We start from the raw sequence: 46,854 nt of genomic DNA, 5'->3' as shown, positions 1-46,854 counted from the left end.
GAAGCCGTTGGCGTTCAAATTGCCGTTCAGTTGAATGCTGCTCAGCGACAGCAAGCCCAACGACAATGTCCCGGTGGCCTTGACCGTCACCTGACTGGCGATAGACACCGAATCGAAATTGAACACGGCGATATCGCCGCTGACAACGCCGCTGTACAACACCGAGCCGTCCGGTGCTTTCAGAACCGGTGTGCCGTTGCCGGTATCGAAAAGATAATCGCCAACGGTCTGGGTGAGCGACAAACTGCCCAACGAAGCAAAGTCGTTAGGATTCAACGGCGCGGCGAAACTTGGGGCGCTGCCTAGCGCCCATAGGGCCAGACTGATCTGGGCTGAGTAACGAGCTTGGAACATCGGTTTTCTCCAGGTTGGGGACGGCCTCGTTAACCGGACAAGGCCCTGCCTTGCGGGACTCGAGGACGTTGTGGGTCGGTATCGGAAATTCGTTTGTCCCAGGCCAGAGGACGATGAAGCGGCTGGGCGGATTTCCCGGTCTTGGCTCGTTCCACTCCGAGTGCGGTTAGCGCTTTAGCAGAGGGGCGTTAGGGCCGGTTGGCAGTTTAATCAGCCTGAATACCCGACCGCAATTCCGCCAAATGGGGGGATATTGTCGATCGCTAAAAATTGGCTCAGTATAAAAGCCGTTATTTTCCTTGAAAGGCTACCGATGAAAATTCTGTTACTTGACGACCATGCGTTATTTCGAGCCGGCCTGCGTTTGTTGTTGCAAGCCTTGGACCGTTCGGTAACAGTCTTCGAAGCGGGGACGATCGCCGAGGCCTTGGCCGTCGCTGCCGAGCACGCCGACCTTCGTTTATGTTTGTTGGATTTAAGTTTGCGCGGCGAGGACGGGTTGGCGGCGGTCGCCGACATCAAAGCGGTCGCCTCGGACGTCGCCGTGGTCGTGGTGACCGCCAGCGACGAACCGGCGACGGTCAGGGCGTGTATCAATGCCGGCGCGATGAGTTTTATTCCGAAAAGTTCGGCGCCGGATGTGTTGGCCGAAGCGCTTAAGTACGTGATGGCTGGCGCGGTGTATTTGCCGGCGGCGATGGCGGTGAGCGATGTGGATTGGGCGCCGATTAATTTGTCGCCGCGCCAACGCGATGTTTTGCGAGGTCTGTGCCGTGGTTTGCCGACCAAATCCATCGCTCGCGATCTGGGTCTGTCCGAGCATACCGTCAAGGACTATATCGCCGCATTGTTCAAGGCGCTGGACGTGCATAATCGCACCGAAGCCGTCATCAAGACCGGCCGGCTGCGGTTGCTGCCCAGTGAAAACTGATTGGCGACGCCGGTTCCGGCGCGAGGCCGCGATCGGTTTGGAAGACGCCGACAGCGCGGATTTCGAATGCGAGGTTTTGCGCGAGTTGATAGGCTTGCACGCCAGGATGTTGTTGCGCTTGCCCTGGGTTCAGGCGCTATTGGCTTTAGGGGTGGCGTTGTTGGCGTACCGCTCGACATCGTGGAGCTGGCTGGTGGGCTGGAGTCTGTTGACGGTTGGCGCGGAGTGCGGCCGAGCCCTTTACGCCGTCAGGGTGCTGCGGATGGCGCCGAGCGCCGACCCGGCGACTATCCACCGGGTTTTTATCGGTTTGGCGGCCGGCGTCGGTGCGACGGTGGGCTTGAGCGCGTGGCTGTTCATACCGAATATGCCGTTGCCGGATCGAGCCTTGCTTGTGATCGTGCTGTTTGCGATGCCGGCCGCCGGCGTGTCGGTGGCGGTGTCGTCACCGCGGATTTTGGCCGCGTATTCGCTACTGATCATGGTGCCGACCGCGGTCTGCTGGGCCGTTCAATATCCCGAGCAAAGCCTGGTGGTCGCCGGCTTGACTACGCTGTACTGGTCTTTCATCGTCAGCGTGGCCGGTGACGGCGAACAGTTGTTGCGTCGTTCGGTGGCGATTCGGCGCGAGCGGGATCGCACGTTGGCGGATTTGCAACAACTGAATGCCGAAGTCAGGGCAGCCGTGACGCGGGCCGAGGCATCGTCGCGAGCCAGGGCGCGGGTGCTGGCCGCCGCCAGTCACGACTTGCGTCAGCCTTTGCACGCACTGTCGGTGTATAGCGCGGTCTTGGTGGCCAATCCCGACGCGGAGGCCTTGCCGGAGGTGGCGGGCAATATCGATCGGCTAGTACGCAATTTGGGCGGGTTGCTGCACGGCTTGCTGGATTTGTCGCGCTTGTCGGCGGATCAATACGTGCCGGAACTGCGGCGAATTTCGCTGGATCGATTGGCGGCCGAGGTCTGCTCGGAATTCGACGCCTTGGCCGAAGATAAGTCGTTGCGCTTAGTGCGGTGTCTGGGACAGGTCAGGTTGTTCGACGATCCGGTGGCGATTGCCCGCATCGTCCGCAATTTGCTCGATAACGCCATCAAATACACCGAGCGGGGCGAAGTGGTGGTGTCGACCGCGCGGCGAGACGAGTGGGCGGTGTTGGAGATCGTCGATACCGGACGCGGCATTCCGCCCGGCGAATTGACCCGGGTTTTCGAGGAATTTTACCAATTGGACAATCCCGGCCGCGATCAGCAACACGGTGTCGGCTTGGGTTTGACGATCGTCCAGCGTTTGTGCGAATTGATCGGTGCCGACATTGCCCTGGCTTCCGAGTCGGGTGTCGGCACCCGGGTCACCCTGCGCTTTCGGACCTTGGCGACCGGCAATGAACCAAGGCCGGTCAACGCGGACGCCGATGTATCGGGAGTAAGCGGCAAACGGATTTACGTGGTGGACGACGAGGCGGACATTTTGGAAGCGATGCGCATTTTGCTGCAAGGCTGGGGTTGCCGAGTCGAAACAGCGGCATCGGCGCGTGTGGCCGATGCGTTGTTTTCCGATGTTGGCCGGCCGGATTTATTGATTGTGGATTTACGCTTGGCCGAAGGCGAGCAAGGCTTGGCGCTGGCTCGGCGTTTACGCGGCCGTCACGGCGAGTTTCCGGTTTTGGTGGTGACCGGCGAGACTGGGCTCGAGGCCTTGGCGCCGGTACGTGTTGCGGGATTCCCGCTTTTGCAAAAGCCCATCGTCGCCGACGTATTGTACGACGCGGTCAGCCGAGCCTTGCCGTCGGCGGTGCGGCAACGCGACTAGCGCGCAATCATCGGCTGGCGAGCGGATAGTCGGTGTAACCGCGCCAATCGCCGCCGTAAAAATGCTCGGAATCCGGCGCGTTCAGCGCCAGACCTAGTTGTAGGCGGGTCACCAGATCGGGGTTGGCGATGTAGGCGCGGCCGAAGGCGACCAGATCGGCGCGGCCATCCGCGACCGCGCTGGCCGCTCGGGTGGCGGTGTAGTGGCAAGCGGCAACGTACACGCCGCCAAACAGACGCCTCAGCGCCGAGTAGTCGAAGTTCGACGAGCGATTGAGTCGGTCTTCGCCTTCGACGACATGCAGATAGCCAATTCTGCCGGCCAGCTCGGCGGCAACGGCGTCGAATAAAAATTGCGGATCGCTGTCGCGCATGTCGTTAAAACTGTTTTCCGGGGAAATGCGCACGCCGACTTTGTCTTTACCGACCACGGCGGTTACGGCATCGACGACTTCGTTCAAAAGACGCATCCGATTATCGACGCTGCCGCCATAGCCGTCCTGGCGCTGGTTGCTAGCGTCGCGCAGAAATTGATCGAGTAAATAACCGTTGGCGGCGTGAATTTCAACCCCATCGAAACCGGCCTGCATCGCATTGCGGGTGGCTTGAGCGTAAGCGGCGGCGATAGCGGGCAACTCGCCGATTTCCAGCGCGCGCGGAATAACAAACGGTTGCGGGCCGCTTGGCGTGCCGACCATGCCGGACGGTGCGAGGGCCGACGGCGCGACCGGCAGTTTACCGTCCGGTTGATAACAGGGATGGGAGACCCGGCCGACGTGCCAAAGCTGTAGAAACATCCGGCCGCCGGCGGCGTGGACGCAGGCGGTCACTTGCCGCCAACCTCGAATTTGTTCCGAACTATGAATACCCGGCGTGGCCGGATAACCCTGACCTTCGGGAACGATTTGACTGGCTTCGCTGACGATGAGTCCGGCACTGGCGCGTTGGGCGTAATACAGCGCGTGCAGTTGATGCGGCGCGTTATCCGCGTCGGCCCGGCAGCGCGTCAGCGGCGCCATCACGATACGGTTGGGCAACGCCAACTCGCCCAAGGCCAGCGGCGAAAATAAGGTCTCGGTCATCGTTCAACCTCGAGGTTGTCCTGAAAAAGTCGGTAAGTCTAGCGGAGTTGCCGGCGTTTACCGTCGACCGATTAACGTTTCAGGAGAATCTTCCGTACCCCTGGCTGGGCCGCCGTGGCGAACGCCGCCGGGCCGGCGCTGAGCGGAAAAACGCCGTCTATCAACGTCTCGACGGCGATGTCGCCGGCGCCCAGCCTGTCCAGGGCGGGCTCGAAACGGCCGCATCGCGATCCCAGCAAACCGATTTCCTTGACGACCAGCGGGCTGAGATCGATGGGGTGATCGGCGACGAAGGTGGATTTAAGGACTAAACAGCCTTGCGCGCGCAATAGGCGCAAGGCTGCCGCGAAGCCGCTGGCGGTACCGCTGGCATCGACGACGCAGGAAAAACCGCTCTCTGGAAAATCGGCGGCCAATCCGGCCTGCAAGCCCCAACACCTGGGCAGCGTTAGCGAGGTTTCGCTACGGCCCAGCATCGTGACCCGATGGCCGGCCAGCGCCAATGCCTGGCCGATTAGCAGGCCGAGCCGGCCCGGTCCGAGCACGCCGATCTCGCCGCGCGGCAGGTCTTGCAATTGTTCGACGACCCGCAAGGCCGCGGCCAGCGGCTCGGCGAACACGGCCGCTTCGTCGGCGACATGGTCCGGCAGTCGCAATAAATTCGCGACCGGCAACGTGAAGAAGTCCGCGAAGGCGCCGTCTTTAGCGCGGATGCCCAGTACCCGCCGGGTCGGACAATGCGCCGGTCCGGTCGTCAGACAGGTCGGGCACAGGCGGCAGCCGATGTTGATCGATCCCACCACTCGACTGCCCAGCCAGTGGCGGTCGTTCGCATCGGCGACCTCGACCACTTGTCCGACGAATTCGTGGCCTAGAATGCCGGCAAAACCGGCGTAGCCGTGGGCTAATTCTAGGTCGGTCGCGCAGATGCCGGCCAGACGCATTTCAATCAACGCTTCGCCGGTTTCCGGCTTTGGGATCGGTCGGTCGGTCCGATAACTCAACTGCCGGTCCAGCAGCAAGGCTTGCATGGTCATGGCGGCAAATCGGCGATGCCCTTGGCTCGCAACGCGGCGCGGAGTAGTTGGGCCCGCAACGGCAGGTCTTGTTCGGAGCGTAGGTCGATATTCAATGCAAACAACCAGGTCGCCGCAGCGGTTTCGAGGCTGCCGACATACCAACCGATTTGCGGCTGGCCGCGCGCCGCCCAGCCGGTTTTGGCGCGCAATGCGTAGGTCGGCGTGCGTTCCACCAGCATGATGTTCCGCAAGGTTTCAAAGTGCTCGTCGGCGAACGGTAGTGCGCGGCTTTGCAATTTCTTCAGGAATTCGATTTGTTCCGCCGCGCTGATTTGCAGATCGCCGTTCAACCAGAATTCGGTGGGATTAAAATCCGACGCCAAACGGCCGTAATCGATGTCGTCGAGATAGCTGCGGTAGGCCTGTCCGCCGATCCGGCGCGCTAAAACCTGATAGCACCAGACGCAGGACGTCTTGAACGCGCTGGCCAGGGTGTGGTCGCGGTTCCAGTCCGGCAACGACCGCGCGACGCCGTCCCATTTCAGCACTTCGTTGCTGTCGATGGCTCCTTCTTCCAGGGCGATCAGGGTATTGAGGATCTTGAACGTCGATGCACTTGCGTAGCGTTGGCTGGCGCGGGCGTCGTTGTGGACGTAGCGTTGGCTGCCGTCCGCGGTGGCGATGATCAGGGTGCCGCTTAGCTGGCGTTCCGCGAATAAAGCCGCCAAGCTGGGATCGTTGGCGCGGCTGAGCGACGGCCAAACGGCGAGTAGACAAAGCAGGGCGGTTTTCAACACGATGGACAATTTGGGGAAAAATACCGTTGGCGCCGCCAAGCGCCGTCTTGTCGCCGTCCCTGGCGGAGAAAATGTCTTAGTTTTTCAATTGGGCCGCAACGGCGGCGCGGCGAGTGATTTCCGCCCAGTCGCCGGCATCGACCAGATCGGCCGGCGCCATCCATGAGCCGCCGACGCAGGCGACGTTGCTCAAGGCCAAATATTCCGGAGCGTTTTTCGGATTGACCCCACCGGTTGGGCAGAAGGTTACTTGCGGCAGCGGACCGCCGATCGATTTCAACATCGGAATGCCGCCGGCGGCTTCGGCCGGAAAGAATTTCATCGCGGTAATGCCTCGGTCCAACAAGCGCATCACTTCGCTGGGCGTGATGACGCCGGGCAACAGCGGCACGCTGGTTTCCAACGCGGCGTCCAACAAGGTTTCGGTGACGCCGGGGCTGACGATGAATTCGGCGCCGGCTTCGATCGCGGCATGCAGGGTTTGCACATTGATGATGGTGCCGGCGCCGACGATCGCGCCGGGGACTTCGGCCTTGATGCGGCGAATCGCATCCAGCGCCACCGGGGTGCGCAACGTGATTTCCAGTACTTTCAGTCCGCCGTCGACCAGCGCTTTTGCCAGCGGAACGGCGCTTTCGAGATGGTTGATGACCATGACCGGCATTACCGGCGAGGTGGTCATGACTTCTTGGATGCTTACGGTCATGGTTTTAATCCTGTAGGTTGGTTTGTTGTTATTGTGTTAATCGACGTAAAACAAGTTGGTCGCGCCGGTTTCGGCGGACGAGGCGTGGGCGCGGAAGCCGCCGAACAATTCCCGGCCCATGCCGAAGTGGTGGCCCTTCGCCGAATTGGCGGCGGCGACCCTGGCCTCGAATTCCGCCGGATCGACCTGGACGTTGACTTCGCCGGTCTGCGTGTTCAAAACGATGACGTCGCCGTCGCGGACTTTGGCCAGCGGACCGCCGTCCAGGCATTCCGGGCACATGTGAATCGCCGACGGCACTTTTCCGGAAGCACCGGACATGCGGCCGTCGGTGATCAGGGCCACTTTGAAGCCTTTGTCCTGCAATACGCCCAGCGGCGGCGTCAGTTTGTGCAATTCAGGCATGCCGTTGGCTTTCGGTCCTTGGAAGCGCAACACCACGATGCAGTCTTTCTCCAACTCGCCGCGTTTGAAGGCCGCGACCACGTCATCTTGATCGTCGAAGACCACGGCAGGGGCAGTCACGACTTGATGTTGCTCGGCGACCGCGGAGATCTTCGAGACGCCGCGGCCGAGGTTGCCGTGCATCACGTTCAGGCCGCCGGTCGGTTGGAAGGGCTGGCCGACCGTGGAAATGACCGCATCGTCCTGCGAGCTCGCCGGCCCTGCTTCCCAGCGCAGTCCGGCCTCGGTCAGCTTCGGTTCCCGGCTGTATTGCGCCATGCCGCGTTCGTCGCCTATCGTCAGGATGTCGCCGTGCAGCAGGCCGTTGCGCAGCAGTTCGGCGATCAAAACGCCCATGCCGCCGGCCGCTTGGAAGTGGTTGACGTCGGCCGAGCCGTTGGGATAGATCTTGGCTAGCAGCGGGATGATTTTCGACAGTTTGTCGAAGTCGTCCCAGTTGATAATCACACCGGCGGCGCGGGCGATCGCGATCAAATGTATCGTGTGATTGGTCGATCCGCCGGTGGCCAACAGGCCGATCAGCGCGTTGACGATGGCCTTTTCATCGATTGCGCGGCCTATCGGTCTGAAGTCGTTGCCGGCCGCGGTGAATTTCAAGACTTGCTTGGCGGCGGCCTTGGTCAACTCGTCGCGTAGCGGTGTGTAAGGATTGATGAAGGAGCTGCCGGGCAAGTGCAGGCCCATGATCTCGACCATCATCTGATTGCTGTTGGCAGTGCCATAAAAGGTGCAGGTACCGGGGCTGTGGTAGGACTGCGACTCGGATTCCAGTAGCTCCTTGCGACCGACCTTACCTTCGGCATAGAGTTGGCGAATGCGGACCTTTTCCTTGTTGGGTAGGCCGCTGGGCATTGGGCCGGCCGGTACGAATACCGCCGGCAGATGGCCGAAACTCAGCGCGCCGATCAACAGGCCGGGGACGATCTTGTCGCATACACCGAGATACAGGGCGGCGTCGAACATGTTGTGGCTGAGGCCGATCGCGGTGCTCATTGCAATCACGTCCCGGCTGAACAGCGACAACTCCATGCCGGGTTGGCCTTGGGTCACGCCGTCGCACATGGCCGGCACGCCGCCGGCGAATTGGGCGACGCCGCCGGCATCGCGCACGGCTTGTTTGATCAATGCCGGAAAGTCCTTATAGGGTTCGTGGGCGGACAGCATGTCGTTGTACGCCGAAATGATGCCGACATTGGGTTTTTGCGAACCGGCCAAGTCTTCCTTTTCGCCGTCGGCGCAGGCCGCGAAGCCGTGAGCCAGATTGCCGCAGGCCAGTTTGGCGCGGTGTGGGCCTTGGTCGACGGCGGCTTCCAGACGGGACAAATAGGCGCCGCGGCTGTCGCGACTGCGTTCGATGATGGTTTGCGTGACTTTTTCGAGTGTGGGATGCATCGTGGTGTCCTGGTCGGAAAATAAACGTTTAACGGAATCTAAAAGGTCAGCCGCATATGAGGCCCGACTGCTTTCGCTTTGGAATTGGTACCGAGCGAGCAGCGGAAATGGCTGGGTCTAAACAGAAGTCAGCACGACGGGTGGCCACGGCCTCCGGTTCAAGCGCTGTTGGTCGGTTCTATCCAAAAACGTTGCCAGCCGAGCAAGCTCGGTTCTAAATCGCGAAATTCGGAGGCAAGGTGGGGTCTGATCGCGTTGACCGCTTCCAAATCCAGAGCCTCTACCAGGCGCAGTTTTTTGGTAGCCAAACCGGCGGCTCGCCGACACTTATCCACTCGCCGGCGATACGGCAAGCCTTTACGGGAATACGTCATCCGATACAGCCCAGTCGGCCAACTTAAAAAATCAAACGGCGGATAGCGCTCCAGCCCGTGGCTTTTTAAGTCGACTTTGCGTAGCGAAACCCCGTCGGCGCGTAGTGCTTGCCGAATATCCAGAAGCGTCGCGTCCAGCTGATCGACGTGTTCCAATACCGCGTGCGAAATAATGACATCGTAGCGGGCGGTTTTTCCCGACAATCGGTCGTCGGCGACGCGGGCGAAAAAGTAATCGGCTTGGTCATGACGGCTTTCAAAATCAAAAACGCATCGCTTTTCAGATTTTTACTATACACCGGTCGCCCCTTGGCTGGTTTCTCGGATTGCAGTTTTTCAGGTTACGGCGCCCAGTACAACTCCACTGGCACCTTATCTTGGTGTAACAACGCTCGGATCGGCATGTCTTCGACCGGGCCGTTCTGTTGAGCCTTGCCGAAGATCGCCAATTTGTCCTCGCCGGTAAACAGGATAATGATGCGGTCGGTGTTCAGTAAGGCATTGCGGGTCAGCGTCATGCGTTCGGTGTTGGGACCGGTAATGTCGCTGGCTGTCGCGGTGATCGCCGCCGTCAGTTGGTCGTTATCCTCGCGTAGCGCATCGGCAAGGCCTTCGGCATGGGGAAACAGCGACGCGGTGTGGCCGTCCGCGCCCATGCCGACGATCGCCAGCGTGAACGGATTGGGCAGGCCGCGATAACGGGTTTCGGTTTCGGCTTGGCCGGCGGCGGCGGTCGCGGCCGCGTTTTTCATACCGACGAACTCGACGTTTTTGGCGTTATTGATTAACAGGCTGCGGCGAATCAGCGCTTCATTGCTGGCGGCGTGTTGGTCGTCGACCCAGCGCTCGTCGACGAGGCCGATCCGGATTTTTTTCCAGTTCATGTCGGCTTTGGACAAGGCTTCGTAAAGCGGCGCCGGTGTCGTGCCGCCGGAAACCAACAACGTGGCTAGGCCATGTTTGCTAATACCCTCGGCCAGAACGTCCTGACATTCGGCCGACAGCGCGGTCAGCAGGTGGGTGCGGTTTTCAAAAAAGAATTCTCTAACCATGATCTTAAAACTCTCGATGGGTGCGGTGCGTGTAATTATTCTTCCCAGGCGCGGCCGTCGCGGGCCAGCAGCGCGACCGAAGCGATCGGCCCCCAACTGCCGGCCGGATAGGATTTCGGCGCGCTATGGCTATGGGCCCAGGCGTCCTGGATCGAGTCGACCCAGGTCCAGGCCTGTTCGATTTCCTCGCGGCTTAAAAACAGCGTCGGATTGCCGCGCAGGGCTTCCAGAATCAGCTTTTCGTAACCGCCGAAGATGCTGTTCTTCTTGAAGGTTTCCGAAAAGCTTAAGTCCAGCTTGGTTTGCTGTAATTTGATGTTGCCGTCGATACCGGGCACTTTGTTCAGCATCACCACGTCCACGCCTTCGTTGGGCTGCAAGTGGATGACCAGCTTGTTGGCCGGCAGTTCGCGGAAGCTGTCCTTGAAGATGTTGTGCGGCAACTGCTTGAAATTGACTACGATTTCGGTGCGTTTGTTGGGCATGCGCTTGCCGGTCCGCATGTAAAACGGCACGCCGGCCCAACGCCAGTTATCGATGTCGACCCGAATTGCTACGAAGCTTTCGGTGGTACTTTCCTTGTTGGCGCCTTCTTCTTCGAGATAACCCGGTACCGCCGAGCCTTTGATGAAGCCGGCCGTGTATTGGCCGCGCACGGTTTTTTCCTCGACATTGCGGACCGTGATCGGCCGCAACGATTTCAATACCTTGATCTTTTCCATATGTATGCTTTCCGCCGACAAGTCGGCCGGCGGCTCCATCGCCACGAAGGTCAGGATTTGCAGTAAATGGTTCTGCAGCATGTCGCGGAGCTGACCGGTCTTGTCGAAGTATTCCCAGCGGCCTTCGATACCGATGTCTTCGCCGACCGTGATTTGAATGTGGTCTATCGTGTTGTGATTCCAGTTGGTGGTGAAGATCGAATTGGCGAAACGCAACGCCAGCAGATTGAGCACGGTTTCCTTGCCCAGGTAATGGTCGATGCGATAGACCTGATCCTCGTGGAAGACATCGGCGACGACGTCATTGATTTCCTTGGAAGATTTCAAATCGTGGCCTATCGGTTTTTCCATCACCATCCGGGATTCGGGCGTCAGCACGCCGCTACTATGCAGGCCCTGGCAGATGTTCTTGAACAGAAACGGCGCGACCGCGAAATAATTGACCATCACCCGCTTTTCGGCGTCGACCGCATTGTTCAATTGGCGGTATTGGTCGGGTTGGGTCAGGTCGATTTTCAGATACGACAGGCGTTGTGAAAAACGCTGCCAGATTTCTTCGTTGATCGTGTTATGCAAAAAAGCGACCAGGCTTTTGTGGGCAATTTCGACGAAGCCGGCGCTGGTTTCTTCCAGTCTGTCGACGCCGATGATGCGGGTGTCGGGTTCCAATAGATTGGATTTCTCTAGACGGTATAACGAGATCAGCAATTTGCGTTTCGACAAATCGCCCAGCGCGCCGTAGATCACCAAGTCGCAGGGTTTATAGGAATTGTTTTTCATTGAGGGGTACCGAAAACCAAGAGAATGTGGCCGCCGACCGACCCAGCGTTCGACTCGGCTTGTCGATCTGAATCAGCCGGCCGCGCATCGTGGCGAAAATGCACCCATTATAATGGCTCAGGCCGGCGCCAAACAAGGCTTTCGGCTGGAGGTGCCGATTTCTCTGGGTTTATCGGTGCGTCGGCCGGGGCGTTTCAGCCGAACATTTCGGTGGAATAGCGCTGGATTTTCACCGTGCTCGACCAGTAATCGGCCGGCAGGCCCGCTTTGCGTTTTAGATGGCGCAAAAATTCGGCTGGGTCCGGCAGATCCTCCCAAACCGAGGGCAGAAAAGTACCGCGCTTGCCGCCTTCGCTCAGAATCAGACCGTCGATGCCGGGCCGAAGTTGGCCGAGCAGGTCCGTTTCGGATGCGAAATAGAGCGGTTCGGATGGACTCAATACCGAAATATACAGGCTAAGTCGCGCCGATTCCGCCGCGGTGACCGGTGGAAAACGCGAATCGCGGAAGGCGGCGGCATAGGCGTTCTCGGCGACATCCTCGGCCAACGGCCGCGCGGCTTCCAGCCGGCCAATGCAACCGCGCAGTTGACCGGCCAGTTCCAGTGTCACGAAAGTCGCCGCCGGCCCGGTCAATTTGGCGGGATAATCCGCCAGATTGACCGGCAACGGCCGGCCATGCGCGAGGCCGTGGGCAATGGATGCCCTCGCCAGGGTCAGCAAGCAGCCGCGTTCGACGTCATTCAACGACATAGGCACCGTAACCCACGACTCTGGCTTTGTCGCCGGCGGTATCGCCGGAGTTGCGCAAATCGATGGTCTTGATCGACCGTCCCGTGTCGCGCAGGAGTTTCAGCAAGCCGTTGACGCCGACCCGGCCGCAAGCGGCGTCGCCGACGATTTCCTCGTAGCGTAGCGCTTCGATCAGGCGGCTGGTGTCGCGGTCTAGGCGTTGCGCGGTCGCATAGTCGTGATAATGGCTCAGGTCGGAACTGATCACCAACAAGGTTTCGTCGCCACCCCAGAGTAATTCCAGCAGGCTGGCGACCTGGGCGGGTTCGGCTTCGCCGGCGACGATGGGAACGAGCTTGAAGTCGCGAAATACTTCTTGCAAAAAGGGTAGATGCACTTCTAGGCTGTGTTCGAGGGTATGGGCCTGTTCGACGTACTCCACGAACGGCAATTGCAGTAATTGGGCTATCGCATCGCGATCGACTTCGACATCGCCCAGCGGTGTACTATAGGCGTGAGCGCGACTGACCGCCAAACCGCGAAAAGCGACTTGGTGCGACGGGCCGATCAACACGACCCTGCGGACCCGCTCGGCGGCGGGTGCCAAGCGTGCGTAAGCGGTGGCGGCGACCGGAGCGGAATAGATGTAACCGGCATGAGGGACGATGATGGCCTTGGGTACATTGCCGCTTGGAACGGCCGCGCGCAGATAGTTGTCCACCGCGTCGCGCAATTGTAGGGGATCGGCCGGGTAAAAGCGGCCGGCCACCGCGGGTTTTCTGTTCATGGGCTGATCCTTGTAACTGTTATTGATACGATCAGACGGGGCAAGGCGCCGAAGCGGATTGAGCCGTGTTTCAGGCTTGCGATACTCAGTATAGCCTGCTACCGACAGTGGTTTTCGATTAGGGTTCAAGGAGAACGGCGATGACGACATTCCTCGGCGGCGATACCGTCGCCACCCGCTATTGGCACGCGCTCGACGACGGTCGCGTCCAGTGCGATCTATGCCCGCGTTTTTGCAAATTGCATGAAAGCCAGCGTGGCTTGTGCTTTGTGCGGCAAAATCGGGATAGCCGCATCGTGATGACCAGCTACGGCCGCTCCAGCGGCTTCGCGGTTGATCCCATCGAAAAAAAACCGCTGAATCACTTTTTGCCGGGCTCGCCGGTACTGTCGTTCGGTACCGCCGGTTGCAATCTGGCTTGCAAGTTTTGTCAGAATTGGGACATCAGTAAATCCCGTGAGATGGATACCTTGACGCGCCGCGCCGCGCCGGAGGCTATAGCCAACGCTGCTTTGGCCCATGGCTGCCGGAGCGTGGCTTACACCTATAACGACCCGGTGATTTTCCACGAGTACGCGATCGATACCGCGCAAGCTTGCCGCGACCTCGGTCTGAAATCGGTCGCGGTAACGGCGGGCTATGTATGCCCGGAGCCGCGCGTTGAGTTTTACCGATACATGGATGCCGCTAATGTTGACCTGAAAGCCTTCAGCGAAAGGTTCTACCACAAAGTCACCGGCGGTCATTTGCAAGCAGTCTTGGATACCTTATTGTATTTGCAGCACGAAACCCAGGTTTGGCTGGAATTGACGACCTTGCTGATTCCCGACGAAAACGATAGCGAAGCCGAATTGGAGGCGATGACCCAATGGGTGGTCGAACATTTGGGGCCGGAGGTGCCGATGCATTTCACCGCCTTCCATCCCGATTGGAAAATGACCGACAAGCCGCGTACGCCGTTATCTACCTTGTTACGGGCCAGGCAGATCGCGACCAAAAATGGCGTTCGTTACGCCTATGTCGGCAACGTGCACGATAAGGCCGCCGAAAGCACGTACTGCCACCAGTGCGGCGAAATGCTGATAGGCAGGGACTGGTATGTGTTGTCGGATTGGAATCTGAATGCAGCCGGATGCTGCCGATTCTGCGGCACTGTTTGCGCCGGTTTGTTCGAAGCGGCGCCCGGCGATTGGGGCGCGAAACGGATTGGGGTTAGCATTTGAATCGGCCGGTGATAAGCGCGCCGGCCGATAGCGAGGTTAGCGGTAAACGACGCCGGGCTTGCCGTCGCCGGCGACGATTTCACCGATCGTAAACGTGGTTTCGCCTTGCCGACCGAGAATTTCCAAGGTTGCGGCTTCGTCGGCCGCCGCTACGCAAACGATCATGCCGACGCCGCAGTTGAAGGTGACCAGCATATCGTCTCGCGCCACATTACCCTGTTGTTGTAACCATTGAAAAATCGCCGGGAAATGCCAGCTAGCCAGATCGATTGAGGCATTCAGACCGTTCGGCAAAACTCTAGGCAGGTTTTCGGTAATGCCGCCGCCGGTAATATGCGCCATCGCATGTACAGGGACGGACTTCAGTAATTCGAGCAAGGGTTTGACGTAGATGCGGGTCGGCGTCAGCAGCGTTTCGCCCAGCGGTTTGCCGTTGACGGTGTCGGTCCAGGTCAAGCCGCTACGCGCGACGATTTTGCGGATCAGCGAATAGCCGTTGGAATGTGGGCCGGACGAGGCCAGCGCGATCAATTTGTCGCCGGCTTGGACTTGGCTACCGTCGATGATGCGGGACTTTTCGACGATGCCGACGCAGAAGCCGGCTAAATCGTAATCGCCGTCAGCGTACATGCCGGGCATTTCGGCGGTTTCGCCGCCGACCAGCGCCGCGCCGGCCTGCTCGCAACCCAGGCCTATGCCTTCGATCACGCTGGCGGCGGTATCGACGTCGAGTTTGCCGGTCGCGAAATAATCCAGGAAAAACAGCGGTTCGGCGCCTTGCACGATAATGTCGTTGACGCACATCGCGACCAGATCGATGCCGACCGTGTGGTGAATGCCGGTGTCCAGCGCCAATTTCAATTTGGTGCCGACGCCGTCGGTGCCGGAAACCAGCACCGGCTGTTGATAGCGGTCCAGCGGCAGTTCGAACAGCGAACCGAAGCCGCCCAGTCCCGCCATCACGCCGGCGTTGCGGGTTTTGGCGGCGATGGGTTTGATGCGATCGACCAAGGCGTTTCCGGCTTCGATATCGACGCCGGCGCTTTTGTAATCCAGGCGGTCAGTGGGTTGTTCGCTCAAGGTTGGCCTCTTTAAAGTTAAGATGGAATCGACCGATATTGTACTATATTCGAAATGTGACATTGTCAGGGTGGGCTAGTGAGCGAAGCATTTAAGAAGGCCGGACGGGCCGCGGTGGCCATGGTTTTAACGGGTCTACTGGCTGTGCCGTTTGCCGAAGCGGTCGAGGTTAAGGGCTTGTACGAGATCGAGTTGGTGGCGCGTGGTCAATCCGCCGAGGATAGGACACAGGTGATCAAGCAAGGCTTGTACGCCGTATTGAGCCGCGTGCTGGTGTCCGAAGACATTTCCAAGATTCCGGCGGTGCAACAGGCCCTGACTGGTGCGCAAAACTATGTCAAGCAATTCCAGTTTTCGCTGATTTCGGCGGACGAATCGCCGGATACCGAAGCCCGTTTGGCGCGGATCGAGTTCGATGAGGATCAGGTGATGCAAGTGATGCGCGATAGTCATGTCGGCATCTGGAGCGAGATCCGCCCGGAAACGTTGGTGTGGCTAGTCGTCGATCAGGGCGGCAATCGTCAGTTTTACAACGCGGATACCATGCCGGAGCTGGAGAGTGCGCTGGCGTTCGCGGCGAAGGTCAAAGGCATTCCGATGATTTTTCCGATGCTGGACCTGGAGGAACAACAAAGAATCACGGTCAGTCAAGTGTTGAGCGCCGACTCGCGCGGTTTGTTGGCGGTTTCGGCTCGTTATGAAGTGACATCGGTCATGGCGGGGCGCATCGTCGAAAAAGGCGAATGCTGGCAGGGCGAGTGGGCGTTTTATTTCGATGGCAAGATCAAACAGTGGAACAGTCCTTGTCAGCCGTTGAAAGCGACGGCGGTAGCCGCCGCCCAGGGGGCTTACGACGTGCTTTCCAATTATTACGGCGTGAAGCCTTGAGTCAGCCGGCTATAAGACTGTAAATCCCGTAAGCGCCGCCGTAACTGGACAGAAAATAGAACAGCGACATCACCAGCGACGCCGGCCGGTTGATCAGCAACACGTCCTTAAAGATTTGGGCGATCATCAGCATATCCCAGAGGAAAAATACCGCCAACGCCGAATAGCTCAGCGCGTCCTCGGCGACGGTGACCCAAAATACGATGGGTACCAGAAAAATGCCTACCAGGTTTTCGCAGAACAAGATGGCGCTGGCTACCTGAACGTAAGTGCGAAAAGTACCGTTCAAACCCAGGACTAACGCGATAAATCCCAAGGTCAGCCCGGTTTCGATCAGGACTTCGAAGACAGTTTCCAAGTCGTCCGACATGTTGAATTTGATGAAAAACACCATGCCGAAATAGAAATAAATGTTGTACTTGAAAAAGCGTGTCGAACTGGGCAGTTCCAGCGCGGAAACATTGAGCCAGCACAGCGGGAGATAGTATCTGATCAGTTCCATGGCGGCGGGACCGTGGCGGGTTTAGCGTTCCTCGAAGGCGTAGGCGTCCAAGTCGTGCCGATACTCCTGCTGGGTATGGCTAAATTGGTCGTTCAGCGCCTGTACCAGATCCTTGCTTTGCTCGATCAAACCGGCCAGCTTCTTGCGGTTTTTTTTGTTTTTGCCGACCGGATCGGTGATCGGTAACAGCATGCGCCAGAAGCTTTGGCTCTTTTCGAATAGTGCCGCCAGATCTTCGGTCAGATTCAATTGTTTTTGGCGTTTGTGCAATTGTTTAACGATGAACTTGGCGTGTACTCGGCTGACGATCAGATGCATCGGAGTCAGCAGCGCGATCAGCGCGACGGCGATAGCCGGGCCGATAATGGGGTCGAAGATCAGTTCCAGAATGCCGACGGCGATTTCGGCGAACAGCGCCAGCATGATGATGAAGCCGAGCACGATCAGCGTCGTCGCGTTGCAGCGTTCTTTCCAAGTGGTCAGCGAGGCTTCGACTTCCGGCAGAATCACATCGTCGATGGCTCGGATGCTATCCTGCAGGGTGGCCAATACCCGGTAGGAACGGTCGCTTGCCAAGTTGGCGATACGCTGGTCGAGCGCGGCGCCGTCGCTGTTTTGGCTCAACACCACGAACTGGCCGGTGTGTATGCCCAGTTCGGCCAAGCGGCGTTGCCAAGCATTGGCGATATCCTGGCTTTTGGCGGGGTCCAGGCCGATTTCGGAGTGATCGATCACGAATACGAATTTATTGGAATCTTGCTGAGCAACGATTTCGGTCAGAGCGGCCTTGTTCAGCTCGGCATCGGCTTCGAACAAATCGGTGAACACCAGTACCAGATCGGAAATATCCAGTACGTATTTGCGCAGCATCGCGGTGACGGCATTTTCGGTGGTATTGCTCAGCACCGGCGTGTCGATAACCAGCTTGCCTTTCAATTTAGAGCTATTGACCGTCACCAGCTCCAGATGGCCATTGAGTTTGCCGCCCTCGCCGGGCAGGACTTGTTCCATGGCTTGGCCGATTCTGTAAAAGGGCAGGCGGTGATCGGCGTCCAGCGCGGTACCTGGCAGCGTGGCGCCGGCGGCTTGCGGCGTGTATTGCAAGACTGTGAATTTGTGGCGAACGGTGTGCAGCGGCGAGTTGAGGTATCGGGCCAGGAAGTCCGATTTGGCCGGTGAGTAACCGCCCAGCGTACTGATAACCGGCCACCAAGTGGTTTTGCGGGCGGTGCTTTCCTCGGAGTCGATCAGCCCCATGTCGAATTCGATTTGGTCCAATTCCTGGAACAATCTTGCGGTTTTTTGCAGGACCGGGTCGGCTGCCGCGAATTGTTTTTCTAGGTTTATCAGGTATTTACTTGCCGTTTTGTCCGCCATGTGCTGTGAACCTTTTTTATAAGTGGCTAGAGGTTGATCGATCGGGCGGAGTATACACCGACGACATTTAAACGGATAAAAATTCCTGGTAGGGAAGGGTGGGCGACCCTGTAAACGGGGCGCCCGGACGCGGGAAGCGAATTATTCCTTGATGTCCAATTCCTTGATTTTTCGGGTCAGCGTATTGCGGCCGTATCCTAGCAATTGAGCCGCTTCGTGTTTGCGGCCGTGGGTGTGAGTCAGCGCCGATTCGATCAGCAGGGTTTCAACCGAAGGAATGGCTTGCTTGGCGATGTCGACCTTGCCGGCGTTGAGTTGTTGCTTGACCCAGGAACGAAACTGGCTTTCCCAGTCACCTCGCTCGACTTCGCCGGCGGTCTCGGTAGCGGTTTGCGTCAGTTCTGGCGGCAAATCTTCGATATGAATTTCGCGGCCCGATGCCATGACCGTCAACCAGCGGCAGGTGTTTTCCAGTTGACGGACATTGCCGGGCCACTTCAAATTACTCAGGAAGGCCTCTGCCTCGGGTTTCAAGGATTTGACCTCGGTACCCAGCTCCTTGGCGCTTTGGTATAGAAAATGCCGCATCAACAAGCCGATGTCCTGCCGACGTTCACGCAGTGGTGGGATGTGGATGCGGATAACGTTCAGCCGGTGAAATAAATCCTCGCGAAAGCGTCCCTGGGCAACCAATAACTCCAAATTTTGGTGGGTGGCGGCAATGATACGGACATTGACCTTAACCGGCGAATGCGCGCCGACCGGGTAAAATTCGTTGTCCGCCAATACCCGTAGCAAACGGGTTTGCATATCGGCGGGCATGTCGCCGATTTCATCGAGAAACAACGTGCCGTGATTGGCTTGCTCGAAACGGCCGATGCGCCGGGCCTGGGCCCCGGTAAACGCGCCTTTTTCGTGGCCGAACAGCTCCGATTCCATCAGGTCTTTCGGAATCGCCGCCATATTCAGCGCGATGAAAGGCTGCTCGGCGCGTGGACTGTGCCGGTGTAAAGCCCGAGCGACCAGTTCCTTGCCCGTGCCGGATTCGCCGTTGATCAAGACGGTGATGTGCGAGCGCGCGAGTCTGCCTATGGCTCGGAACACTTCCTGCATCGCAGGCGCTTCACCGATGATCTCAGGGGTCTCTTCGTTGACTGGAGGCTCTTGAGCGACGTCGTTTTGCAACTGCTTGCTGTGAATGCAAGCGCGTTGTACTGTCTCGACCACTTCGTTGACATCGAACGGCTTGGGTAAATACTCGAATGCACCGCCGTGAAAGGCCGATACCGCGCTTTCCAAATCCGAATGCGCCGTCATGATGATGACCGGCAGATTAGGATGGTCGTGCTGTACCTTGCGCAACAGTTCGAAGCCGTCCATGCCCGGCATGCGGATATCGGTAATCAAAACATGCGGCAATTCCTTGGATAGCTCTTTCAACAAATCGGCGGCGTTGGCGAAGCAGCGCGTGACGATGCTGGCCTTTTGCAGGGCTTTTTCCAACACCCAACGTATCGATTTGTCGTCATCGACAATCCAGACCTTATCTGGCAGTGGCATGAGATTTCTCCAAAACTCAATATTAAGATGATGGCATCAATTATCGATTCGATGCTTTTTTGCCAAGATTATCGGCTAACGGTAAATAAATAGAGAATACGGTATTGCCCGGCTCGCTTTCGCATTCAATTAAGCCGCTGTGTTGGTTAATCAACGATTGGGCGATGGACAGGCCCAAGCCGGTACCTTCGGCCCGTCCGGTAATCATCGGGTAAAAAATCTGTCCCATTAACTCGGGTTTGATGCCCGGGCCGTTATCAATGACGTCGATCTTCACCGCCAGCCGGTAGCGTTTACGGCCTATCGTCATGTGGCGGCGAATTCGGGTTTTCAATGTGATTCGGCCCGAGGTCTGAATCGCTTGAATGGCGTTACGGACGATGTTCAGCAGGGCCTGGATCAACTGGTTTTTGTCGGCGAACAGTTCGGGAATGCTGGGGTCGTAATCGGTTTCCAGGCTGATGTTATTACCTGCTTCCACGGCGACCAGCTGACGAACACGCTCCAATATTTCGTGGATGTTCAACAAACTTTTATGGGCCGGTTTATTGGGTCCCAGCATCTTGTCCATAAGCTCTTGCAAACGGTCCGATTCGGCAATGATGATCTGGGTATATTCCTTCAGTTCCGGGTCGTGCAATTCCAAATCCAGCAGTTGAGCCGCGCCGCGAAGTCCGCCCAGCGGGTTCTTGATTTCGTGCGCCAGTCCGCGCACCAACATCCGGCTGGTATTTTGCTGCGCCAGCAGTTGCTCCTCTTTGGTAATACGTAAATGCCTGTCGACTTGCTGAAGCTCGATCAGGATTTCGTTCAACTGACCGTCTTCCAGTAACGGCGTGGCGCTAAGATTGACGGTGATGGATTGGCTCATCCGCTCCAGTATCAATTCTCTGTCTACCAACGGTTCGTGCTGATGTAGGCGCTGCATCAAATCGGTAAACAAGCCGTGATGTCCGATTTTAAAAAGCTTCTGGGCCGGATTGCCGAGCAAATGCTTGGCGCTGTCGGCGAACAGCATTTCGCCGGCCGGATTAATGTAGGTCAGCAGTAAATCCCTGTCGAACATCAGGATGGCTTCGTTCAGGTGATCGAGGATTTTTTTGTACACGGTGTTATTGGATTCTCCTGTCGGCTACGTTTATACAGCAATATACGAGCCATATCCGGATCAAGAATGTGAGGGTAATGATCAGGTGAGTGGCCAAGTGGTGCATGGGTTCCAAGTATTGCGTTTGAGGAGTTTATCGGCCCGTTAATGTGGTCGATATTCATTAAATACCGGCGTCGCTTGCGCACCAAATACCAGCGTTTTTTGCTCTCGGGTGTCTGGGATCGAAATCGACTTTGCAACGGATAGGCAAAGACCGCTAAGCTCGAGCAGTTGAGAAGTTCAAGGTCAAATCCCTAAATAACTTGTACCCAACCATTTGTTGCGGTGATTTGCTAACCAAAACTCAGGGACGATATGCAATTTAGCGCTGTTTTTTTGCAAATCGCGGGATCTTCGATGGCTTGAAATCAGGGTGAATCCTTAACAACTGCTGTCTTCGCCGGTCTCTACATTGTTGGTGATTAGGGCCCGCTAAATTCAACGAGTTTCGTCAGTCTTGTCGACATGGTGCTGAAGCTCAAGGGCAATGCTAATGTTGCCGAGTTCGTTGCGGCGAAGCGCGAACGGAAATTCCGAATTAGCCAAAAAGCACAATTTTGGTGCGTTGGTTTGGGTTATAACACTAAATGGCCGCGGTCGACGCGAAAATGCGGTAAGCCACTATCGGTCCGGGTATCTCCCTACTAAAGTTAAACAAACAGTCGTCCCACTAGCTACCTTTAGAGACGAACGCCTGGTATCGGCCGAGCTTGTTTAGTGCGTAATAGGTTGAGCAATGCACCAATGTGGTTCGTTCTGGCGATCGTTTTAATTGTGGGCCGCCCGGTCTAACAAAGCAGGTGTCAGCCGGATGTCCGCGCGGCTTCAAAGCGTGAGTGCGTAATCGACAATCAGGGGTGCGTGATCGCTGAAGCGTTCGAGTTTGTAGACCGAGACCTTACTGGCGGTATTTGCCAGCGTTGGAGTGGCAATCTGGTAATCGATGCGCCAACCTACGTTTTTAGTCCAAGCTTGGCCGCGATTGCTCCACCATGTATAGCAGGACTCGGTAGCGTCGGGTTCCAAGTATCGGTGGACGTCGACCCAACCTTGCTCGCCAAGAACCTTTCCGATCCAGGCCCTTTCTTCGGGAAGGAAGCCGGAGTTCTTTTGATTGCCTCTCCAGTTTTTCAAATCGATGGCCTGATGAGCGATATTCCAGTCGCCACAGACGATAACGTGTCGCCCGCTGGCCCGAAGTTGCGCCAAATGGGGGTATAAGCGGTCCATAACGCTGAATTTGATCGCTTGGCGTTGTTCGCCGCTCGATCCCGAGGGCAAATAGAGTGAAATCACGGACAGGTTTTTGACTCGGATTTCCAGATAACGGCCTTCGCTGTCAATATCGGCGTAGCCAAGGCCGGTGATGATCGTTTCAGCGGGAAGTTTGCTGTAGATGCCAACGCCGCTGTAACCTTTTTTCTCCGCGTAATGAAAATAACCGTGATATCCGGTCGGATTCGCCATGGTTGCTGTTAGGTCGACGGCTTGAGCCTTTAACTCCTGCAAGCATACAAAGTCGGCATTTTGCGCGCATAGCCAATCATAAAAGCCTTTGCGGTCGGCGGAGCGAATGCCGTTAAGGTTGATCGAAATGATCCGCATAAGACGTTCAAATAGTTGAAGGGTCTGTCGAAATAAAAAACCCCGCGAAGCTTTGCAACTTGCGGGGTTCCGGGAAGGTGCGGGACTGTCAGAAACAGTCCTACCTCTTATAAGCTGTAGTACATGTCCAGCTCAACAGGGTGAGTGCTCATGCGCAGACGGGTAACGTCTTGTTTTTTCAGCTCGATGTAGCCGTCGATGACGTCGTCGGTGAAAACGCCGCCCCGGGTCAGGAACTCGCGGTCGGCATCCAGTGCGGCTAATGCTTCGTCCAGAGAGAACGAGACTTGCGGAATGGCTTTTTCCTCTTCCGGCGGCAAGTCGTACAAGTCTTTATCCATCGCTTCACCTGGGTGAATTTTGTTTTGGATACCGTCAAGACCGGCCATCAACATGGCGGAGAATGCCAAGTAAGGGTTAGCGGTTGAGTCCGGGAAACGTACTTCGATACGACGACCTTTAGGGTTGTTAACGTACGGAATACGGATCGAAGCCGAACGGTTGCGAGCGGAATAAGCCAACATAACCGGCGCTTCGAATCCTGGAACCAGACGTTTGTAACTGTTGGTTGAAGCGTTGGTGATCGCGTTCAAGGCTTTAGCGTGTTTGATGATGCCGCCGATATAATACAGCGCGGTTTCGGACAGGCCGCCGTACAGATTGCCGGTGAACAGGTTGACGCCGCCTTTCGCCAGCGATTGGTGAACGTGCATGCCGCTACCGTTGTCCCCGACCAGCGGTTTCGGCATGAAGGTCGCGGTTTTGCCGTAAGCGTGGGCGATATTGGCGACCACGTATTTCAGTTCCAACACTTCGTCGGCTTTTTTAACCAGCGTGTTGAATTTAGCGCCGATTTCGCACTGACCCGCAGTCGCTACTTCGTGGTGGTGGACTTCGACGGTTTGGCCCATTTCTTCCAGAACCAAACACATAGCCGAACGCATGTCTTGGAAAGAGTCGACCGGCGGAACCGGGAAGTAGCCGCCTTTGATACCAGGGCGATGGCCAATGTTGCCGTTTTCGTAGACTTTCGCCGAGTTCCAGCCGGCTTCCTCGGAGTCGATTTGATAAGAGCAGCCGCCCATGCCGGTGCTCCAACGGACGTCGTCGAAAATGAAGAATTCGTTTTCAGGACCAAACAGCGCGGTGTCTGCGATGCCGGTGGACTGCATATAGGCTTCGGCGCGTTTTGCAATCGAGCGCGGATCGCGCGCGTAACCTTGCATGTCCTTAGGTTCGATAATGTCGCAACGCAAGATCAGGGTTTTGTCGTCGAAGAAGGGGTCGATTTTAGCAGTGCTGGCGTCCGGCATCAGAATCATGTCCGATTCGTTGATGTGTTTCCAGCCTGCGATTGACGAACCGTCAAACATATTGCCTTCTTCGAAAGTGTCTTCGTCGATGGTGTGCGCAGGGAAGGTGACGTGCTGCTCTTTTCCGCGAGTGTCGCAAAAACGGAAATCGACGAATTTAACGTCGTTTTCTTGGATTAATTTGAGTACGTGATCTACTGACATCGGCCAAATTCTCCTAGTGGATAGTTATTTTGTTTGGGTTGTAAAAGGCTAGCTACGATAGCATCAAATGGTAACAAGAGCTATAAAAAATCAAAGCTTCCAAGGAGCGCGGCCTTGGAAGCTGTTTTGGTAAGTTATTAATATAAATTAAAAAGTTACCACTACGTCAGCCGTGAAAAGCAGTTGATTGCGGCCCTGGCCGTTGTCGAAGGCTTTAATATCGTCGGTGAAGTCGTAACGGACGTTAGGCTTGAGATTCAGCCATTTGGCTGGTTTATAACTAAGACCGGCGGTCACCGCGTAATAGCTGCTCCCGCCCGCAGCGTAAGTGGGGTTGTTTGGACATGCAAAGTTTGTGGCTCCCAAGTTACCTGATGCCGCGAAGCAACGGCCGGGGCCATTGACACGGAGTCCATTGTGATCGCGGAACCATTCCGCGCGCAGGCCGCCGGATAGTTTGTCATTAATGTCGTAGATCAAATACTGGTTTATACCGTACCACTCACCGGTTACGTTTTGGGCTGGCAGGTTTTCGGTAAAGCCGTGATCATGCTGGATGATGTAATGCAGTTTGTCGGTGAAGTTGTGCTTGCCGACAACACTATACATGGACCAAGCCGAGCTATTGTTTTCAGCTTGATGGCCGGCAGTCGAAGTCACGGCTAGCGAGGTGCCCGCATCGTCGCTGGTCCAGGTTGCGCCGCCCAGCCAAGCCCAGTTGCCGAGTCCTCTATCGAAATTACCGTCCCAGCCACCGGTCTGGCTGCCGGTGACCGCGCCACCGGATACGCTCCAATTACTGTTGATGGCATAGCTAGCCAACACGCCGGTGTGGGTGAACGGTTCGCCATATTGCATCGTGTAAGGCTTGGTGACGAAAAAGTTGTCCGGTGATGTGACCACTTCATAACCGATGATGGTGTAAAAGTGACCGATTTTTACATCAACGCCGTTACCGAATGGCAGGTTCAATTCCGCATAGGCTTGCGGCAGGGCAATGCTATAAAAGCGCTCGCCGCGTTCGGTGAGATACAGGTCCCAATTGCCGCGGTTGTCCGCGGCGGCAGTGCCGTACGCTTGCGTAAAAATGGCATCGGTGCCGTACATGAAGTCCACTCTGCCGCCGATATCGAAGCTGTCGCCGCTTACGGTGACTGCTTTTTGCAGATAAAGATACAGTTGATTCAGTTGAACTTCGCCGGTACGGTCGTTAAACGTGACCGGACCGTTGAAGCCGTCGCTATGGCTGCCGTTCATGTTGGCGCCGACACTGGTCTCCAGCCATCCGCCGATTTTCAGATTGTGATCTTTCATGAATTTAGCTTCATTCGGGTCTATGCCCGCGGCTCCGAGCAGGCCGGAGGCTTCCGTCCAGCTCTCGGCGCCGGCCGAAGCGCTGCATAGCGCCAAAATGCCAGCAACGTAAGTTCGGCGAGATTGGAAGTGGTGTTTCATGATGGTATTCCCCTTTTCTAGTTGGTACTCGAAAGTTTATTAAGCAGTTTTTAGGCCAAGTCTCATGCTTTGGAAATCAAGGAGATAGCGGGCGTTGGCTAGGTATTTTTGAGTGGATTTGGTGCAAAAATCGTTGTTTGCACTGTCGTGGTGCTTGGGTGGTCGCGATAGCGGTCCTGCAAGCTAATGCTTAGTTTAGCGCCACTTAGCGTGTTTGCTTAACATTTTTAGTGAGCATTTGTTTGGAAATGGTGCGCTACATGAACCTTCGCACCATCTGGGTGCGATTCTCTGAGGGATTTTAATGTTTTAAGCAAATTATGCTTAAAAAACATGGATATAAATACTGGCATGTATTCTGCTTTGGCTGAGTTGGGAATTTACTAACTCAAGCAACGAGGTGTTGAACTATGAAACTGATAACAGCGGTTGTAAAACCGTTCAAGCTCGATGACGTGCGGGAAGCGTTATCGGATATCGGCGTTTCCGGTGTGACGGTAACCGAGGTTAAGGGATTCGGCAGGCAAAAAGGCCACACCGAACTGTATCGCGGCGCTGAATACGTCGTGGATTTTCTGCCCAAGGCCAAAATCGAGGTGGCAGTGGCCGACGCGTTGCTGGATCAGGCGGTGGAAGCCATCGTAAAAGTCGCCAATACCGGAAAGATCGGCGACGGCAAGATTTTCGTGACTAATTTGGAGCAGGTCGTCCGGATCAGAACCGGCGAATCCGGCGAAGAAGCACTTTAAACCTAGACCATGGGGACTAAGCAAATGAGATATGTAGCAGGCATGGCGCTGTTGGCGCTGTTGGGCTTCTCGGGGATCGCCGGCGCGGAAGAAGCGGCGGCACCGGCCGTTCAAGCCACCGTGAACAAGGGCGATACTGCCTGGATGATTGTTGCCACGGTATTGGTCGCGTTGATGGTCATTCCCGGTTTGGCATTGTTTTACGGCGGCATGGTGCGAGCCAAAAACATGTTGTCGATTCTGATGCAAGTGTTCGTGATCTTTTCGTTATCGGCCATTTTGTGGGCGGTTTACGGGTATAGCGTGGCGTTTACCGAAGGCAACGCGTTTTTTGGCGGTTTCAGCAAGGCCTTTCTGTCCGGTATCACGCCGGATTCGATGGCGGCGACCTTTAGCAAGGGCGTGTACGTGCCGGAATACATTTATGTCGCTTTTCAGCTGACCTTTTCGGCGATTACTCCGGCGTTGATCATCGGCGCCTTCGCCGAGCGCGTGAAGTTCTCGGCGGTGCTGTTGTTTACGGTAATCTGGTTCAGCATTTGTTATTTACCGATGGCGCACATGGTTTGGTACTGGGCCGGTCCGGACGCATATACAGACGCGACCGCAGCCGAAGCAGCGGGAGCCACGGCCGGTTTCTTGTTCCAAAAAGGCGCGCTGGACTTCGCCGGCGGCACCGTTGTGCATATCAACGCCGGCATGGCCGGTTTGGTCGGCTGTCTGCTGATCGGCAAACGCATTGGCTACGGTAAGGAATTCATCGCGCCGCATAGCGTAACGATGAACATGATCGGCGCTTCCTTGCTGTGGATCGGTTGGTTCGGTTTCAACGCCGGTTCCAACTTGGAAGCCAACGGTCTGGCTGCATTGGTTTTCGTTAACACGCTGTTGGCCGCCGCGGCCGCGACCTTGTCCTGGATGGTCATGGAATGGCTGGTGCGGGGCAAGCCCAGCATGTTGGGTGCGACTTCCGGCGCCGTGGCCGGTCTGGTTGCCATTACCCCGGCTTGCGGTTGGGCGGGGCCGATGGGCTCCATCGCGCTGGGCTTCGTCGTCGGTGCGGTGTGCTTCTGGTCGGTGACTCGCTTGAAACATGCGCTGAACTATGACGACTCGTTGGACGCCTTCGGCGTACACGGTGTTGGCGGCATCGTCGGCGCCTTGGGGACCGGCATTGTCGCCAGCCCGGCACTGGGCGGTACCGGCGTGTGGGATTATGTCGCCAACGCGGTAGCGGAATACGACATGTTGACGCAAGTCACCAGCCAAGCCTGGGGCGTGGGTGTCGCGATTGTCTGGTCCGGCATTGCATCGTTCGTGGCATTCAAAATCGCCGACGTGGCGGTGGGTCTGCGCGTCAACGAAGCGACCGAGCGCGAAGGTTTGGACGTGACCGAGCACGGCGAAACGGCTTATCACATTTAAGCTATCGAGATTGCTGATTAACAAGGAAAAAACGGACCGTCGGTCAGGGCGGTCCGTTTTTGCTATCATTAAAAGCACCTTTCCGGTGCTTGAGCCGGTAAATTGTAGGTTAGCCTGGAATTATTTATGATTGGCGGTAGCCTTCCGACACAGCAAATTATTCATTCGAATTTGGGGATAGCATGAAACTCATTACAGCGATTATCAAACCGTTCAAACTGGACGACGTCAGGGAAGCCTTGTCCGAGATCGGCGTGGCCGGCGTGACCGCCACCGAGGTCAAAGGTTTTGGACGGCAAAAAGGCCACACCGAGCTTTATCGGGGTGCCGAATATGTGGTTGATTTCTTGCCCAAAGTGAAGCTGGAGATAGCCGTGGCCGACAATGTGGTCGACCGGGCCGTCGAGGCGATCGTCAAAGCCGCCAATACCGGGAAAATCGGCGACGGCAAGATCTTCGTCAGCAGTCTCGAACAAATTATCCGAATCAGAACCGGAGAAACCGGGGAAGACGCGATTTAGATTTCCCCAGCGGGTTTTATTGCTGGGCGAACATTTCAATCGCCCTGGTTCGCGAAGACGATTCGCGGGCCAGGGCGATTTTGTCGTTTCTGGTTCTCCAAAAATTGACCTAGCAAAAATTCAACAAAAATGACAATAACAAAAAGAGTCTTCGTACTCACAGCACCGTTGTTCATCTGGCCCGCCGCCGCGTGCGCGGAGGGCATCAATCAAGCCAACACCGCCTGGGTGCTTACATCCACCGCTCTGGTGTTGTTCATGACGATACCCGGCTTGTCGCTGTTTTACGGCGGCTTGGTCCGTAGCAAAAACGTGCTATCGGTTTTGATGCAGTGTTTTGCAATTACTTGTCTGGTGTCGTTGTTATGGTTGGCAGGCGTGTACAGTCTGATATTCGCCGACGGCGGCGCCTGGCAACCCTGGCTGGGTGGCACGAGCAAATTGTTCCTGCCGGACATGGGTATCGCTAATTTGATCGGCGATATTCCGGAAACCGTGTATTTCATGTTTCAAATGACCTTCGCGATTATCACGCCGGCCTTGATCGTCGGCGCGTTCGCCGAACGGATGAAGTTTTCGGCGATGCTCTGGTTCAGCGCTTTATGGCTGATCGTCGTCTATATGCCGATTTGCCATTGGATGTGGGGTAACGGCTGGCTGGCCGCGCTGGGTGCCAAGGACTTCGCCGGCGGGATCGTGATTCACGTCAATGCCGGAGTGGCGTCCCTGGTCTCGGCCTTGGTCATCGGCAACCGGAAAGGTTTTCCGACCGTGGCCATGCCGCCGCATAACATGACCATGGTCGTCACCGGCGCCGGCATGCTGTGGTTCGGCTGGTTCGGCTTCAACGGCGGCAGCGCCCTGAAGGCCGACGGTAGCGCCGGCATGGCGATCGCGGTGACTCACATTGCCGCCGCCGCCGGTTCGCTGACCTGGATGACCATCGAATGGCGCCGCTTCGGCAAACCCAGTGTGTTGGGCATCGTCACCGGCATGGTGGCCGGTTTAGGCACCATTACGCCGGCTTCGGGTTTTGTTGGTCCGATCGGCGGCCTGGTTATTGGCATTGTTGCCGGTATCGTTTGCTTTTATGCGACGCAATACGTGAAGCGCGGCCTGAAAATCGACGATTCGCTGGACGTGTTTCCGGTGCATGGCGTCGGCGGCTGCGTCGGCTCCATTTTGACCGGTGTGTTCGCGGCGGAAAGTTTCGGCGGCTTGGGGCTGAACGGTGTCAGCATCGCCGAACAAGTCGGCGTGCAAGTGCTGGCGGTGTTGGTGACCATCGTTTGGAGCGCCGCGTTCAGCTATCTGGTCTTGAAGCTGCTCGACAAAACCATCGGTTTGCGGGTCAGCGAAGACGAAGAAGTCGAAGGTCTCGACATCGCGCTGCACGAAGAAACCGGTTACCACAATCTATAACTACGCCAGCGTTTGCCGGCTCGAGCGGGCGGAGACCGACTCCGCCCGTTTTCATCAACCTCAGTGGAAATTCATGCCTATCCCACTTTCCGAACTGGAAACCATCGTGCGCGCCGCCGGCGCGATTGCGATGACTTATTTCAACGATCTGGACCAATTGGCCGTCAGCAAAAAAAGCGCACGCGATCTGGTCACCGACGCCGATGTCGCGGTCGAACATTATCTGAAACAGGCCTTGACCGAAAAATGGCCGGAATACGGCTTCTGGGGCGAGGAGAGCGGCCAAACCGCCAACCAAAACCAGCGCTGGATCGTCGATCCGATCGACGGTACCCATTCGTTTTCGAAAGGCCAGTATTTTTGGGGCGTCAGCGTGGCCTTGGAAATTGCCGGCGAATTGGTGGTCGGCGCGGTGTACGGCCCGGCTCTGGACGACTACTACTGCGCGGCTAAAGGCCAAGGTGCCTGGAAAAACGGCAAGCCGATCCGGGTGTCCGACGAGACCAGTCTGGCCGCCAGTATGGTGTCGACCGGCTTCGCCTGTTTGCGCCAGTATTTGCCGGACAACAACCTGCCTCGCTTCTGCCGCATCGCCCAGGCGACCACCGGCCAGCGTCGAATGGGTTCGGCGGCATTGGATTTATGCACGGTGGCCGACGGTCAGGTCGATGCGTTCTGGGAACAGGAATTGAATTTGTACGACGTGGCTGGCGGGGCATTGGTCGTTCTAGAAGCCGGCGGCACGCTGACCGATTTTCAGGGCAATCCCGGCGTGTTTCCCAAGCAGATATTGGCCACGAACGGCAAAATTCTCGATCAGATATTGCCGTTGATGTAATGGCTGACGACACTAACTCCTGTTTTTTGACGGTGCTTGGCGATGACTAAACCGGCGGCGGTGATTTTCGACGGCACGCCGCTGAGTATCGAGGCCGTGATCGGTATCTCGCGCGGCACGGCCGCCGCGGTGTTGAGCGAGGCGGCGGAATTTATCGCCCGCATCGATCGCGGCGCCGGTTTCGTCGATACCTTGCTGGCCGAGGAAGGTTGCGTCTACGGCGTCACCACCGGCTACGGCGATTCGTGTACCGTCGCGGTGCCGGTCGAATTGGTCGGGCAATTGCCGGTGCGTTTGTATCGCTTTCACGGTTGCGGTTTGGGCGAGGACTTCGATCCGGAACAAACCCGCGCCATTTTGGTCGCCCGCCTGACCAGTTTGGCGCGGGGCTACTCCGGCGTTCGCTATCGGTTATTGCAACACCTGACTTTATTGCTGCGCCGCGACATTCTGCCGTTGATCCCGCAAGAAGGTTCGGTCGGCGCCAGCGGCGATCTGACGCCGCTGTCCTATCTGGCCGCCGTGCTGGCCGGCGAGCGCGACGTGCTGTACCAACATCGGCGCCGGCCGGTTGCCGAGGTCTACGCGGAGCTAGGCATTGCACCGCTGACCTTCCAGCCCAAGGAAGCCTTGGCGATCATGAACGGCACGGCGGCGATGACCGGTCTGGCCTGTCTGGCCTTCGGCCGCGCCGAATATCTGTCCCGGCTGGCCGCGCGCATCACCAGCCTGGCGGTCACCGCAATACAAGGCAACGCCTACCATTTCGACGCCAAATTGTTCCAACTCAAGCCGCATCCCGGTCAGGCCAAGGTCGCGGCGCGGATTCGCACCGATTTGCAATGGCATGCCGAAATGCCGCGCAACGACAGCCGCTTGCAGGATCGCTATTCGCTACGCTGTGCGCCGCATGTGATTGGGGTGTTGGAAGACGCCTTGCCTTGGTTGCGGCAAATGATAGAAACCGAGCTGAACAGCGCCAACGATAATCCGCTGATTGATGCCGACGACGAGCACGTGTTGCACGGCGGGCATTTTTACGGCGGCCATATCGCGTTGGCGATGGACACCTTGAAAACCGCCGTCGCCAACATCGCCGATTTGCTGGACAGGCAATTGGCGCAACTGGTCGATCCCAAATTCAATCACGGCCTGCCGGCCAATCTGGCGGGCGAGGCCGGTGAACGGGCGCCGCTCAATCACGGTTTCAAGGCCGTGCAAATCGCCGCCTCGGCCTGGACCGCCGAAGCCTTGAAATTGACGATGCCGGCCAGCGTGTTCTCCAGGTCCACCGAATGCCACAACCAGGACAAGGTCAGCATGGGTACGATTGCCGCGCGCGACTGCTTGCGCATCCTGGAATTGACCGAGCAGGTGGCGGCGGCGGCCTTGCTGGCCAGCGTGCAGGCCGTGGAATTGCGCGGCGGCGCGCTGTTGTCCGAGCCCTTGAGCGACACTTACGCCGATGTGCGTCGCCTGGTCGCGCCGCTGACCGAGGATCGGGCCTTGGACGGCGAATTGCGCGCCTGTCTCGACGCGATACGCAGCCAACGCTGGTCTTTATATGACTAAGTCCGTGCTGGAAGCCGAAGTCGCCATCGAGATCCCGTTTCACGATGTCGACATGATGGCCGTGGCCTGGCACGGCCACTATTGCAAATATTTCGAAGTGGCGCGTTGCGCGCTGTTGGACAAGATAGCCTACAACTATCCGCAAATGCGGGACTCCGGCTTCGCCTGGCCGCTGGTGGATATACGCATCCGCTACGTCAAACCGGCCCGCTTTGGTCAGAGGGGGCTGGTAAAAGCCAGTCTACGCGAATGGGAGTATCGTTTGAAAATCGACTATCTGATCAGCGATCCGATCGAACGGACTCGCTTGACCAAGGGCTATAGCGTTCAGGTTGCCGTCGATTTAAACAGCGGTGAGTTGTGCTGGCAATCGCCGCCGGTGCTGCTCGCCAAATTGGGCTTGGTGTCGCCGTGTTCCGACTGAGCCTGGTAATGCTGATGTTGCTCGTGCCGCCGGCATGGGCCGACGACGTGTTGGACCAAGTCCGAGCGATACTGCAACCCGAGCCGATCGCGGTCGGCCATTTTCGGCAAACCAAGCAACTGGCCTTCCTGCAACAACCTTTGGTGTCGGAAGGCGAATTCGTTTACGCCCAAAGCGGCGGCGTGATCTGGAATACCGTCAGCCCGGTCGCCTCGACGGTATTGATCGGCGGAGACCGGATGATTTCCGAGCAGGGCGAGCAAGCCCTGCCGCCCAGTTTCGGCCAATTGATACCGGCACTGTTGGGCGGCGACTTCGCTCGATTGCGGGCGGACTTCGAGATTCAAGGCAGCGTCCAGGCCCGGAGTTGGCGCTTGCAGTTCCTACCCAAGGACCCGCTGCTCGCCAAGATCGTCGCCGAACTGGTACTGTCCGGCGATAGCGACTTGCGCGGCTTCGATATACTGGAAAGCGGCGGCAACCGCTCCAGTACCGTCTTCGAACACATCAGCCATCCGGCCCAACTGACCCAGGCACAGGCGGCCGAATTTGAACGTTTATCGCCCTAGGCTGTATGCGCTGATTTGGTGTCTGGCGATGAGCGCGCTGGCTTGGCAGGCGGCGCGCGACTGGTCGCGGGATTGGCTGGAAACCGGTTTCATGGCCTTGCTGCCGGTCGCGGAACAACGCCCGGACGTGGCCGAGGCCATTGCCGCGCGGAATCGGCAAATCCAAGGCAAGCTGATTTGGCTGGTCGGCGCGACCAGCGCCGATCAAGCCGTCGCCGCGATCCGGCAAGTCCACGGCGAGCTGACGACCAGCGGCTTATTCGCTAGTCTGCCGTTGGAACGCACGGCGGACGTCGCGGCGCCGGCCTATCGGCGTTGGTTTGACTATCGCTATCAGTTATTGGACGACGCCACCCGGCAAACCCTCAGCCAAGATCCTGCCAAAATCGCCGCCGAAAATCTGTCCTGGCTGTACAGTCCGGTCGGCCAATTGCAGACCGCCGGCTTGGAACGCGATCCCTGGCTACTGTTCAACCGCTATCTGCGAGCCCGGCAGCCGTTGGCGGCCAGCCTGCACCAAGGCGTACCGCTGATCAAGCGCGACGGCCGCTACTGGGCCCTGCTGATGGGCGAATGGCCCGACAGCGACCTGAAACTGGATAAACTGGACACCTTGTTGGCTCTCAACCAGCGTCTGACCGGGCAAGTCGCCGAGCAGGGCGGGGAGTTGCTGGCGACCGGCATGCCGTTGTTTACCGCCCATGGCTCGCATAGCGCTCAGCAGGAGATGTCGCTGATCGGCGGCGGATCGACGTTAGGCTTAGTGATCTTGCTCTGGGCCGCATTCCGCGGACTACGGCCCTTGCTGCTGTCTTGCCTGGCGGTCGCCGCCGGCTTGTTCGCGGCCTGGGTATTGAGCCTGCAACTGTTCGGCAAGCTGCATATTCTGACGCTGGTGTTCGGTTCCAGCCTGGTCGGGGTCGTTGTCGATTATGCGCTGCATTTTTTTTGCGACGGCATGGGCTTGCCGGATTGGACGCCGCGCCAGGGCTTGGCCTATGTGCTGCCCGGCATCGGCTTCGGCCTGTTGACCAGCTTGCTGGGCTACGCCGGTTTGGGCTGGTCGCCGTTTCCGGGCTTGCGAGAAATCGCCGCGTTTTCGGCGATCGGTTTGATCGTGTCGTGGCTGACTGTCGTCGCGGTGTTTCCGTGCTTGCTGGGTGGCTTTCGCATGCCGCATCGGCCGGCCGTGTTACGGTTGACCCGTTATTGGCAGCAAATCTGGCCGGGTTGGCTTAACCGCCATCGAGTCGCGCTGGCGCTAGGCCTGGCGATCTTGCTGGTCGGCGGCTTGTCCCAATTACAGCCCAAGGACGACGTGCGCCTGTTGCAATCGGCTCCGACCAGTTTGCTGGCCGCCGACGCCAAACTCAAGCAAGTGCTGGCGATCGGCCACGACAGTCAGTTTTTTCTGGTCAGTGGCGCCGATCAAACAGAATGGCTCGCCAACGAACGTCGGCTGCTGGCCGGTTTAAACGGCATTCGCGGGCAGGGCGGATTGGCGGGCTACGACGCACTGAGCGCGGCTTGGCCCGATCCGGAGCGGCAGCGCGCCGATTACCGCTTGCTGCAAACCACGCTGTACGACACCGTCAGATTGAAAACCTATATGACGGGCTTGGGCTTCAGCACCCAAGCCGCCGCCGAGGAAGCCCGCCAATTCGTCGCCGCCGAGGCAAGGGTCTTGCCGCTGGCAGATTGGCTGGCCGCCGCCGATCCCGGTCAGCGCGGCCTGTGGCTGGGTTGCGATGTTGGTGCCTGCCGTAGCGTGGTGGCATTGAGCGGCGTTGCCGATCTGGCCGGCCTCGCCGCGCTGCAAAACCTGCCAGGGGTGGCCTGGGTGGATCAGGCCGGGCAAATGTCGGCGCTATTCGCCCGCTACCGCGCGATGGTCACCGGCTTGTTGTTGGGCGTGTGCGGCCTGTTGCTGGCCGCGCTGGTCTTTAAATTGGGCTGGCGCAGCGGTTTGCAGGTCATGGCTGTGCCGGCCGTCGCAATGGCGATGGCCTTGGCGATATTGGGTTGGCGCGGCGAATTGTTTACCTTGTTCAACCTGTTCGCGCTGATGTTGGTGCTGGAAGTCGGCGTCGATTATGCGGTGTTCTTTCATCTGGCCGGCAGCGAACGGCGCGACTCGACCGGACTCGCCGTCACGCTGTCCGCCTTCAGCACCTTGCTGGCCTACGGACTCCTGGCGCTCAGCTCGACCGCCATCGTCCACGCCTTTGGCCTGACCCTGGCGGTCGGCATCACCACCGCATTTTTACTGGCGCCGCTGGTTGGTTTCAGCGCGCGGCCGCGCCGGGCTTAACGGTTTGGGTTCGGCCGATTTTGTCGATGGAATCAGCTGACGAGTCGAAAGAGTGCTGGGACTCCGCGCGACAGTCTTTGACGATCGGTCAAATACGAGCGGGTTTGGCTGCACGCCTAGATTCCGTCGCCCAAGTCGGCGCTTCAATCATGGAATATATCGATAGAGCAACCACGAACGGCCGCATTCCCGACTGAAACTAAAAACTCGGCGTCAGGCATATAACGACGGATTGCCAACTCTAGTTAGCCGTCTGAACCATAACCGGGGTTTCACTTTAAATCGTCGATTTTCTGTTCAAATCAATGGCGTTACTTTTAGCTGCCGGTAAGGGTTACTAAGATGCCCATGCCGAATCGATTTCTCGCGAGCTGCCGCTTCGTTAATCTTATCGAGCGGCGATTCGACTTCGTTTGTTTTAATTGGAAACATATGTTGATACCGGTTGAAAATTGACTATGTAGATCGGTAAATTCCGGCTGAAAATGGGCCACAGGCTATTAGCCTGTCCTGTCCAAACATCAGACAGGTGCTTAGAGGGTGGCAACCATGATCTTTTACGCCAAAATCAGGCGGATGGTTTTCCGCGACCAGTTGTCCATCATTGAGATTGCCAGAGATGCACGAGTCTGTTCCGCAATGCCAAAAAATGCCTGAGAATGGCGAATGGTGCCGAGCTGACTTATTAACGCCGTGCCATGCCGGCACCGAGAAACAGGGCAACGGAGTTCATCGTTGACGGGGTGCCGACCCCTAGACCGGTGTAGCCAACGCAAATTGACAAATACAGTCTGCTATCCAACGGATTTGGCGCTATATCGTGAACGCGGCGCCAAGCTTATTTTCGCGGCGTGCGGGAAAGGTTACGCCGCAATGCCGGCATCGTGGTCGCTGGGGAAGGCGTTTTTAGTCGCTGGAAATTGGATACTAAGGCTATCAATAGGGAAACGTTTCCCCATTCAGGCATAAAAAAACCGGCCGTGAAGCCGGTTTAGTATAGCGCAAGCCATTGAATTATGGCGGAGAGCTAGGGATTCGAACCCCAGGAGGGGTATAAGCCCTCAACGGTTTTCAAGACCGCCGCTTTCGACCGCTCAGCCAGCTCTCCATGAGCCGCGTATTTAACCAGAAGTTTTTTTTGAAATCTAGTATTTTTTGCGGCTTGATGACGATACGGACTCGAATCGCGGTGGCGGAATTTTCTAAGTGTTTGTTGGTGATTGCAAAATCGGCGCGGATGTTGGCGGCTTTGGCGGTCCGTGCCGGCTTCGAGGTGATCGCCGTCGACTGCTTTGCCGATGCCGATACCCGGCAAATCGCAAATCAAACTTATCGGGTGCGTTCGTTGGCCTGGGACGACATCAAGCTCGCGGTAATTAGCGCCCTCGGGCGCTTCCGGATTGCCGACGTCTTGTACGGGAGCGGCTTTGAAACGCATCCGGATAGTTTGATGAAGCTGGCGCGGGATTGGCGATTGCTTGGCAACCAGGCCGATACTTTTTGCCGGTTGCAGGATAAACGGGATTTTTTTGCGTTGCTGACGCGACTGGCGATACCTTATCCTCAGGTTGTTTTCCAGGCGCCGACCGAGGCGGGCGAATGGTTGCGCAAGCCTTGGCGAGGCGAGGGCGGTTTGGGCATCGCCAGATCGATGGAGTTGGAGCGGCGGGATGCGAGCGGCGAGGGGTATTGGCAACGTTACGTCGACGGCATCGCGATGTCGGCGTTGTTCGTCGCCAATGGCGAGTCGGCGCGGGTGGTGGGATGGAATCGGCAATGGCGCGCGAATTTAGGTCCGGACTTCGCGTTTGTGTTTGCCGGTGCCGTCGGCTCGGTACCGATACCGAGTGAGGTGTCGCAAGTCTTGCGAACAGTCGTGATCCAATTAACGGCTGAATACGGTTTGCGCGGCCTGAACAGTCTGGATTTTATGTTGGTACCCGACGGTTTTCGGGTGTTGGAGCTTAATCCCCGCGTGTCGGCTAGCGCTCAGCTTTACGGCGACGATTTGCTGGTATCGCATCTGCGCGGAAGTCTTGGATTGTCGCTGGATAATGTCGCATCGGCACCGGTGTCCAAGGCGGTGCGTACCGTGTTCGCTGATCGGAACCTCCGTGTCGCCGACGATTTTTCTTGGCCGGACTGGGTCGCGGATAGGCCGCCAGGCGGCGCTTTTTTTGGCGCGGGCCAGCCGATATGCAGTATTATTGCGGCCGGTAAAAATTCGGGCCTGGCGATGCTGCAGTTACGCCGCCGGTTACACATTCTCGGAACATTATTGGAAACAGGTCGTTAATCTCATGCAATATCAGGCAAGCGTCAATAAACTTACCCAGCCCTTGGTTCAAACATTGTTGGATAACGCCGACAAGCTGCGCTTGGGTGTCGAGCGCTTGGAAAACGGTTGCACAATTATCGACGCCGGAATCAATGTGCCAGGCGGTTTGGAAGCCGGGCGAATCATCACCGAGATTTGCATGGGCGGCATGGGTACCGCGACGATTTCGCAGAGTTCCTACACCGCGCATTGGCCGCTGACGATCAATGTCCATGCAACCAATCCGGTATTGTCCTGTTTGGGTAGCCAGTATGCCGGGTGGAGTTTGTCGCACGGCAAATATTATGCTTTGGGCTCCGGCCCGGCGCGGGCGCTGGCCACCAAGATCAAGGACGGCGTGATCGAACCGGTCGAAGAACTGTACAAAGAGCTGGAATATCGGGATGTCGCCGAGCGCGCGGTTCTGGTAATCGAAAACGATGCGGTCCCGCCGCTCGAAATCGTCGAAAAGGTCGCATCCGCCTGCGGTCTGGCGCCGTCAGCCTTGACCATCATCGTCACGCCGACCAGTAGTCTGGCCGGCGGTGTGCAAGTCGTCGGCCGGGTCTTGGAAGTGGCGATGCACAAGGCGCATGCCTTGCACTTTCCGCTGGAGAATATAGTCGACGGTTCTGGTAGCGCGCCGATTTGCCCGCCGCATCCGAATTTCGTCAAGGCGATGGGACGTACCAACGATGCGATTTTGTTCGCCGGTCAAGTCCATTTGTTCGTCAAAGGCAGTGACGAAGCCGCCGAAAAACTGGCTAAAGAGTTGCCCAGTTCCACGTCGAAAGACTACGGCAAACCGTTTGCAGAGATTTTCAAGGCTTACGAATACGATTTCTTCAAAATCGACGCGATGTTGTTCAGTCCGGCCAGCGTGATCGTCACGGCGGTCGAATCCGGCAAAAGTTTCCGGGCCGGGCAGTTGGATAACGCGCTGTTGGACCTGTCTTTCGGCTTCTAAGCGCTTTTCCTTTCGTTCTAACAACGCGGCTTCTAGCCGCGTTTCCGTTTTTAACGCCTTTAAATTATCTTGCATCGAATCGCGATTATCACCGACGACCCAGGCTGGCATGGCAAGCAATTGACCCACGCTTTCGCCGGACTGGGCTATTCCGCCGACTTTGTGTCGCTCACGGCATGCAGTTTCCAATTGACCGGCGCAGGCTTGCCGATCGTGTTGCCCGGCTACCCCGATCGATTGCCACGCGCGGTATTCGTGCGCGGCGTGCCGGGCGGTTCGCTGGAAGAGGTGGTGTTTTATCTGGACATCTTGCACGCGTTGAAAATGGCCGGCGTGCCGGTGTACAACGACGCCGGGGCGGTCGAACGTAGCGTCGACAAAGGCATGACCAGCTTTTTACTACAACAGGCCGGGCTGCCGACCGCTACCACCTGGGTGACCCGCGACCGCGAACAGGCGCTGGCGGTTGCGGAACAGGAGTTGCGCGAAGGGCATTTTCTGATCAGCAAGCCCTTGTTCGGTTCGCAAGGCGAGGGCATTCGCCGCATCGAAAAGTCTACCGACTTGTTGTGGTTGACCGGCAGTCGCGGCATTTATTATCTGCAACGTTTTATCGAGTGCGACGGCGACGGTTACTCGGATATTCGGGTGTTTGTCGTCAACGGTCGTGCGGTAGCCGGCATGCGGCGGCGCGGGATTTCCTGGTTGAACAACGTGGCGCGGGGCGCTACCTGCGAATGCATCGAATTGGATGAGGCTTTGGCGGCCTTGGCGGTCGCGGCAACCGAAACCCTCCGCATGGACTATGCCGGCGTCGATATCATTCACGACGCCGAGGGGTGTTACCGAGTGATAGAAGTCAATAGCGTACCGGCCTGGAAGGGTTTACAAAGCGTCTGCGATATCGACGTCGCCGCTTGTTTGGCCAGCGATTTGGTTGAACGTTATTTGCATTGAGATGGCCGTTATCGATCGCCAGTCTTTGATGGAGGCTTATAGCCAAGCCTGCGAGATCGAATTGCAGGCATTCAAGCCGGGTAACGTCAGTATTTACAGTTCCGCCCACGATATGACGGTCGACGACTTTCGGATCAGCGCTCAAGTCAGCCGGGCGCCGATCACGAATCCAGACTTCAGCTTGGGTGAAAAAATCTATCACGCGGTCGCCGCGACCCGTCAGGCTGTCAATTGCAACACCAATTTGGGGATTATTTTGCTATGCGCGCCGGTTTTGCAGGCCGCGGCCGGCTTGGCGGCCGGCGACTCGTTGCATGCAGCGCTGGCGCGGGTGTTGGAAACAACCACGCAATCCGATGCGGAGTGGGTGTTTCGGGCCATCGAGCTGGCTGCACCGGGCGGATTGGGGGAATCGGACGCCCATGACGTTCGCGAGACGCCGAATGTGACCCTGTTGGAAGCAATGGACTACGCCGCCGAGCGCGATTTAATCGCCGCCCAATACGTTAATCGGTTTAAAGACGTTTTTGATTTTTCGGTTTTACGATATAATCGTGCTTTCGTTTTGTCTGGCGATTTCGGCTGGTCGGCGTTGGCGGTGTATGCTGCGATATTGGCCCGGTTTCCCGATAGTCATGTCGAGCGAAAGTATGGACAGCAATACACAGAGTGGATTAAGGGGGAAATGGTCGAGCTCGAAAGAGCTTTGCAGGCAGCCTTCGCGCCTGACAAGTTGATGCCTGTTCTATATGAATTGGATAAAACTTTCAAGGCAAAAAAAATCAACCCAGGCACAACCGCGGACCTGACGGTCGCAACCGTGCTCGTGGTGCTTCTGGAACAATTGGTTAGCGGTACAAGCGGCTAACCGTTGATAGACGGACCTAGACCGAAACGACAATTTAAGGACATAACAGTGTCTATTTTTTGGTTCAATCTTATCTTAAGGGGATAAATTTAAAATGGCTAAAATCAATAACTTACGCGTTGGTGAATCTTTGGTTGGCGAAGGCAACGAAATTGCCCACATCGACTTGATCATCGGCCCACGCGGTTCCGCGGCTGAAACTGCTTTTGCAAACGCTCTGACCAACAACAAAGACGGTTTCTCTACTCTGTTGGCGGTTGTCGCTCCTAACCTGATGGTTAAACCAGCGACTATCTTGTTCAACAAAGTGACCATCAAAGGTTCTAAACAAGCCGTTCAAATGTTCGGACCTGCTCAACGCGCTGTTGCAATGGCTGTTGCCGACTCTGTTGAAGACGGTACTATCCCTGCTGACGAAGCTGATGACTTGTTCATTTCTGTTGGCGTATTCATCCACTGGTTGGCTGAAGACGACGCAAAAATCGAAGAATTCAACTACAAAGCGACTAAAGAAGCGATTGAGCGCGCTGTTGCCGGCACTCCGACTGCAAAAGAAGTCGTTGCTGCCAAATCTGGTGCAAAACACCCATTTGCTGCTAACAACGTTTAAGTTTAAGACGCGAAGGTTGTTAAAAATACCCCGGCTTGCCGGGGTATTTTTTTGTCTAAAGGTTTTCCAGGTCCTTGCCGGTGAGCGCACCGCTATGTAAGGCGCTGGCTACCAATGCGGCGCGCACGCCGATTTCGGCCAGCCGGCGCAAATCGTCGCGGTTACGCACGCCGCCGGCGGCCACGAAGCACCGGTTCGGATGGCGGATCTGCAATTCGCTTAACAAAGCGCAGTCGGGACCGCCATGACCACCGACCTTATCCAAGGTCATCGCTATGACGGTTTCCGGCCAGTAGTTCGTAAACCTCTGCCAGCCAGGGTCGCCCAGCGCGCGCTGGTGTTTGAAATCCAAGGATAGAATGGCCGAGCCGCCGGACAAATCGAAGGCTTGGCGTTGCGATTCGGTACCGACCACCGGCCGCAGATTTCCGCGAGACGGAATGGCGACGGCCGGGCCGCCGTCGTCGATCCAGAACGTCAGATCCGGGAAGGTTTCGGCTAGCTTTAGAATCTCGCGGCGGTGGCTGCCGCGAGCCTCGATGGCGTCTAGGTCCGCGATGTAAAAGGTCGTAAAGGCATGCAGATTTAGAAATGCCTCGACCACGGCGATCGGCTCGCTGGCTTCGCAGATCGACGATTGCGGATGTACAGGCCGATAGCGGCTACGGTCGCCGCCGGCAGCCAACACGACTTCGCCGTCCTTTAAATCGATTACCGGAATAACCTGCATCGCACCGACCATGAAAATTTTGGTGTTCGAATATATCACCGGCGGCGGTTTTGCCGGTCAATCCTTACCGACCGGCTTGGCGGCCGAGGGCGGGCAGATGTTACAGGCATTACTGCACGAACTGAAGGCCTTGCCCGGTATTGAGTTGACGGTGATGCTCGATAGCCGCTGCCAACGCCCCAATGTATTGACCGAAGCGGAGGTCGTGCGCGTTAACCATCCGGACATCCGCACCATCCTGCCCAAGCTGTTGACTGCCACGGATTGCTTTTGGCCGATCGCGCCGGAGACCGACGGCATTCTGCATACCCTCGCCGAGATCGCCGCCGCCAACCGGACTCCGACCCTGTTGTCCGACCCCGCCACGCTGGCGGTTTGCGCGGACAAGCTGGCTAGTTACCGAGTGTTTTGCACGCGAGGCTTACCGGCCGTGCCGACCCGAAGCCTCGTCGACGATTTCGCCGATTGGCGCGGACGCTTGGTGGTCAAGCCCGTCGATGGCGTTGGTTGCGAGGGCGCTCGGTTACTGACTGCCGAGCAATTTTCCGATTGGCGCAATCGCTGCTCCGATCCGATGCGTTATGTGGTCCAGCCCTATTGCGAAGGTAGGCCTTCCAGCTTGTCGGCGTTGTTCGCCGGCGGGCGAGCGTGGTTGCTGAGCGTCAATCGCCAACTGATCGAGGTCGTCGATGGCGGCTTCGCGTTGCGCGGTTGTCGGGTGAATGTCGCGGTTGCGTCGCGGTCCCTGTACCAGGGATGGCTGGATCAATTGGTGGTCGGTTTGCCGGGTTTGTTCGGCTACGTTGGGGTGGATTGGCTGGAAACCGCCGACGGCGGCGGTCAATTGTTGGAAATCAATCCGCGTTTGACCAGTTCCTATGCCGGCGTCGGTCAAGCCATTGGTATCAATGTCGCCGAACAGGTGTTGCGTTGCCTCGACGGCGTGCCGGAAAGTTTTCAAACCGATAGCCAAACTGTCGATATTATTTTCAATCATTAAACGGATTCATGGCTCAACGTATCGCGGGATGGGACATTGGCGGCGCTCACGTCAAATTGGCGTTATTGGACGAATACGGCGGATTGAACAAGGTCGATCAACGCCCATGCCCGCTCTGGAAGGGCTGCGATTACCTGGCCGCGGTACTGGCTGAACTGGACCAGGCCTACGGTTTGGCCGATTATCGCCACGCGGTGACGATGACCGGCGAATTGGCGGACGGATTCGCCAGTCGCGAACAAGGCGTGCGAGCCATCGTCGCTACCGTCGGCCAGCGCTTTGGTTACGATCGTATCGAGGTGTTTGCAGGACGGGCCGGCTTTATCGGCGGATCGGACGTCGCGCCGGCCGATACGCTGGCCATTGCCTCTGCCAACTGGCTGGCCAGCGTATTTTGGCTGGCGGAGCAGTTGCCGGATGCTTTGTTCGTCGATATCGGCAGTACCACGACCGACCTGTTGCTGATTGAAAACGGTTGTCCGCGAATCGAAGGCTATACCGATTATCAGCGTTTGATTTCCGGCGAATTGCTCTATACCGGTGTCGTTCGTACCTCGGTGATGGCGCTTGCCGACACGGCCGAATTCAACGGGCGGCAACAAGGTCTGATGGCCGAGCATTTTGCGACAACCGCCGATATATACCGGGTAACCGGCGATTTGCAGGAGCACCACGATCAAACCGAGAGCGCCGACGGTGCCGAAAAAACGCCGCAAGCCAGCGCCAGACGCTTGTCCAGGTTGACCGGCTACGATTTTGTCGAAGCCGATTGGCCGCTGTGGCAGGCGTTCGCCGCCCGCTTGAAAGACGTGCAAAAGCAAAAGGTGACTCGCGCTTCGCTCGCGCAAATGCAACGCGCCACCCGACTGCCGGTTTGGGTTGGCGCCGGCGTCGGCCGGTTTTTGATCAGGGAGATTGCCGATGACTTGGGATACGCGTACCGAGATTTTTCGGAGTTGCTGGCGAAGCCAAACGGCGAGTGTTCGCGCTTGGATGCCGCCGATTGCGCGCCGGCGGTCGCGGTGGCATTGTTAGCGGATCGGCGTCGGCATGCCGGACAACCTTAAAGTCGCGACCGTTTACAATTTCTGGGCGGCGCTGCACCTGTGGCCGATTGAGAAAATCAAAACGTAAGAATATGCTTACAAAAAGGATGGAAGTATTTCTAGGCTTAATCACTCGATTTATCAAGCCATCCGTTAAGGTATATCGACTAAACTACACGCGCGGCGAACGGATGGATTTTAAATCGCTGTAATTAATAAATGACAAAAATGGGTTGGGGTAATGCTCTCTTTTCTTTGGAAAAATCGCGAATTGGAAGAACTCAAGCTGCAATTGGCGGATGCTAACCGGCAAATTCAACAGCAGACCGATGAGTTGGAGCAGTCGCGTCTTGCGTTACAGCAGGCGCACGCCGGCAACATGGCACTGCAAGCGGCGCACCAGCGCGATTTAGGCACTATTTCCCATTTGCAGAACTTCGGCCAATCCTTGCTGAATATGCAGACCAGTCTGCTAACCTTGGCCAACCGGCTGCGCGACGAAAAAGACAATGCCATCGAAGCCCAGGGCATCTCGATTACCAGCAGCGAGGCCATTAAGCGGATTTCCCACAACTTGGTCGAATTGGCCGACGGTTCCAGCCACGCCGCCGAACAAGCCGGCTCGCTGGATCAAAGTTCGCGGGAAATCATCGGCGTGGTCAAATTAATTCGCGACATCGCCGATCAAACCAATTTATTGGCGCTGAATGCGTCGATCGAGTCTGCTCGGGCTGGCGAGCAAGGGCGCGGCTTCGCTGTGGTGGCGGACGAAGTGCGCACGCTGGCGCAACGTACCGCCGAGGCGACCAATAAAATATCGGCGCTGGCCGAATCCATCCGCAACGCCAGCGGCGGTACCCGCGAGCAAATGAGCCAGTTGGCGGACCACGCCAGAACGTATAGCGAGGAAGGTCAACGCGCGACCGGCACGATGCGCGAGCTGTTGGACTTTTCGGTGACGATGGAAAAAGTGGTGGCGGCTTCGTCGTTGCGCAGTTTCTGCGAATTGGCCAAATTGGACCATTTGATTTACAAGTTCGAAGTCTACAAAGTGTTGTTCCGCTTGTCGTCGAAGACGATTCGGGACTTTGCCGAACACACCGAATGCCGTTTGGGCAAATGGTACTATCAGGGCGAAGGTCGGGCCTGCTTTTCCAAACTCCCAGGTTATTCGGAAATCGAGCAACCGCACATGACCGTGCATCAGGCGGCGCTGAAAGCCTTGACGGCTCATACCGCCGGCGACGATCAAACCATGCTGGCCTCGGTGGGACGGATGGAACAGGCCAGTTTGGATGTGCTCAGCAATCTGGAGAAAATCGCCCACAGCGCCGAGGTCGATGCCGGCGTGTTATGCAAAGCCCATTGAGCCGCCGCCGTAGAGTCTCAAAACCCCAGTACGCTTCGTAAATACAGAAAGGCCAAGGTCAAATAAACCGCAAAGCTGACCGCCAGCAACCAAGGCCGGCGGCGCGGTCTTGCCCAAGCCGGCAAATGCGGCGGCAGCAGGCGGTGATTCAGCCAATACAGTAGCGGTGGAAACAGGATGGTGCCGGCGAAGCCTATCACGGCGCTGGTCAATATTAGCGGGCCGGGCGCGTCCAACTGCATCGTGAAGCAGGTAATCAGCGTTAGCAAACCCAGAAACAGATAATACCAGCGCCGCGCCGGCCAGCGTTGCGCGGCCGGAAACAGCGTCAACACGATGTCGGCCTGAATGCGGCTGACCGCGTCGGCGGTAGCCAGCCAAGTGTCGGTCAAAAACGCCGCCGCGACCACCAGAAACAACAGTCTGCCGATTTCGCCCCAACTGACCGCGAAGAACTGGCTTTGCACGACGGCCAGTTCGTATTCTTGGGGTAGCAAGCCCTTGGGGAACAGTAAGGCGTAAGCCAGTAGGCAGGTCATCAAGGTTGTCAGCAGGTTTCCGAGAATTCCGACCAAAATATCGGTACTTAGAAAACGCCGCCAGGTTTGCCAGCGCGCGGCGCTTTCGGGCTCGTCTCGCGGCAGAAAACCGTCGCTGAGTACCGCTTCCTCGCTGCCGCCCAAACCGGTAATCCGGCCGACCCAGCCGGCCATCCCCGCGCCTTTGTCGCGCAGCCAATACGAATAAAACAAAATCCAGAAGCCGCCCAGGCCGGCAAAAGTGATGGCCGTCAATAATTTGCTGGCGTCGCCGGCTTCCCAAGGCCGCGTCATCGCCGCCGTCGGTCCCAGCAAGCCGCGCGCGAATTCCGGCAGCATGGCCGTCACGTCGCTTTGCAGGCAGGCCGACAATAAACCGACCACGGTGACCACCGCGACCAACTTCATGAAGCGTTCGATCAACGTGTAAACGACGCCGCTGGCCAGGATCGCCGCCAGAAACACCGCGATGGATAAATAGCCCCAAAACAGACTTTGCTCGCGTTGACTCCAGCCGGCCGGCCAATGCGTTAATTCGGCCATCGCGGTGCCGCCGGCCGACGCGAAGGCGCCAAACCAAAAAAACGACACCGACATCAACAGCCACAGAAAGATGCCTAGCCGGCGGTTCAAGCGAATGAAGCCGTGAAAGATGCTTTCGCCGGTCAGTAGGGTGTAGCGGCCAATCTCCAGATTTAACGGATATTGCAACAAGCAAGCGGGTACCAGCAGCCAAAGAAAGGTCAAACCGTACTTGGCGATCATGTACGGCCACCAGATCAGCTCGCCGCTGCCTTGCGCCAGCGCCATCCAGACCACGCCGGGTCCCAACGCGGCCCACCAACCGGGAAAGGCCGGAATGGCGCGGCGAGGAAGAGCATCTAACGGAGTTTTATTCATGGGTCGGAATCGGACGCTGTCAAAAGCCAGCCATTTCCGCAAATTCGCCGGAATTTGGCAAGTCCGGCTTGTCGCTAGCGCGGCATCGGCGGCTACAAAATCGCGAACGTTGGCGGCCCGATTCGGACCGGCCACGGTTTGAGCGGTTCCCACGCACGGAAGCCCTATTCTCTGGATTATCCAAAGCCTGGGTGTAGGAGGGGACTTAGTCCCGATTTTCGTTCCCGCGACGGAACAGCGTCTCGGCATATTCCACCCCAAACCAGCCACCGATTCCGATTGAAAACCGCCACCGGTTTCAATCCAATGTCGGCCAGGGATTCCAACTACAAAATCACCACTGGCGCCTAAAGATATATATT

At 57.3% G+C, this 46,854-nt stretch carries 43 protein-coding genes and 1 tRNA gene; 21 read left to right on the top strand and 23 right to left on the bottom strand.

Translation table 11 applies throughout. The features are described from left to right. A partial coding sequence (locus tag BJL95_RS10080) for a hypothetical protein (RefSeq protein WP_139306202.1) occupies window positions 1-354 on the bottom strand: 354 nt, incomplete at its 3' end. 313 nt (window positions 355-667) lie between these two features. On the opposite strand from BJL95_RS10080, the gene BJL95_RS10075 reads away from it, so the two are divergent. Next, window positions 668-1,285 carry a response regulator gene (locus BJL95_RS10075; protein WP_071157626.1) on the top strand — a complete coding sequence of 206 codons (618 nt, stop codon included), beginning with the start codon at window positions 668-670 and terminating at the stop codon, window positions 1,283-1,285. Next, window positions 1,275-3,095: a hybrid sensor histidine kinase/response regulator gene (locus tag BJL95_RS10070; protein ID WP_071157624.1), complete on the top strand. Its 1,821-nt coding sequence runs from the start codon at window positions 1,275-1,277 to the stop codon at window positions 3,093-3,095. Before BJL95_RS10075 ends, BJL95_RS10070 begins: the two co-directional genes overlap by 11 nt. Before the next feature lie 7 nt (window positions 3,096-3,102). Here the strand turns inward: BJL95_RS10070 and BJL95_RS10065 are convergent, their stop codons facing one another. From BJL95_RS10065 to amrB, 10 genes are all read right to left on the bottom strand, one after another. After that, a complete protein-coding gene (locus tag BJL95_RS10065; RefSeq protein ID WP_071157622.1) occupies window positions 3,103-4,176 on the bottom strand; it encodes an alkene reductase in 1,074 nt (357 codons plus the stop codon). Between the two features lie 71 nt (window positions 4,177-4,247). Then, on the bottom strand, window positions 4,248-5,213 hold the full coding sequence (locus BJL95_RS10060; RefSeq protein WP_254786763.1) for an alcohol dehydrogenase catalytic domain-containing protein: 966 nt from the start codon (window positions 5,211-5,213) through the stop codon (window positions 4,248-4,250). Continuing rightward, the gene (gene blaOXA, locus BJL95_RS10055) at window positions 5,210-6,031 is read right to left on the bottom strand and encodes a class D beta-lactamase (protein ID WP_254786761.1); all 822 of its coding nucleotides are present in this window, start codon (window positions 6,029-6,031) and stop codon (window positions 5,210-5,212) included. The genes BJL95_RS10060 and blaOXA overlap by 4 nt, the downstream gene beginning before the upstream one ends. 37 nt (window positions 6,032-6,068) lie before the next feature. After that, window positions 6,069-6,698 carry a bifunctional 4-hydroxy-2-oxoglutarate aldolase/2-dehydro-3-deoxy-phosphogluconate aldolase gene (locus BJL95_RS10050; protein ID WP_064024293.1) on the bottom strand — a complete coding sequence of 210 codons (630 nt, stop codon included), beginning with the start codon at window positions 6,696-6,698 and terminating at the stop codon, window positions 6,069-6,071. A gap of 36 nt (window positions 6,699-6,734) precedes the next feature. Further along, window positions 6,735-8,555 carry a phosphogluconate dehydratase gene (edd, locus tag BJL95_RS10045; RefSeq protein WP_071157618.1) on the bottom strand — a complete coding sequence of 607 codons (1,821 nt, stop codon included), beginning with the start codon at window positions 8,553-8,555 and terminating at the stop codon, window positions 6,735-6,737. 158 nt (window positions 8,556-8,713) lie between these two features. After that, a complete protein-coding gene (locus BJL95_RS10040; RefSeq protein ID WP_071157616.1) occupies window positions 8,714-9,133 on the bottom strand; it encodes a class I SAM-dependent methyltransferase in 420 nt (139 codons plus the stop codon). Window positions 9,134-9,270: 137 nt separating this feature from the next. Continuing rightward, a complete protein-coding gene (gene pgl / locus BJL95_RS10035; RefSeq protein ID WP_064024299.1) occupies window positions 9,271-9,981 on the bottom strand; it encodes a 6-phosphogluconolactonase in 711 nt (236 codons plus the stop codon). A 35-nt stretch (window positions 9,982-10,016) separates the two neighbouring features. Next, complete coding sequence (gene zwf, locus BJL95_RS10030) at window positions 10,017-11,483, bottom strand: glucose-6-phosphate dehydrogenase (protein ID WP_071157614.1); 1,467 nt, start codon at window positions 11,481-11,483, stop codon at window positions 10,017-10,019. A gap of 194 nt (window positions 11,484-11,677) precedes the next feature. Then, complete coding sequence (gene amrA / locus BJL95_RS10025; protein ID WP_071157632.1) at window positions 11,678-12,235, bottom strand: AmmeMemoRadiSam system protein A; 558 nt, start codon at window positions 12,233-12,235, stop codon at window positions 11,678-11,680. Then, window positions 12,222-13,001, bottom strand: a complete 780-nt coding sequence (gene amrB / locus BJL95_RS10020) for an AmmeMemoRadiSam system protein B (RefSeq protein ID WP_071157612.1) — start codon at window positions 12,999-13,001, stop codon at window positions 12,222-12,224. The genes amrA and amrB overlap by 14 nt, the downstream gene beginning before the upstream one ends. 140 nt (window positions 13,002-13,141) lie before the next feature. Between amrB and amrS the strand changes: the two genes are divergently transcribed. After that, complete coding sequence (amrS, locus tag BJL95_RS10015) at window positions 13,142-14,224, top strand: AmmeMemoRadiSam system radical SAM enzyme (RefSeq protein WP_071157610.1); 1,083 nt, start codon at window positions 13,142-13,144, stop codon at window positions 14,222-14,224. Between the two features lie 36 nt (window positions 14,225-14,260). Here the strand turns inward: amrS and purM are convergent, their stop codons facing one another. Then, on the bottom strand, window positions 14,261-15,304 hold the full coding sequence (gene purM, locus BJL95_RS10010) for a phosphoribosylformylglycinamidine cyclo-ligase (protein ID WP_071157608.1): 1,044 nt from the start codon (window positions 15,302-15,304) through the stop codon (window positions 14,261-14,263). Window positions 15,305-15,382: 78 nt separating this feature from the next. On the opposite strand from purM, the gene BJL95_RS10005 reads away from it, so the two are divergent. After that, the gene (locus BJL95_RS10005) at window positions 15,383-16,192 is read left to right on the top strand and encodes a DUF2066 domain-containing protein (RefSeq protein WP_071157606.1); all 810 of its coding nucleotides are present in this window, start codon (window positions 15,383-15,385) and stop codon (window positions 16,190-16,192) included. 1 nt (window position 16,193) lies between these two features. Here the strand turns inward: BJL95_RS10005 and BJL95_RS10000 are convergent, their stop codons facing one another. The 7 genes from BJL95_RS10000 to BJL95_RS09970 all read right to left on the bottom strand — a co-directional run bounded on the left by BJL95_RS10000 (window position 16,194) and on the right by BJL95_RS09970 (window position 25,358). Beyond that, window positions 16,194-16,694, bottom strand: coding sequence for a hypothetical protein (locus BJL95_RS10000; protein ID WP_064024311.1), 501 nt, complete (start codon window positions 16,692-16,694; stop codon window positions 16,194-16,196). 21 nt (window positions 16,695-16,715) lie between these two features. Further along, entirely contained in the window at window positions 16,716-18,071 is a 1,356-nt protein-coding gene (locus tag BJL95_RS09995; protein WP_071157604.1) for a hypothetical protein, read from the bottom strand. 141 nt (window positions 18,072-18,212) lie between these two features. Then, complete coding sequence (gene ntrC / locus BJL95_RS09990; RefSeq protein WP_071157602.1) at window positions 18,213-19,631, bottom strand: nitrogen regulation protein NR(I); 1,419 nt, start codon at window positions 19,629-19,631, stop codon at window positions 18,213-18,215. A 40-nt stretch (window positions 19,632-19,671) separates the two neighbouring features. Then, window positions 19,672-20,739, bottom strand: coding sequence for a nitrogen regulation protein NR(II) (gene glnL, locus BJL95_RS09985; RefSeq protein WP_064024317.1), 1,068 nt, complete (start codon window positions 20,737-20,739; stop codon window positions 19,672-19,674). Window positions 20,740-21,606: 867 nt separating this feature from the next. After that, window positions 21,607-22,386 carry an exodeoxyribonuclease III gene (locus tag BJL95_RS09980; protein WP_071157600.1) on the bottom strand — a complete coding sequence of 260 codons (780 nt, stop codon included), beginning with the start codon at window positions 22,384-22,386 and terminating at the stop codon, window positions 21,607-21,609. Between the two features lie 107 nt (window positions 22,387-22,493). Continuing rightward, on the bottom strand, window positions 22,494-23,903 hold the full coding sequence (glnA, locus tag BJL95_RS09975; protein WP_064024321.1) for a glutamate--ammonia ligase: 1,410 nt from the start codon (window positions 23,901-23,903) through the stop codon (window positions 22,494-22,496). Between the two features lie 147 nt (window positions 23,904-24,050). Continuing rightward, window positions 24,051-25,358 (bottom strand): porin, encoded by a 1,308-nt coding sequence (locus BJL95_RS09970; RefSeq protein ID WP_071157598.1) that lies wholly within the window; start codon window positions 25,356-25,358, stop codon window positions 24,051-24,053. A 410-nt stretch (window positions 25,359-25,768) separates the two neighbouring features. Between BJL95_RS09970 and BJL95_RS09965 the strand changes: the two genes are divergently transcribed. From BJL95_RS09965 to BJL95_RS09925, 9 genes are all read left to right on the top strand, one after another. Further along, the gene (locus tag BJL95_RS09965) at window positions 25,769-26,107 is read left to right on the top strand and encodes a P-II family nitrogen regulator (protein ID WP_064024325.1); all 339 of its coding nucleotides are present in this window, start codon (window positions 25,769-25,771) and stop codon (window positions 26,105-26,107) included. Window positions 26,108-26,131: 24 nt separating this feature from the next. After that, on the top strand, window positions 26,132-27,532 hold the full coding sequence (locus tag BJL95_RS09960) for an ammonium transporter (protein WP_064024328.1): 1,401 nt from the start codon (window positions 26,132-26,134) through the stop codon (window positions 27,530-27,532). Between the two features lie 182 nt (window positions 27,533-27,714). Further along, entirely contained in the window at window positions 27,715-28,053 is a 339-nt protein-coding gene (locus BJL95_RS09955; protein ID WP_064024330.1) for a P-II family nitrogen regulator, read from the top strand. A gap of 129 nt (window positions 28,054-28,182) precedes the next feature. Then, the gene (locus tag BJL95_RS09950; protein WP_071157596.1) at window positions 28,183-29,475 is read left to right on the top strand and encodes an ammonium transporter; all 1,293 of its coding nucleotides are present in this window, start codon (window positions 28,183-28,185) and stop codon (window positions 29,473-29,475) included. A 73-nt stretch (window positions 29,476-29,548) separates the two neighbouring features. Next, the gene (locus BJL95_RS09945) at window positions 29,549-30,313 is read left to right on the top strand and encodes an inositol monophosphatase family protein (protein ID WP_071157594.1); all 765 of its coding nucleotides are present in this window, start codon (window positions 29,549-29,551) and stop codon (window positions 30,311-30,313) included. Window positions 30,314-30,355: 42 nt separating this feature from the next. Then, window positions 30,356-31,885 (top strand): histidine ammonia-lyase, encoded by a 1,530-nt coding sequence (gene hutH / locus BJL95_RS09940; protein ID WP_071157592.1) that lies wholly within the window; start codon window positions 30,356-30,358, stop codon window positions 31,883-31,885. Continuing rightward, window positions 31,878-32,309: a thioesterase family protein gene (locus tag BJL95_RS09935; RefSeq protein WP_071157590.1), complete on the top strand. Its 432-nt coding sequence runs from the start codon at window positions 31,878-31,880 to the stop codon at window positions 32,307-32,309. Before hutH ends, BJL95_RS09935 begins: the two co-directional genes overlap by 8 nt. A gap of 8 nt (window positions 32,310-32,317) precedes the next feature. Beyond that, the gene (locus BJL95_RS09930; protein WP_071157588.1) at window positions 32,318-32,878 is read left to right on the top strand and encodes an outer membrane lipoprotein carrier protein LolA; all 561 of its coding nucleotides are present in this window, start codon (window positions 32,318-32,320) and stop codon (window positions 32,876-32,878) included. Then, on the top strand, window positions 32,859-35,189 hold the full coding sequence (locus tag BJL95_RS09925; RefSeq protein WP_071157586.1) for an MMPL family transporter: 2,331 nt from the start codon (window positions 32,859-32,861) through the stop codon (window positions 35,187-35,189). The genes BJL95_RS09930 and BJL95_RS09925 overlap by 20 nt, the downstream gene beginning before the upstream one ends. Before the next feature lie 297 nt (window positions 35,190-35,486). Here BJL95_RS09925 and BJL95_RS26035 read toward each other — a convergent pair whose 3' ends face one another. Together BJL95_RS26035 and BJL95_RS09920 are read right to left on the bottom strand one after the other, a co-directional pair. Then, entirely contained in the window at window positions 35,487-35,621 is a 135-nt protein-coding gene (locus BJL95_RS26035; RefSeq protein ID WP_083385875.1) for a DUF1156 domain-containing protein, read from the bottom strand. A gap of 585 nt (window positions 35,622-36,206) precedes the next feature. Then, window positions 36,207-36,297 (bottom strand) — tRNA-Ser (locus BJL95_RS09920). Window positions 36,298-36,327: 30 nt separating this feature from the next. On the opposite strand from BJL95_RS09920, the gene BJL95_RS09915 reads away from it, so the two are divergent. The 5 genes from BJL95_RS09915 (at window position 36,328) to fae (ending at window position 40,908) form a co-directional block, all read left to right on the top strand. Then, window positions 36,328-37,485: an ATP-grasp domain-containing protein gene (locus BJL95_RS09915; protein ID WP_175463692.1), complete on the top strand. Its 1,158-nt coding sequence runs from the start codon at window positions 36,328-36,330 to the stop codon at window positions 37,483-37,485. Between the two features lie 4 nt (window positions 37,486-37,489). After that, entirely contained in the window at window positions 37,490-38,473 is a 984-nt protein-coding gene (mch, locus tag BJL95_RS09910) for a methenyltetrahydromethanopterin cyclohydrolase (protein ID WP_071157582.1), read from the top strand. A 69-nt stretch (window positions 38,474-38,542) separates the two neighbouring features. Then, window positions 38,543-39,430 carry a RimK family alpha-L-glutamate ligase gene (locus tag BJL95_RS09905; protein WP_071157580.1) on the top strand — a complete coding sequence of 296 codons (888 nt, stop codon included), beginning with the start codon at window positions 38,543-38,545 and terminating at the stop codon, window positions 39,428-39,430. Window position 39,431: 1 nt separating this feature from the next. After that, window positions 39,432-40,298 (top strand): triphosphoribosyl-dephospho-CoA synthase, encoded by an 867-nt coding sequence (locus tag BJL95_RS09900; protein WP_071157578.1) that lies wholly within the window; start codon window positions 39,432-39,434, stop codon window positions 40,296-40,298. Between the two features lie 94 nt (window positions 40,299-40,392). Continuing rightward, complete coding sequence (gene fae, locus BJL95_RS09895; protein ID WP_064024482.1) at window positions 40,393-40,908, top strand: formaldehyde-activating enzyme; 516 nt, start codon at window positions 40,393-40,395, stop codon at window positions 40,906-40,908. A gap of 55 nt (window positions 40,909-40,963) precedes the next feature. On the opposite strand, the gene BJL95_RS09890 is transcribed toward fae, so the two are convergent. Next, on the bottom strand, window positions 40,964-41,650 hold the full coding sequence (locus BJL95_RS09890; protein WP_254786759.1) for a HisA/HisF-related TIM barrel protein: 687 nt from the start codon (window positions 41,648-41,650) through the stop codon (window positions 40,964-40,966). Between BJL95_RS09890 and BJL95_RS09885 the strand changes: the two genes are divergently transcribed. The 3 genes from BJL95_RS09885 to BJL95_RS25915 all read left to right on the top strand — a co-directional run bounded on the left by BJL95_RS09885 (window position 41,649) and on the right by BJL95_RS25915 (window position 45,053). Next, window positions 41,649-42,638, top strand: a complete 990-nt coding sequence (locus BJL95_RS09885) for an ATP-grasp domain-containing protein (protein WP_071157576.1) — start codon at window positions 41,649-41,651, stop codon at window positions 42,636-42,638. The genes BJL95_RS09890 and BJL95_RS09885 overlap by 2 nt on opposite strands. A gap of 8 nt (window positions 42,639-42,646) precedes the next feature. Beyond that, window positions 42,647-43,705, top strand: coding sequence for a hydantoinase/oxoprolinase family protein (locus BJL95_RS09880; protein WP_071157575.1), 1,059 nt, complete (start codon window positions 42,647-42,649; stop codon window positions 43,703-43,705). 220 nt (window positions 43,706-43,925) lie between these two features. Continuing rightward, window positions 43,926-45,053 carry a methyl-accepting chemotaxis protein gene (locus BJL95_RS25915; RefSeq protein ID WP_071157573.1) on the top strand — a complete coding sequence of 376 codons (1,128 nt, stop codon included), beginning with the start codon at window positions 43,926-43,928 and terminating at the stop codon, window positions 45,051-45,053. Between the two features lie 17 nt (window positions 45,054-45,070). On the opposite strand, the gene BJL95_RS09870 is transcribed toward BJL95_RS25915, so the two are convergent. Continuing rightward, window positions 45,071-46,492, bottom strand: a complete 1,422-nt coding sequence (locus BJL95_RS09870) for an Nramp family divalent metal transporter (RefSeq protein WP_175463691.1) — start codon at window positions 46,490-46,492, stop codon at window positions 45,071-45,073. Between the last annotated feature and the right edge of the window lie 362 nt (window positions 46,493-46,854).

It is taken from the genome of Methylomonas sp. LWB (assembly GCF_001856095.1).
Lineage (GTDB): Bacteria > Pseudomonadota > Gammaproteobacteria > Methylococcales > Methylomonadaceae > Methylomonas > Methylomonas koyamae_A.
The sequence above is the reverse complement of the archived record's forward strand: the minus strand, read 5'-3'. Positions and strand labels throughout refer to the sequence as shown.

Coding starts and splice junctions, on each gene's coding strand:
- BJL95_RS10075 (WP_071157626.1), top strand. CDS start 668: ATGAAAATTCTGTTACTTGACGACCATGCGTTATTTCGAGCCGGCCTG.
- BJL95_RS10065 (WP_071157622.1), bottom strand. CDS start 4,176: ATGACCGAGACCTTATTTTCGCCGCTGGCCTTGGGCGAGTTGGCGTTG.
- BJL95_RS10060 (WP_254786763.1), bottom strand. CDS start 5,213: ATGACCATGCAAGCCTTGCTGCTGGACCGGCAGTTGAGTTATCGGACC.
- BJL95_RS10050 (WP_064024293.1), bottom strand. CDS start 6,698: ATGACCGTAAGCATCCAAGAAGTCATGACCACCTCGCCGGTAATGCCG.
- edd (WP_071157618.1), bottom strand. CDS start 8,555: ATGCATCCCACACTCGAAAAAGTCACGCAAACCATCATCGAACGCAGT.
- pgl (WP_064024299.1), bottom strand. CDS start 9,981: ATGGTTAGAGAATTCTTTTTTGAAAACCGCACCCACCTGCTGACCGCG.
- zwf (WP_071157614.1), bottom strand. CDS start 11,483: ATGAAAAACAATTCCTATAAACCCTGCGACTTGGTGATCTACGGCGCG.
- amrA (WP_071157632.1), bottom strand. CDS start 12,235: ATGTCGTTGAATGACGTCGAACGCGGCTGCTTGCTGACCCTGGCGAGG.
- amrB (WP_071157612.1), bottom strand. CDS start 13,001: ATGAACAGAAAACCCGCGGTGGCCGGCCGCTTTTACCCGGCCGATCCC.
- amrS (WP_071157610.1), top strand. CDS start 13,142: ATGACGACATTCCTCGGCGGCGATACCGTCGCCACCCGCTATTGGCAC.
- BJL95_RS10000 (WP_064024311.1), bottom strand. CDS start 16,694: ATGGAACTGATCAGATACTATCTCCCGCTGTGCTGGCTCAATGTTTCC.
- BJL95_RS09995 (WP_071157604.1), bottom strand. CDS start 18,071: ATGGCGGACAAAACGGCAAGTAAATACCTGATAAACCTAGAAAAACAA.
- ntrC (WP_071157602.1), bottom strand. CDS start 19,631: ATGCCACTGCCAGATAAGGTCTGGATTGTCGATGACGACAAATCGATA.
- BJL95_RS09980 (WP_071157600.1), bottom strand. CDS start 22,386: ATGCGGATCATTTCGATCAACCTTAACGGCATTCGCTCCGCCGACCGC.
- glnA (WP_064024321.1), bottom strand. CDS start 23,903: ATGTCAGTAGATCACGTACTCAAATTAATCCAAGAAAACGACGTTAAA.
- BJL95_RS09970 (WP_071157598.1), bottom strand. CDS start 25,358: ATGAAACACCACTTCCAATCTCGCCGAACTTACGTTGCTGGCATTTTG.
- BJL95_RS09965 (WP_064024325.1), top strand. CDS start 25,769: ATGAAACTGATAACAGCGGTTGTAAAACCGTTCAAGCTCGATGACGTG.
- BJL95_RS09960 (WP_064024328.1), top strand. CDS start 26,132: ATGAGATATGTAGCAGGCATGGCGCTGTTGGCGCTGTTGGGCTTCTCG.
- BJL95_RS09955 (WP_064024330.1), top strand. CDS start 27,715: ATGAAACTCATTACAGCGATTATCAAACCGTTCAAACTGGACGACGTC.
- BJL95_RS09950 (WP_071157596.1), top strand. CDS start 28,183: ATGACAATAACAAAAAGAGTCTTCGTACTCACAGCACCGTTGTTCATC.
- BJL95_RS09945 (WP_071157594.1), top strand. CDS start 29,549: ATGCCTATCCCACTTTCCGAACTGGAAACCATCGTGCGCGCCGCCGGC.
- hutH (WP_071157592.1), top strand. CDS start 30,356: ATGACTAAACCGGCGGCGGTGATTTTCGACGGCACGCCGCTGAGTATC.
- BJL95_RS09935 (WP_071157590.1), top strand. CDS start 31,878: ATGACTAAGTCCGTGCTGGAAGCCGAAGTCGCCATCGAGATCCCGTTT.
- BJL95_RS09930 (WP_071157588.1), top strand. CDS start 32,318: ATGCTGATGTTGCTCGTGCCGCCGGCATGGGCCGACGACGTGTTGGAC.
- BJL95_RS26035 (WP_083385875.1), bottom strand. CDS start 35,621: ATGTTTCCAATTAAAACAAACGAAGTCGAATCGCCGCTCGATAAGATT.
- mch (WP_071157582.1), top strand. CDS start 37,490: ATGCAATATCAGGCAAGCGTCAATAAACTTACCCAGCCCTTGGTTCAA.
- BJL95_RS09900 (WP_071157578.1), top strand. CDS start 39,432: ATGGCCGTTATCGATCGCCAGTCTTTGATGGAGGCTTATAGCCAAGCC.
- fae (WP_064024482.1), top strand. CDS start 40,393: ATGGCTAAAATCAATAACTTACGCGTTGGTGAATCTTTGGTTGGCGAA.
- BJL95_RS09885 (WP_071157576.1), top strand. CDS start 41,649: ATGAAAATTTTGGTGTTCGAATATATCACCGGCGGCGGTTTTGCCGGT.
- BJL95_RS09890 (WP_254786759.1), bottom strand. CDS start 41,650: ATGGTCGGTGCGATGCAGGTTATTCCGGTAATCGATTTAAAGGACGGC.
- BJL95_RS09880 (WP_071157575.1), top strand. CDS start 42,647: ATGGCTCAACGTATCGCGGGATGGGACATTGGCGGCGCTCACGTCAAA.
- BJL95_RS25915 (WP_071157573.1), top strand. CDS start 43,926: ATGCTCTCTTTTCTTTGGAAAAATCGCGAATTGGAAGAACTCAAGCTG.
- BJL95_RS09870 (WP_175463691.1), bottom strand. CDS start 46,492: ATGAATAAAACTCCGTTAGATGCTCTTCCTCGCCGCGCCATTCCGGCC.